General features: G+C 71.9%; 49 protein-coding genes and 3 pseudogenes (1 of these 52 running past the window's edge). 29 read left to right on the forward strand and 23 right to left on the reverse strand.

Annotation, left to right across the window (positions count from 1 at the left end):
• From DN051_RS07815 to DN051_RS47775, 3 genes and pseudogenes are all read right to left on the reverse strand, one after another.
• Positions 1–901, reverse strand: partial view of a tyrosine-type recombinase/integrase gene (locus tag DN051_RS07815; protein ID WP_112438369.1) — the 5' portion only. It extends 212 nt beyond the left edge of the window; 901 of the gene's 1113 nt are visible here — the first part of the coding sequence; the start codon lies at positions 899–901; the stop codon falls past the left edge of the window.
• 302 nt (positions 902–1203) lie between these two features.
• Complete coding sequence (locus DN051_RS45745) at positions 1204–1512, reverse strand: hypothetical protein (RefSeq protein ID WP_199314903.1); 309 nt, start codon at positions 1510–1512, stop codon at positions 1204–1206.
• A gap of 78 nt (positions 1513–1590) precedes the next feature.
• Positions 1591–2329, reverse strand: a pseudogene (locus DN051_RS47775) (GNAT family N-acetyltransferase).
• Between the two features lie 269 nt (positions 2330–2598).
• On the opposite strand from DN051_RS47775, the gene DN051_RS07830 reads away from it, so the two are divergent.
• A complete protein-coding gene (locus tag DN051_RS07830; protein WP_053762552.1) occupies positions 2599–3780 on the forward strand; it encodes a PP2C family protein-serine/threonine phosphatase in 1182 nt (393 codons plus the stop codon).
• Between the two features lie 111 nt (positions 3781–3891).
• On the opposite strand, the gene DN051_RS07835 is transcribed toward DN051_RS07830, so the two are convergent.
• From DN051_RS07835 to DN051_RS07845, 3 genes are read right to left on the reverse strand one after another with little or no spacing between them, the layout of a single operon-like run.
• A complete protein-coding gene (locus DN051_RS07835; RefSeq protein WP_053762551.1) occupies positions 3892–6123 on the reverse strand; it encodes a xanthine dehydrogenase family protein molybdopterin-binding subunit in 2232 nt (743 codons plus the stop codon).
• A complete protein-coding gene (locus DN051_RS07840) occupies positions 6120–7121 on the reverse strand; it encodes an FAD binding domain-containing protein (RefSeq protein WP_053762550.1) in 1002 nt (333 codons plus the stop codon). The genes DN051_RS07835 and DN051_RS07840 overlap by 4 nt, the downstream gene beginning before the upstream one ends.
• Positions 7122–7132: 11 nt before the next feature.
• Positions 7133–7657, reverse strand: coding sequence for a (2Fe-2S)-binding protein (locus DN051_RS07845; RefSeq protein ID WP_053762549.1), 525 nt, complete (start codon positions 7655–7657; stop codon positions 7133–7135).
• A gap of 71 nt (positions 7658–7728) precedes the next feature.
• Between DN051_RS07845 and DN051_RS07850 the strand changes: the two genes are divergently transcribed.
• Complete coding sequence (locus tag DN051_RS07850) at positions 7729–8352, forward strand: antibiotic biosynthesis monooxygenase (protein ID WP_063797389.1); 624 nt, start codon at positions 7729–7731, stop codon at positions 8350–8352.
• Positions 8353–8416: 64 nt separating this feature from the next.
• Here DN051_RS07850 and DN051_RS07855 read toward each other — a convergent pair whose 3' ends face one another.
• Entirely contained in the window at positions 8417–8953 is a 537-nt protein-coding gene (locus tag DN051_RS07855) for an Lrp/AsnC family transcriptional regulator (RefSeq protein ID WP_112438370.1), read from the reverse strand.
• 128 nt (positions 8954–9081) lie between these two features.
• A complete protein-coding gene (locus DN051_RS07860) occupies positions 9082–10281 on the reverse strand; it encodes a CaiB/BaiF CoA transferase family protein (protein ID WP_053762548.1) in 1200 nt (399 codons plus the stop codon).
• Between the two features lie 197 nt (positions 10282–10478).
• Here DN051_RS07860 and DN051_RS07865 point away from each other — a divergent pair, with 197 nt between their 5' ends.
• Positions 10479–10961, forward strand: a complete 483-nt coding sequence (locus tag DN051_RS07865; protein ID WP_053762547.1) for a MarR family winged helix-turn-helix transcriptional regulator — start codon at positions 10479–10481, stop codon at positions 10959–10961.
• 275 nt (positions 10962–11236) lie between these two features.
• Here the strand turns inward: DN051_RS07865 and DN051_RS07870 are convergent, their stop codons facing one another.
• Positions 11237–11902 (reverse strand): nitroreductase, encoded by a 666-nt coding sequence (locus DN051_RS07870; protein ID WP_053762546.1) that lies wholly within the window; start codon positions 11900–11902, stop codon positions 11237–11239.
• 151 nt (positions 11903–12053) lie between these two features.
• Here DN051_RS07870 and DN051_RS07875 point away from each other — a divergent pair, with 151 nt between their 5' ends.
• Positions 12054–12704: an FMN-dependent NADH-azoreductase gene (locus tag DN051_RS07875; protein ID WP_053762545.1), complete on the forward strand. Its 651-nt coding sequence runs from the start codon at positions 12054–12056 to the stop codon at positions 12702–12704.
• Between the two features lie 155 nt (positions 12705–12859).
• Here the strand turns inward: DN051_RS07875 and DN051_RS07880 are convergent, their stop codons facing one another.
• Both DN051_RS07880 and DN051_RS07885 read right to left on the reverse strand, forming a co-directional pair.
• Positions 12860–13345, reverse strand: coding sequence for a MarR family winged helix-turn-helix transcriptional regulator (locus DN051_RS07880; RefSeq protein WP_112438371.1), 486 nt, complete (start codon positions 13343–13345; stop codon positions 12860–12862).
• A 233-nt stretch (positions 13346–13578) separates the two neighbouring features.
• Positions 13579–14784 (reverse strand): NAD(P)/FAD-dependent oxidoreductase, encoded by a 1206-nt coding sequence (locus tag DN051_RS07885; protein WP_079001691.1) that lies wholly within the window; start codon positions 14782–14784, stop codon positions 13579–13581.
• Positions 14785–14977: 193 nt separating this feature from the next.
• Here DN051_RS07885 and DN051_RS07890 point away from each other — a divergent pair, with 193 nt between their 5' ends.
• The 12 genes from DN051_RS07890 (at position 14978) to DN051_RS07945 (ending at position 27685) form a co-directional block, all read left to right on the forward strand.
• On the forward strand, positions 14978–15439 hold the full coding sequence (locus DN051_RS07890; protein ID WP_053762543.1) for an RrF2 family transcriptional regulator: 462 nt from the start codon (positions 14978–14980) through the stop codon (positions 15437–15439).
• A 183-nt stretch (positions 15440–15622) separates the two neighbouring features.
• Positions 15623–16192: an SsgA family sporulation/cell division regulator gene (locus tag DN051_RS07895; protein ID WP_112438372.1), complete on the forward strand. Its 570-nt coding sequence runs from the start codon at positions 15623–15625 to the stop codon at positions 16190–16192.
• Between the two features lie 186 nt (positions 16193–16378).
• Positions 16379–16861, forward strand: coding sequence for a cupin domain-containing protein (locus DN051_RS07900; protein ID WP_053762541.1), 483 nt, complete (start codon positions 16379–16381; stop codon positions 16859–16861).
• 177 nt (positions 16862–17038) lie between these two features.
• Positions 17039–17953: a patatin-like phospholipase family protein gene (locus DN051_RS07905; protein WP_234389033.1), complete on the forward strand. Its 915-nt coding sequence runs from the start codon at positions 17039–17041 to the stop codon at positions 17951–17953.
• Positions 17950–19173 (forward strand): macrolide family glycosyltransferase, encoded by a 1224-nt coding sequence (locus tag DN051_RS07910; RefSeq protein WP_053762539.1) that lies wholly within the window; start codon positions 17950–17952, stop codon positions 19171–19173. The genes DN051_RS07905 and DN051_RS07910 overlap by 4 nt, the downstream gene beginning before the upstream one ends.
• A gap of 2 nt (positions 19174–19175) precedes the next feature.
• Positions 19176–19664, forward strand: a complete 489-nt coding sequence (locus tag DN051_RS07915) for a hypothetical protein (protein WP_053762538.1) — start codon at positions 19176–19178, stop codon at positions 19662–19664.
• Positions 19661–20599, forward strand: a complete 939-nt coding sequence (locus DN051_RS07920) for a hypothetical protein (RefSeq protein ID WP_053762537.1) — start codon at positions 19661–19663, stop codon at positions 20597–20599. Before DN051_RS07915 ends, DN051_RS07920 begins: the two co-directional genes overlap by 4 nt.
• 430 nt (positions 20600–21029) lie before the next feature.
• Positions 21030–21770: an SDR family oxidoreductase gene (locus DN051_RS07925; RefSeq protein WP_053762536.1), complete on the forward strand. Its 741-nt coding sequence runs from the start codon at positions 21030–21032 to the stop codon at positions 21768–21770.
• Positions 21771–21888: 118 nt separating this feature from the next.
• Positions 21889–24576 (forward strand): pyruvate dehydrogenase (acetyl-transferring), homodimeric type, encoded by a 2688-nt coding sequence (gene aceE / locus DN051_RS07930; protein ID WP_112438373.1) that lies wholly within the window; start codon positions 21889–21891, stop codon positions 24574–24576.
• 109 nt (positions 24577–24685) lie between these two features.
• Entirely contained in the window at positions 24686–25966 is a 1281-nt protein-coding gene (locus DN051_RS07935; RefSeq protein ID WP_112438374.1) for a 2-oxo acid dehydrogenase subunit E2, read from the forward strand.
• Positions 25967–26130: 164 nt separating this feature from the next.
• Positions 26131–27027 carry an RNA polymerase sigma-70 factor gene (locus DN051_RS07940; protein ID WP_112438375.1) on the forward strand — a complete coding sequence of 299 codons (897 nt, stop codon included), beginning with the start codon at positions 26131–26133 and terminating at the stop codon, positions 27025–27027.
• 160 nt (positions 27028–27187) lie between these two features.
• Positions 27188–27685 carry an Ohr family peroxiredoxin gene (locus tag DN051_RS07945; RefSeq protein WP_053762532.1) on the forward strand — a complete coding sequence of 166 codons (498 nt, stop codon included), beginning with the start codon at positions 27188–27190 and terminating at the stop codon, positions 27683–27685.
• Between the two features lie 106 nt (positions 27686–27791).
• Here the strand turns inward: DN051_RS07945 and fdxA are convergent.
• Positions 27792–28100: pseudogene (fdxA, locus tag DN051_RS07950) on the reverse strand (ferredoxin); the annotation flags it as partial.
• A 335-nt stretch (positions 28101–28435) separates the two neighbouring features.
• Here fdxA and DN051_RS07955 point away from each other — a divergent pair.
• Positions 28436–30136 (forward strand): L-aspartate oxidase, encoded by a 1701-nt coding sequence (locus tag DN051_RS07955; RefSeq protein ID WP_053762531.1) that lies wholly within the window; start codon positions 28436–28438, stop codon positions 30134–30136.
• Positions 30137–30239: 103 nt separating this feature from the next.
• Positions 30240–30410, forward strand: a complete 171-nt coding sequence (locus DN051_RS44975; protein WP_159054233.1) for a hypothetical protein — start codon at positions 30240–30242, stop codon at positions 30408–30410.
• 128 nt (positions 30411–30538) lie between these two features.
• On the opposite strand, the gene DN051_RS07960 is transcribed toward DN051_RS44975, so the two are convergent.
• The 3 genes from DN051_RS07960 to qcrB form a co-directional block, all read right to left on the reverse strand.
• Positions 30539–31252 carry an alpha/beta fold hydrolase gene (locus DN051_RS07960; RefSeq protein ID WP_053762530.1) on the reverse strand — a complete coding sequence of 238 codons (714 nt, stop codon included), beginning with the start codon at positions 31250–31252 and terminating at the stop codon, positions 30539–30541.
• A 97-nt stretch (positions 31253–31349) separates the two neighbouring features.
• Entirely contained in the window at positions 31350–32300 is a 951-nt protein-coding gene (locus DN051_RS07965; protein WP_112438377.1) for an alpha/beta hydrolase, read from the reverse strand.
• A gap of 182 nt (positions 32301–32482) precedes the next feature.
• Positions 32483–34111 (reverse strand): cytochrome bc1 complex cytochrome b subunit, encoded by a 1629-nt coding sequence (gene qcrB / locus DN051_RS07970; RefSeq protein ID WP_112438378.1) that lies wholly within the window; start codon positions 34109–34111, stop codon positions 32483–32485.
• Between the two features lie 393 nt (positions 34112–34504).
• On the opposite strand from qcrB, the gene DN051_RS07975 reads away from it, so the two are divergent.
• Positions 34505–35410, forward strand: a complete 906-nt coding sequence (locus DN051_RS07975; RefSeq protein ID WP_112438379.1) for a sigma factor-like helix-turn-helix DNA-binding protein — start codon at positions 34505–34507, stop codon at positions 35408–35410.
• Between the two features lie 229 nt (positions 35411–35639).
• On the opposite strand, the gene DN051_RS07980 is transcribed toward DN051_RS07975, so the two are convergent.
• Positions 35640–36575, reverse strand: coding sequence for an RNA polymerase sigma-70 factor (locus DN051_RS07980; protein WP_053762526.1), 936 nt, complete (start codon positions 36573–36575; stop codon positions 35640–35642).
• Positions 36576–37135: 560 nt separating this feature from the next.
• Positions 37136–37987: a sigma-70 family RNA polymerase sigma factor family protein gene (locus DN051_RS07985; RefSeq protein ID WP_199314904.1), complete on the reverse strand. Its 852-nt coding sequence runs from the start codon at positions 37985–37987 to the stop codon at positions 37136–37138.
• Positions 37988–38361: 374 nt separating this feature from the next.
• Between DN051_RS07985 and DN051_RS07990 the strand changes: the two genes are divergently transcribed.
• On the forward strand, positions 38362–38649 hold the full coding sequence (locus DN051_RS07990) for a hypothetical protein (protein ID WP_053762525.1): 288 nt from the start codon (positions 38362–38364) through the stop codon (positions 38647–38649).
• A 323-nt stretch (positions 38650–38972) separates the two neighbouring features.
• Positions 38973–39551, forward strand: a complete 579-nt coding sequence (locus DN051_RS07995) for a hypothetical protein (protein WP_053762524.1) — start codon at positions 38973–38975, stop codon at positions 39549–39551.
• A 301-nt stretch (positions 39552–39852) separates the two neighbouring features.
• Here the strand turns inward: DN051_RS07995 and DN051_RS08000 are convergent, their stop codons facing one another.
• Entirely contained in the window at positions 39853–40194 is a 342-nt protein-coding gene (locus DN051_RS08000; protein ID WP_053762523.1) for a hypothetical protein, read from the reverse strand.
• A 143-nt stretch (positions 40195–40337) separates the two neighbouring features.
• Entirely contained in the window at positions 40338–42221 is a 1884-nt protein-coding gene (locus DN051_RS08005) for an ABC transporter ATP-binding protein (RefSeq protein WP_162624892.1), read from the reverse strand.
• Between the two features lie 133 nt (positions 42222–42354).
• Here DN051_RS08005 and DN051_RS08010 point away from each other — a divergent pair, with 133 nt between their 5' ends.
• The 6 genes and pseudogenes from DN051_RS08010 (at position 42355) to DN051_RS08035 (ending at position 49254) form a co-directional block, all read left to right on the forward strand.
• Positions 42355–43320 (forward strand): lysylphosphatidylglycerol synthase domain-containing protein, encoded by a 966-nt coding sequence (locus tag DN051_RS08010; protein WP_112438381.1) that lies wholly within the window; start codon positions 42355–42357, stop codon positions 43318–43320.
• Positions 43321–43476: 156 nt separating this feature from the next.
• Entirely contained in the window at positions 43477–44241 is a 765-nt protein-coding gene (locus DN051_RS08015; protein WP_053762521.1) for a crotonase/enoyl-CoA hydratase family protein, read from the forward strand.
• Positions 44242–44253: 12 nt separating this feature from the next.
• Positions 44254–44499, forward strand: a pseudogene (locus tag DN051_RS08020) (amino acid permease); the annotation flags it as partial.
• Positions 44500–44701: 202 nt separating this feature from the next.
• Positions 44702–45796 (forward strand): mechanosensitive ion channel family protein, encoded by a 1095-nt coding sequence (locus tag DN051_RS08025; protein WP_112438382.1) that lies wholly within the window; start codon positions 44702–44704, stop codon positions 45794–45796.
• Between the two features lie 233 nt (positions 45797–46029).
• Positions 46030–48249 carry an NADP-dependent isocitrate dehydrogenase gene (locus DN051_RS08030; RefSeq protein ID WP_053762518.1) on the forward strand — a complete coding sequence of 740 codons (2220 nt, stop codon included), beginning with the start codon at positions 46030–46032 and terminating at the stop codon, positions 48247–48249.
• A gap of 204 nt (positions 48250–48453) precedes the next feature.
• Positions 48454–49254, forward strand: a complete 801-nt coding sequence (locus DN051_RS08035) for an N-formylglutamate amidohydrolase (protein WP_053762607.1) — start codon at positions 48454–48456, stop codon at positions 49252–49254.
• Positions 49255–49278: 24 nt separating this feature from the next.
• On the opposite strand, the gene DN051_RS08040 is transcribed toward DN051_RS08035, so the two are convergent.
• Genes DN051_RS08040 through DN051_RS08050 form a run of 3 tightly spaced genes read right to left on the reverse strand, consistent with a single transcriptional unit; the run spans position 49279 to position 51844 of the window.
• On the reverse strand, positions 49279–49773 hold the full coding sequence (locus DN051_RS08040) for a hypothetical protein (protein WP_053762517.1): 495 nt from the start codon (positions 49771–49773) through the stop codon (positions 49279–49281).
• Complete coding sequence (locus DN051_RS08045; RefSeq protein ID WP_053762516.1) at positions 49770–50345, reverse strand: RNA polymerase sigma factor; 576 nt, start codon at positions 50343–50345, stop codon at positions 49770–49772. The genes DN051_RS08040 and DN051_RS08045 overlap by 4 nt, the downstream gene beginning before the upstream one ends.
• Positions 50346–50404: 59 nt before the next feature.
• Positions 50405–51844, reverse strand: coding sequence for a S8/S53 family peptidase (locus tag DN051_RS08050; protein ID WP_112438383.1), 1440 nt, complete (start codon positions 51842–51844; stop codon positions 50405–50407).
• A 109-nt stretch (positions 51845–51953) separates the two neighbouring features.
• On the opposite strand from DN051_RS08050, the gene DN051_RS08055 reads away from it, so the two are divergent.
• Positions 51954–54557, forward strand: a complete 2604-nt coding sequence (locus DN051_RS08055) for a CHAT domain-containing protein (protein ID WP_079001682.1) — start codon at positions 51954–51956, stop codon at positions 54555–54557.
• Between the two features lie 7 nt (positions 54558–54564).
• On the opposite strand, the gene DN051_RS08060 is transcribed toward DN051_RS08055, so the two are convergent.
• Complete coding sequence (locus DN051_RS08060; RefSeq protein ID WP_112438384.1) at positions 54565–56379, reverse strand: LuxR family transcriptional regulator AbsR2; 1815 nt, start codon at positions 56377–56379, stop codon at positions 54565–54567.
• 97 nt (positions 56380–56476) lie between these two features.
• On the opposite strand from DN051_RS08060, the gene absR1 reads away from it, so the two are divergent.
• Complete coding sequence (gene absR1, locus DN051_RS08065) at positions 56477–57562, forward strand: beta-glucuronidase AbsR1 (protein WP_053762512.1); 1086 nt, start codon at positions 56477–56479, stop codon at positions 57560–57562.
• Positions 57563–57671: the final 109 nt, after the last annotated feature.

The following is a 57671-nucleotide window of genomic DNA, read 5'->3' on the forward strand; positions in this document are numbered from 1 at the left end:
TCCTGAAGAGCTTCTGCACACGGCGGCGTTCCATCGGTTCCGTGTAGTAGCCGCTTGGGCCGCGCAGGAGATACCCATCCTGCGTGGTGCCGTGCTTCTCCTCGTACCGCTCGATAGCTTCCCGCACCGAGCGCGGCAGAGGGACCTCCCGGAACTCCCCCGCCTTGCGGTGCTTCAGCTTCGCCGGCCTATGCGTGTTGGAGTGGATCTGCTCATGCACTCGGTAGACGTCATCCGCCACAACGTTGTTGACGTTCACCGCCCGGGCTTCCCCGTTTCGCAAACCGCAGCCCACCATCATGACGATCTCAAGCGCGAGATACTCGTCAGCGGCAGTCAGCGCCTTCTTCACATAGTCGAGGGGCGGGATGACCACCTTCTGGCGGACGTACTCCGGCTCCTGGACCCCCTTCACAGGATCGTCCGCCATAGCCCCCTTGCCATAGGCGTCCCGCAATATCGCCTTCAGAGTGCGGAAGATGTTCACCTGGTTCCCGCGGCCCACTCCATCGGCCTCCAACTCGTCCAGGAAACGCTCGACCACGATCGGCGTGACAGAGTTCAGCTTCCTTGATCCGAGACGAGGGATGATGTGCACGTTGATGGAGCTGTCGACGTGCCAGCCCGTGGAGTACTCCGTCATCCTCCGCTGCCGCGGCCGCCACTGCTTCGCGTATTCCTCGACCGTCTGCTGACCGAGTTCCCGGCGGGCCTCGGCAACGGACGGCGCCGTCTTCTTTTTCTCCGCATAGATCTGCGTAAGGCGCTCGATCGCGTCATCCTGCGTGCCGAAACCAGCCTCTTCACGCTGCTTGCCGAGAGCATCCCGAAACCGAATCGTGTACGGGTGCGGGCAGCGGGTCGGCCTGGAACAACCGCACTCCTTGAAGAACGACCCCATCCCACGAGCGAGCTGTCGAGCCACGTATCAAGCCTTCCGAGCAGGGCGCCGGGCGGCACAGCAGGCCCCTGCCACGGGTGCAGGTCAGCAAGCCGGACACCGTCCGGCCCGATGCTGACCTTTTGCTGACCCGGAGGCGGCAATCAGGGCTCTGAACTGCGGAAACACCCAAACGCTAGATCTTGGATTTGAACATGGTGCGCAGCATGAGGCACTCCTGTGATGAGGCTCCCTGCCTGCGTTCTTGCAGGTCAAGGGCGGTTCCTTACCATACAGGGAGTCGTGCGCCCGGGCGATGTTCCTCAGCTTTTCCCGGCCAGGATCGCCAGCGGGTCGGTGCGGCCGGGCGTCCATCCCAGATCGGTCCGGGCACGGGCCGGGGTGAACCGACGGCCAAGGAGGTGGCGCTGGCCGTCAGCCGGGCGGCCGGTCTCGACGGCAAGACGGAGTCGATCTCCCTGGAGCGGGCGCGCGAGCGGATGGGTCCCATCGCGGACGCCTTCGCTCTCGACCAGCCAGGGGACGGCGCCCGCCTGCCTGCCGGGTGCGGTGAAGTACATGTCGATCAGGCGGTTCTCTCTGCCGTAGAGCAGCCCGGGCCGGATGATCACGGGCCGGCCGCCCGTCTCGGCCCGCCGGCGGACGGCCTCCTCGAGGGGATTCAGGAGCGGCCTCGGCGTGTCGATCCGTCAGTGGCGGCCGTCGGCTCCGGCGTCCGGTCCCCGGAGCACCGTGACCACGAGACCGCGCCGGACCGTGAACCCCAGGTGCTCGTACAGCTGCGCGGCCCGGGTGTTGGCGCTCGTCACGTGGAGAAAGGCCCGGTCACCGCGAGCGGCGATCCGCGCCACCATCGTCTTCACCAGGGCGGCTCCCAGGCCCTTGCCCCGGTGTTCGGGTGCCGTGCAGACGCCGCTGATCTCCACCCACCCCTCCGTGCACATCCGCTCGCCGGCCATGGCGACCAGGGCGCCGTCGTGGCGCACACCTACGTAGGTACCCATCTCGACGGTCCGGGGGGGGAAACGGGCCGGGAGCGGTACGCCGGGTCAGGTCCAGCATCTCCGGCACGTCGTCCGTGGTGAGGCGCACGGCCCGGTCGTCGTCGACGCCTTCGAGTGCCGGGGATGCGGTCATCTGCAGGATGTCGAACCGGTCGATGACGCTCCACGCGGACGGGACGGACACGGAGTCACGGACCAGCGCGGCGGTTCCGGTGCCGAGCAACCGGGCGGCGTCCGCCCAGTCCCCCGCCGTCGGGTCGTCGGGCAACCCCATGAACGGAGACACGTCCTCCAGATACCGGACGGCGCGCCCGCACCCACGCGCCAGGTGGGCGTGCCGCGGGCCGGAGAGGGACGCCAGGACGGGGTTGTCCAGTATGTGAACGGATTCCGCTCTCTTCGGCTCCGGACCGGTCCGGATCATCGCGGACCTCCTTGTGGGTCGTGCGGCTGGGACGGGCACCCGCGCAGTGACGGGTGGGTTCGGAAATCAAACCAGGGCGTCGCCGTGCCGGGTCTCACGAGGGGTCGCGTTCGCGGTGGGCTTCGCGTGCCGGCCCGAGAGGAACGCCCGGCGAACACTTGTCCGACCGATGAACAGTGCGACCGCGCGTTATCGTCGAAACATATAAAGACTCACCGGTCGGCACCACGCCACGCACCACCGCACAGGACCCCCACCGGAGCACCGAAGTGAGCACTGCCACCACCGCGATCTCTCCAGCCGGGTTCGTACGCGCCTTCCGGCGGGTGCCGCCGTCCGTCGCGTGGCTGGCCGGTCCCCTGCTGCTGATCGTGGCCGTACCGGTGGCCGACGCGTTTCTGCCGCCGGACATCCACCTGGCCCATCTGCTGACCGTCGCCACCGCGGTCGCTGCCTTCGGTTCCGGACCGCGTGCCACGACGCTCGTGGGTTCCGCGGCACTGCTCTCGCTGACCGTGGCCGGCCTGGAGCGGCACACCCTGACGACCGAGAGCGTGCTGGTCGAGTGGTGCTCGCTGGCCGCGGTCTCCGTCCTGCTGATCCTGTTCACACATCTGCGGGACCGGCACGAGCGGGCGCTGCTGCGAGCACTCTCGGTCTCCGACACGGCACAGCGCGTCGTGCTGCGGCCGCTGCCGGAGCGGGCCGGACCGGTGCGGCTCGCCTCCGAGTACCGCAGCGCCGACGCCGACGCCCATGTCGGCGGCGACCTGTACGCCTCGGCGCGCACCACCGGCTCCACCCGGCTGATCATCGGCGACGTCCGCGGCAAGGGCCTTGCCTCGATCAGTGACACGGCGATCGTGCTGGGCGCCTTCCGCGCCGCCGCCCACCGTGAGATCCCGCTGCCGGAACTGGTCTCCTACGTGGAGGACGCGGTCCGCTGGGGACTGGCCGAGTTCTCCAAGTCCGAGGCGGACCTCCACGAGCGGTTCGTGACGGCCGTGATCGTGGACATCCCCGACGACGAACCGGTGGTGCACCTGGTCAGCTGCGGACACCCGCCGCCCCTGCTGGTGCGCCGGTCGACCGGCACCGTGACGACGCTCCAGGTGGCGGAGCCCGCGCCGCCGCTCGGCCTGGCCGTCGGCGAGAGCTCGGCGGGCATGTACGTACCGGCGACCTTCCCCTTCCGCGACGGCGACCGCCTGATCCTCTACACCGACGGCGTCACCGAGGCCCGCGACCCGGCCGGCCGCTTCTATCCGCTCGCCGAACGCGTCGCCGTGCGGGCCGGCCATGAGCCCGGCCCGCTGGTCGAGGCCATCACCGCCGACCTGCGCGACCATGCCGGGGGCCGGCTGCGGGACGACATGGCCGTCGTCGTGGCCCAGCGTGATCCGGGACCCGTGGTCGTGGCCCAGCGGGATCCGGGACCGGTGGGCGGCTGACCGCAGTCCGCCCACGGATACCCGGCCCGGCACATCTCGCCCGGCGCCCATCCCTGCGCCCGTCCGGATGCCCGTCCGGATGCCTGTCACCTGCGCCCGTCCGGCTGCCCGTCAGAGCATGTCCTCGATGGTGATCGGCAGCTTCCGGATGCGCCGCCCCGTCGCGTGGTGCACGGCGTTCGCGATGGCGGCCGCCGCTCCGACCTGCCCGATCTCGCCCACGCCCTTGACGCCCAGCGGGTTGACGACGTCGTCCTCGACCTCGACCAGTTCGATCTCGACGTCGGGGGCGTCCGCGTTGACCGCGACCAGGTACTCCCCGAGGCTCGTGTTGGCCCAGCGGCCGGTGCGCGGGTCCATGTGGTTGGCCTCCAGCAGCGCCTGGCCCAGGCCCCAGAGCATGCCGCCCATCAGCTGGCTGCGGGCCAGCTTGGTGTTCAGCACCCGGCCGGGGGCGAAGGCGCCGGTCATGCGCCGCACCCGCACCAGGCCGAGCTCGGCGTCGACGGCCACCTCGGCGAACTGGGCGCCGAAGGTCATCATCCCGTACTCCGGCTCCCCGTGCGGCGGGCTCCAGGCACCGGAGGCCTCGGCGTCCGGCTGGAAGTTGCGCTGCAGCAGCTCGGCGTAGCCGTCGGTGGCCGTTCCCGCCGTCATCACGCCGTCCCGCACCACCACGTCGATCGGGTTCGCCCCGTGCAGGGCGGACCGCGGGTCCCCGACGGCGCGCGCGATGAGCTGGTTGCGCAGGGCGGTCGCGGCGCTGTGCACGGCGGCACTGATCATGCCCGCGCCGGCGGAGCCCACCGCGGCGGCGATGTTGGGCAGGTCGGTGTCGCCGTTCTCGAACCGGCACCGTTCCACGGGCAGGCCGAGCGCGTCGGCGGCGACCTGGGTCATGACCGTGGCGACACCGGTGCCGAACTCGGGGGTGGCGGCCTGGACGACGGCGGTGCCGTCGGCGTACAGGCGGGCGCGGGCGCGTTGCGGATTGGCGGGCGGCGCCACCGGGTAGCCGGCGGCGGCCATGCCCGTGCCGATCAGCCAGTTGCCCTCGCGGCGCGTACCCGGCCGTGGGTCGCGGCCCTGCCAGCCGAAGCGGGCGGCACCGCGCTCGTAGCACTCCCGCAGTCCGCTGCTGGACCACGGCAGACCGGAGGCGGGGCTCACCTCGGAGTAGTTGCGCAGCCGCAACTCGAGCGGGTCCAGGCCGAGTTCATCGGCGAGCTCGTCCATCGCCACTTCCAGCGCGAACATGCCGCTCGACTCGCCGGGCGCCCGCATGAACGTCGGGGTCATGGTGTTGGCGCGGAAGACCCGGTACTCGCCGTCGAAGTTCGGGCACGCGTAGAGCTCCGACGACACTCCGATCGAGGGTTCGGCCCAGTCGTCGAAGTGCGAGGTGGGGGACAGCTTGTGGTGCCGGATCCCGGTGAGCCGGCCCTCGTGGGTCGCACCGAGGACGATGTGCTGCTCCTGCTCCTCGCGGTGCCCGACCGAGGTGAACATCTGCTCGCGGGTGAGCACCAGCTTCAGCGGCCGGCCGACGTACCGGGCCGCCATCGCGGCCAGTGCCGGGTGATTGTGGATCATCGCCTTGGAGCCGAAACCGCCGCCGACGAAGTGTCCGACCACTCTGATCTTCGACAGGGGGATGCCGAGCAGCCGGGCGACGGTGATCTGGGTGGCGTTGACGCCCTGGGTGGCGTCGTGCAGGACCAGCTCGTCGCCGTCCCACTGGGCGGTGGTGCCCGACGGCTCGATCGGGTTGTGGTTGTTCGCCGCGTAGGTGAACGTGGCGTCCACCGTGACGTCCGCCTCCGCGAGAGCAGCCTCGGTGTCCCCGCGCTCGACGCTGCCCGGCAGAAAGCCGCCGAAGATGTGGTCGGGTACGTAGGCCTGGTCGCGGCCCTGCTCCAGGGTGACGACCGGGGGTGTCTCCGCGTAGGTCACGCGCAGCAGGCTCGCCGCGTGCTGGGCGCGCTCCCAGGTGTCGGCGACGACGATCGCGATGTGCTGCCCCGCGTAGTGGACGACGTCGTCCTGCATCGGGAAGAAGGTCTGTCCGGGGGCGGCGCTCCCCGCCAGGGACGGGAGCAGCGGGGGCTGCTCGGCGATGCGCGGCAGATTGCGGTGCGTCAGGACGGCGAGCACGCCCTCCTCCGCCTCGGCGGCGGCGGTGTCGATGTCGGTGACGCGTCCGGAGGCGATACGGGAGCCGACCACGCAGGCGTACGTCATGCCGGGGATCGGGATCTCGGCGGAGTAGCGGGCGCTGCCGGTGACCTTGGGGCGGCCGTCGACGCGGTCGAGGGGCTGTCCTATTGCCGGTGCGGTCGTCATGCCGGGCTCCCGCTTCGGTCGGCGGTGAGGGTTTCGAGGGCGCGGACGATCGCGCGTCGGGCCAGTTCGGCCTTGAAGCCGTTCATGGCCGTCGGCCGGGCCTCGATCAGTTCGACCCGGGCCGCCTGGGCGAAGTTCTCCCGTGTCACGCCTGCCCCGATCAGGAAGTCCTCGACCCGGCGGGCCCGCCACGGCTTGGTGGCCACGCCGCCGAGGGCCACGCGTACGTCCGCGATGGTGCCGTCCACGACGGACACCGCGGCGGCCACCGAGACGAGCGCGAACTCGTAGCTCTCCCGGTCGCGCACCTTCAGGTAGAGCGAGTGGCGTGCCACGGGTGCCGGGGGCACCTCGATCGCGGTGATCAGCTCGCCGTGCTCCATCGGGTGCTCGCGGTGCGGGGAGTCGCCGGGCAGGAGGAAGAAGTCGTCGAACTCGTAGCCGCGTTCACCGCTCGGGCCCTGGGTGAGCACCCGGGCGTCGAGCGCCATCAGGGCGACGGCGACGTCCGAGGGGTGGGTGGCGATGCAGTGCTCGCTGGTACCGAGGATCGCGTGGCCCCGGTTGAACCCCTCGATGGCCGAGCAGCCGCTGCCTGGCTCGCGCTTGTTGCAGGCTGACTCCGCGTCCCGGTAGTAGGAGCACCGCACCCGTTGCAGCAGGTTCCCGCCCATGGACGCCATGTGGCGCAGTTGCGCCGAGGCACCGAGTTCGAGGGCCTGGGCGATCACGGGGTAGCGCTCGCGCACCGTGGGCGCCGCAGCGACCTGGCTCATCCGGGCCAGAGAGCCGATGCGCAGGCCCCCTTCGGGGGTGACCTCGATGCCGGTCAGCGGAAGGCCGTTGATGTCGACGAGCCGTCGCGGGTGGAGGACGTTCTGCCGGAGCAGATCGATCTCGGTGGTGCCGCCCGCCAGGAAGTCGCTGGTGGGGTCGGCGGTGACGGCGGCGATCGCCGTCGCGGTGTCGGTGGCTCGCGAGTAGCTGATCGGCCGCACGGCAGGACTCCCTAGGCTCCGTCGCGGACAGCGCGGATCGCGGCCCGGATGTGGGGGTAGGCGGCGCAGCGGCAGATGTTGCCGCTCATCCACTCCTTGATCTCGGCGTCGTCGCCCGCGTGGCCCTCCTTGAGCAGACCCACGGCCGACATGATCTGGCCGGGTGTGCAGTAGCCGCACTGGAAGGCGTCCTCGGCGATGAACGCCTGCTGCATGGCGTGCAGTTCGTCGCCCTCGGCCAGTCCCTCGACCGTGGTCACCTCGCGTCCCTCGCAGGTCATCGCGAGCGTGAGACAGGACAGCACGCGGCTGCCGTCCACCCACACCGTGCAGGCACCGCAGGTGCCCTGGTCGCAGCCCTTCTTGGCGCCGGTCAGCTGCAGCCGTTCGCGCAGCGCGTCGAGCAGACTGACACGTGGCTCGATCTCCACGGAGTGCTGGACTCCGTTGACCGACAATCTGACCTGGACCGGGCCGGGTCCTCGCTCTTCGAGGGTCTGCCCGTGCCGGGTGACGGCCGGACCGTGTACAGACATGGGCCACCTCCAACAAGCGACCCTCTCATCCTGATACGGGCAGATATGTGCTGCAACCGTAGGATTTCGATATGACCGACAGTGCGCTGGAATCCCGTGAAGCGGTGACCGTGGTCTTCACCTGGGAGGTGACACCCGGCAAGGAAGCCGAGTTCGAGCAGTGGGCGCACGGGATCGAGAGGGAGGCGGCCGCCTTCACCGGCCACAAGGGAGTGACCTGGCTGCGGCCGGAGGGCGAGACCCGGCACTACTACGCGATCGTCCGGTTCACGGACACCTCGGCCCTGGACCGCTGGATGGCCTCACCCCAGCGAGCCGCCTGGCAGGAGCGGGTCAAGCCGTACGGCCGGTCGGCGCCGCCGAAACTGACCACCACCGGCCTGGAGACCTGGTTCAACGTCCCCGGCGCCCCCGCCAGGCCGCCCGCCCGCTGGAAGATGTCGCTGATGACGATCCTCGCGGTCTACCCGTTCGCCCTGCTGTACGACGGGCTGGTCGCCGAGCACTTCCACAGCTGGCCGCTGCCCTGGCGCACGCTGATCTTCCCGATCTTCCTCGCGCCGCTCCTGACCTACGCGGTGATGCCCTGGCTCAGCAGGGCGCTGCGCGGCTGGCTCTATCCGGAGCAGCCCTCCCCCACCACGGTGTCCGTACCGGCCGGCACACGCCCGGGGCGGCCCGGCGGTACGGCCTGAAATCGTCGGCGGCGCCGGCACGACGTACCCGCGGACATCCGACGATCGCGGTCGTTCGACCCGCTCAGGTCCAGTCGTCCTCGCGCGGACCGGCCGCTCGGCCGTCGCCGCCCGGTTGCCGTTCACGGTCCGTGTTCCGGGGGGCCAGGGGCAGCAGGATCCGGGATTCCAGGCGCTCGTAGACGATGGAGGTGCGGACGTCGGCGACCTCCCGGCGCTCCGTCAGTTCGTCGATGACGAAGTCGTACAGATAGTCGGTGTCCGGCACGGCCATGTGGATCAGGAAGTCGTCGCTGCCGGTGGTCACGAAGATGCCCACCACCTCGGGGCGGGTCCGCACCCAGGCGCGGAACCCCTCCAGGACCTTGCGGGACGGTGGCCGGATCCGTACCGAGATCAGCGCCTGGACCGGACGGCCGAGCGCTTCCAGGTCCACTTCGGCGGTGAAGCCCTTGAGGATTCCGCGGCGTTGCAGGGACCGCAGTCGTTCCAGTGAGGTGGAGGGGGCGACGCCGGCGGTGGCGGCCAGCTCCCGGTTGGTCTGGCGGCCGTCCCGCTGGATCTCGCGCAGCAGCAGACAGTCCAGTTCATCCAGTTCCACCCGTTCCCCCCGGAGCTCTGCGCGGCACGGTGTCTGTGGGCAGGATGCCCCGGGCCGGGCCGGAATCACATGCGTGGGCCGACGCTGACCGGATCACGGCCCCGGCCGTGAGCGCGGCGGGCGGGGGTTCAGACGACGCGGTCGGCTCGCAGTGCCTCGATGTCGGCGGTGCCGTAGCCCAGTTCGGCCAGGATCCGGTCGGTGTGCTCGCCCACGGCCGGTACGGCGTCCATGCGCGGCTCGGTCCCGGCGAGATCGACCGGCGGCAGCAGGGCCGGCACCCGGACCCCGCCCGGCAGGGGGACGTCGCGCCAGCGGTCGCGGGCGCCGAGCACGGGATGCGCCAGGAAGTCCTGGACGTCGTTGACCCCCGCGTTGGCGATGCCCGCCTCGTCCAGGATCTTGGTCACTTCGCCGGCGGCGGACCGTGCGAAGCGCTCGGCGACGATCGCGTTCAGCTCGTCGCGACGGGCCACGCGGTCGGAACCGGTGGCGAAGCGGGGGTCGTCGACCAGGTCCGGCCGCTCCAGGAACCGCTCGCACAGGGCGGCCCACTCGCGTTCGTTCTGGATGGAGAACAGCACCTCCTTCCCGTCGGCGGCGGTGTAGGTGCCGTACGGGGCGATGGTGGCGTGCTGCGTGCCCAGACGCGGCGGCTGGGTGCCGCCGTGGCGGGTGTAGTAGGCGGGCTGCCCCATCCACTCGGCCAGCGCTTCGAACAGGGAGACCTCCACGGCCCGTGCCACACCCGTCGTCGCGCGGGTGAACAGGGCGGTGAGGATGCCCGAGTAGGCGTACATCCCGCCGGCGATGTCGGCGACGGAGACACCCGCGCGGGCCGGACCGTGCTCGTTCCCGGTCAGCGACACCAGCCCGGTCTGGCACTGCACCAGCAGGTCGTACGCCTTGCGGTCGGCCCACGGGCCGCTCGACCCGTAACCGGTCACCGCGCAGGGGATCAAGGACGGGAACCGCTCGCCGAGGGCCTGTGCACCGAGGCCCAGCCGCACGGCCGCGCCCGGTGCCAGGTTCTGCACGAACACGTCCGCCCCGCCCAGCAGCCGCTCGAGGACGGCGCGGCCCCGGTCCGACTTCAGATCGAGCGTGAGGGATTCCTTGGAGCGGTTGAGCCACACGAAGTAGCTGGACTCGCCGTGCACCGTGGTGTCGTAGCGGCGGGCGAAGTCCCCGTCCCCGGGGCGCTCCACCTTGACGACCCGGGCTCCGAGGTCGGCGAGCTGGCGGGTCGCGAAGGGGGCGGCGACCGCTTGCTCGACGCTGACGACGGTGATGCCGGACAGGGGCAGATCCGCGGTGTGCTCGGGCATGCGGCGACCTCCAGCGGGGCGGGCGTCCGGGACGGGACGGCCGCGTCGGACGACTCGTGGCAACGCGTCGTGCTTTGTAGCACGCCTCGGCGGTGCGGTGAGCGGCCGTCAGGTCGCCGGAAACCCTCACGGGCGCAACCCGATTCCGTTTCATTCGAAATCGTATCGAATGAAAGAATGGCTGATAAGGTTCGCTCATGACCGCCGACCCGCAGAGCAGGATCCCGTCGCGCGCGTCCGGCACCCTCGACGACACCTCGCCCTTCACTCTCGGCCTGTTGCTGCGCCGGGCGCACTGGCGGGCGAACGCGGCGCTGGCCGAGGCGCTGCGACCCCTCGGCATCGAACTGCGGCACTACGCCGTGCTGATGGAGATCGCCGACCGCGGCCCGACGGTGCAGCGGGATCTGGCCGGCGCGACGGGGTCGGACAAGGCGGGGATCATGCGGGTCGTGGACGATCTGGAGCGCCGCGGGCTGGCCGTGCGCAAGTGCGTTCCGGGCGATCGGCGGGTGCGTGCCGTGGAGATAACGCCCGAGGGGGTGCGGGTCTTCGAGGCCGCTCATGCGGTGGCACTGCCGGCGGCCGAGCGCCTGGCCGCCGGGCTGGAGCCCGGCGAACTGGGGCAGTTGACCGAACTGCTGACCAGACTGTCGCGCCCCGCCGCCCGTGAGGCGTGAGCGGTCCGGCACGACGGGCGTGTGACTGCTGCGGGACCTGACCGCCGGGTGACCTGACTGCCGGGGGACCCGATCGTCGGGTCGCCGGACCGCCGGACGGCCTGACGGCTGGGCCACCTGACGGCTCGGCCATCTGGCCACCCCGCCATCCGACCATTACCGGGCCACCCGGCCACCCGGCCGAGCCCCTCCGGTCGAGCCCCTCCGATCGACCGTCCGCACCGTCACGGACTCGGCCGATCGAAGGCCCTCCGGATCAGGCCCCGCGCCGGCGGTCATCCCCCGACGAACGTCACCGTCTCCTTGAGCGGCGCGCGGCCGACACGCGCGGCGCAGGTGGCGTCGTCCTCGTATCCGATCGACATGCCGCAGAAGAGGAGGAGTTCGTCCGGCGGCGCCAGAACCTCCGCGACGCTCCTGCGGTACTTCGCCCAGGCCATCTGCGCGCAGCTGTGCAGCCCTTCGGCGCGGAGCAGCAGCATGACGGTCTGGAGGTACATGCCCACGTCGGACCATTGGGCCGGACCGAGGTCGCGGTCGATGTAGCAGAACAGGGCGGCGGGCGCGCCGAAGCAGTCCCAGTTCCCGGCGGCGGCCCGCTGGCGCGCCTCCACGTCCTCACGCGGAATGCCGAGCGCGCCGTAGCGCTGCTCACCGAAGGCGGACCGGCGTTCGCGGTACGGGGACTTCAGCGCGGGCGGGTACTGCTCGTACTCCGGTTCGTCCCACGCGTCGCCCGAGGCCACACGCCGGCAGGCGAGGCGCTTGAGCCGGGCCAGCGGGGCGCCGGTCACCACATAGGCACGCCACGGCTGGATGTTCGACGCGGAGGGCGTCCAGGCCGCGGCGGACAGCACGCGCTCCAGCACCTCTCTCGGGACCGGCCGGTCTCTGAATTCGCGCACTGCCCGTCGGCTGGTCACCGCTTCATACACGTCCATGATCGCCTGCCTCCCAACGGATCTCCGCGACCGAGTTGGTCATATTCACGATAGTAGCATTCGATACCATCTTGTGTTTGACTATCTCGGGTCAAACAATTTTCGTCCTTCGGCCTCCGGGCCCCGGGCATCGCTTGTTGGGAGAAAGTCCATGGTCACGCTGCTGCACATCGACTCGTCCGTGTTTCCGGGCGAGGCGTCCGCGTCCCGTACGGTGACGAACGCCTTCCGCCGGGCCTGGGAGGAGCAGCACCCGGAGGGCACGGTGATCTACCGCGACCTCGCCGCCGACCCCGTGCCGCACATCACGGCCGCCGGCCACACGGCCGGTTCCACCCCCGCGTCCGAGCGCACCCCGGAGCAGTCCGCCGCGCTCGCCGCGCGCCTGGAGCTCATCACGGAGCTCGAACGGGCGGACGCCGTCCTGATCGGCGCCCCCATGTACAACTTCTCGATCCCGTCGACGCTCAAGGCATGGCTCGACAATGTGATCATGACCGGCCGCACCTCGGGCGAGCGCCCGTCCGCGCAGGGCACTCCCGTCACCGTCGTCGCCAGTCGCGGCGGCTCGTACGCCCCGGGCACACCGCGCGAGGGCTCCGACTTCGTGCAGAACTATCTGTCGAGCGTCCTTCGGGGCAGCCTGGGCCTGGACGTCGACTTCATCGTCCCGGAACTCACGATGGCGCCCCGCGTCCCGGCCATGGCGGAACTGATCCCCCTCTACGAGGTCTCGCGCAACCGCGCGATGCAGGACGCGATCACCAAGGCGAAGGCCCTCGCGGAACGCCTCGCCCCGTGACCGGCCACGTCACGGCCGGCGTGTGACGTCACGCTCGTGGTGACGTCACATTCGCGGCCGCACGCGGTTCCACCGCGCGGAACACCACGCGACGCGCCCACCGTCCACGCGGCCCGCGCCGTCACGCCGGGCGAGCCCCGTCGCGCGGAAGGCGCTCAGCCGTCCACGCCGTTCGGCTCGGCGAGCCTGTTCAGCAGGTCCATCAGCTGCTCCGACTCCCCCGGACCGAGTCCGGTGACCAGCCGCGCGGCCAGCGGCTCCGCCGCCACATGGGCCGCGCCGAACAGTTCCAGGCCCTCGGGCGTGATCTCCACCGCGCGCGCCCTCCGGTCCCCCGGCACGGCCCTGCGCACAGCCAGCCCCTTGCGCTCCAGGTCGTCCACGACCCGCATGATCCCGGCCTTGTCCGACCCGGTCGCGTTCGCCAGGTCCCGCTGCACCGTGGGCCCCCTGTCGACGAGTTCCATCATCACCGCGAAGTGCCGCAGCTCGATGCCGAGCGGGCGAAGCGCCTCCGTCATCACGGAGGCGGCGTGCGCGTGCGCGCGGCGCAGCAGCAGACCGAGCGCGAAGGGCGAACAGTCGCCGGGGCGGCCGGTCGCGCGCGGTACGGCGCTCGCGGGGGGAACGTCGGCTGTCATGGGGCCAGGCTACCCACGGCCCATTCATTCGATACGGTTTCGAACGAAATCAAAGGCGAGGCGTCACCGGACGTCCCGCACCCGTCGCGGTCCACGCCGGCGCCGCACGGCCCGGCGGCACCCGGCCGCACCCGGGCCGCACCCGGCGGATTCGCGGCCGTGGACGCGGCCGGCCGTGCCGACGTGCTGCCACGTCGGCACGGCGGTCACTTCTCGCGGACCGAGACCGGCCGTCAGCCGTTGGAGAAGCGGCCCGCCTGGGCGAGCAGCTGCTCCGCGTCGTCGGTGGGCGGGTAGATCCAGAGGCTGTTGATGTTCTGCTTGAGGGTCTTGGCCTCCTGCCCGGTCAGCGCCACCTCGCGATCCCAGCCCTGGGTGTACACGGCACCGGCGGGACCGAGGTCGAGGCAGGTGACGTAGGGGTCGGGGGTGAAGGGCAGCGGGTCGCCGCCCAGGAGGTCGGCGGCGACGTTGTGCCCGGCGAACTTGCCCATCGGCAGGGCGTGCTGGCAGGACTGCGTCGACGTACGCCCGTCCTCCACCGGGACGAGAGCGGTGTCGCCGGCCGCATACACGTCGGGAACACCGATGACGCGCAGGTGGGGGTCGACGCCGAGCCGGCCCAGCCGGTCCCGCTCACCGGGGATCTGCGCGGTCAGGGGGCTCGCGGCCATGCCGGCCGTCCAGACCACGGTGGCCGCCGGAATCACCTCGCCGTCCGAGAGGGTGACGTCCCGGCCGGTCGCCGAGGCCACGGTGCGCCCGAGCCGTCGCTCGATCTTCAGCTCGTCGATCGCGCCGTCGATGTTCGGGCGCGGGCCGGGGCCGAGTTCAGGGCCCACGACGTCGGCGCGGTCGACGAGCACCACCCGCACGTCCTCGGCCGCGTCCTGCCCGGCGGCGATCGAGGAGAGCCGTTCACCGAGCGCGGTGGCGACCTCCACGCCGGTGAAGCCGGCGCCGACCACGACAGCGGTGTAGCGGCCCGGGGACGACGCCTGCTCGGGCAGCCGTCGGAGGTGGTTGTCGAGCGCGGCCGCCGCGGGCAGGGTGTCGACGTCGAAGACGTGCTGCGCGCCGGGGAAGCCGGGGCGAACCAGCCGGCTGCCCGTGGCCAGCACCAGCTTGTCGTAGGTCAGGTCGAGTTCCTCGCCGTCGCGTCCGACGGCCCGCACGGTGCGCGCCTCGGTGTCGATCCCCGTGACGGTCGCCGTGACGCGGCGTACGCCGATCGGGCCGAGGACACGATCGAGGGCGACCCGCATGCCGTCCGGCGCGTCCTCGTACAGCCGGGGGCGGATGACGAGGTCGTCGCCCCCGCTGACCAGCGTCACGCGCAGTTCCTCACCAGGGCCGCCCGCCTCGCGAGCGGCGCGTACGGCTCCCGCCGCGCTCCACACGCCCGCGAAACCGCCGCCGATGATCAGGACATCCTTCATGGACTTCTCCGCCTCCGAAGCAGAAGTGACAAGCCGGTGACTCCTCGAGCCCGGCAATCCTGGACACTACAAGTCCTGGATAGTAGATGTCCAGAATGCTCTTCCCCGCCCTCCCTCGCGACCGCCCCGGGAGATCCGGTCGGCGACGGCTGTCCCCCCGGGATCCTGGACATGTAATGTCCGTAATATGCGAATGTCCAAGGGAGTCGAGTGGGCTCTGCACACGCTGCTGAATCTGGACGTGGTCGGCGGCGGCCCGGTGGGCAGCGCCCAGCTCGCCGAGGCCCACGGACTGTCGCCGTCCTATCTGAACAAGCAGCTGCAGCTGCTCGCCCGGGCGGAGCTCGTGGTGTCCGTGCCCGGACCCCGCGGCGGATTCAGGCTGGCCAAGCCACTCGAAGCCATCACGCTTCTCGATGTGGTGGAGGCCATCGAGGGGGGCACCGAGCTCTTCCACTGCACCGAGATCCGCTGCGGCGGCAAGATCGGTGAACTGTCACCGCCGCCCACCGGCCGCTGCGCCGTCAACGCCGCCATGCGCCGGGCCGAGGAGGCCTGGCACCAGGCGCTGGCCGCCCAGAGCCTGGCCGACATCAGGACCGAGCTGACCGCCTCCCCGCTGGTGCGACAAGTGGTGCGCTCCGCGCTGAACTGACGCTGTGCGCGCAGCTCGGGCGGACACCCTGCCCGCCCTCCCGCACACCTGCGCCACCGCGCTCGTCGGGGTGCCTCGACGGCGCCCTCCCACGACCTCGGGAGCGCTTCGCAGTCATTTGACCGATGCTTCGGGACCCACCCCCGTCCGAGACTCTTGTCGGCTCGGTGATTCCGGGCACGCGTGCAGACCAGTGAGTACCTGATGGACCTGTCGGGGCGGGGAGAGCGGAGCGGTGAACTGATGGGCAGGGAGCCCTTCGACATTGACGGCGAGCGCGGGGCCGATCGCACGGACGGCGGCAGCGCCAAGGCCGTCGACACCCGCCCGCCGACCGTCCGGCGCGGGGCGGTACGGTGCCGGACGCTCGTCCGCCTGGTCAACGCGGGCGAGTACCTGCGCGTCGTGACGCAGCTCCGGTACGACAGCTTCAACCCGTACTCGGTGTCCATGGTGTTCAACCTGGACACCGACGAACCCGTGGAGTGGGAGTTCGGACGCGACCTGTTGTCGGAGGGCCGGCAGCAGGTCACCGGCATGGGCGACGTCCGGATCTGGCCTTCCGACATCCGCGGTCACAACGTGGTGTTCATCTCCCTGCGCTCGGGGGCGGACATGGAGGTCGTGGCGGTTTCCGCGACCCTGATCGACGCCTTCCTCGAACGCACCCACCAGATCGTGCCGGCGGGCCAGGAGCAACAGCTGCTGGACGTCGACGGCGTCGTCGACCGCATGCTGGACGGGCCGTCATGACCTCCGTGCCGCGGTCAGCCCACGGTGTCACACCCTCGGGGGCAGCCCGGTCTCTCTGTATGAGGGGGAGGCCGCGGACCATCGGCGCACCGGGGACGACGCCGGTGGCCCGCGGCCTCGGCACCGGTCCGCATCCGCCCCTTCAGCGCGTCGGTGCGCTGCCAACCTCGGGAAGGGACGGTTCGCATGTCATACCCGCCGCAGGTGTACACGGGCGACGGCGGCGAGATCAGCGCGAGATTCCGGCCGGTGGACACCCCGCCCGGCGTCGGTACGGCAGGCGGGGACGCCGTTCACTATCTGGCGACCACGACCACCACGCGCGGCGAGTTCGGTCTCTACCGGGTCGAGATGAGCGCGCGGGCGGGCGGCCCCAGGACACACTTCCACAAGACCGTCTCGGAGTCGTTCTTCATCCTCGACGGCACCGTGCGCCTCTACGACGGCGCGCAGTGGGTCGACGCGCGGCAGGGCGACTTCCTGCACGTCCCGCAGGGCGGGCTGCACGCCTTCCGCAACGACTCCGACGCCCCGGCCCAGATGCTGCTCCTCTTCACGCCCGGGGCACCGCGTGAGGCGTACTTCGAAGGGCTGTCGCACCTGGCCGACGCCACCGACGAGGAGCGCGCCGCGTTCTTCGACGAACACGACTCGTACTTCGTCGAGTAGGTCCGGGCGGACCCCGCCCGGGGACTCGTCGCGGGGCACGCGGAGACACCCGTACGTCGCGTCACGGCCGCTTCCCTGTAACCCACCTCACACGACAACCGCGATTTCGGTGTCACAGATCGAATCGGAGCCCGGTCTATTTGGCGACCGTCCCGATTCGTGATGGGAGGTGCCCCGATGAAGGCGGCGGATTTGCGCGCACTGCCCCGGCCTGTTGCCGCGGTCGTGGGCGGCGGAGGTGTGCTCGGAGCGACCCATGTCGGCGTCGGGTACGCCCTGGAGCGGCACGGATTTGTCCCGGACATGATCATCGGTACGTCCGTCGGCGCCCTCACCGGGGCGATCGCGGCCGCGCACCCCGACCGGGCCGCCGCTTGGCTGGACGAGGTGTGGAGCCGGCTGAGCCGCCGGAAGGTGTTTCCGCTCGGCCTGCCGTCCGCGCGGGCCGGCCTCTTCACGGACCGGGGCCTGCGCAGGCTGATCGCCGGAGCCGAACTTCCCTCACGCATCGAGGAGCTGCCGGTCCCCTTCACCGCGGTCGCCATGGACCTCGACACCGGCGCCCAGGCGCTGCTCGACCACGGGGATCTCGAGTCGGCGCTGCTGGCCAGCTCCGCGATCCCCGGGGTCCTGCCCCCGGTGCCGCGCGACGGCCGGACGCTGATCGACGGCGGGGTGGTCGCCTATGTTCCGGTGCGTGCGGCCTGGGAGGCGGGGGCGGCCAGTGTGGTCGTGCTGTCGACCGGGCGGGAGAGCGGGGCGGTACGTCCCATGATCCCGCGGCGCGGGGCGGGTGCGATCGCCGCCCGGGCCGGACTCCTGCTGTTGCACCATCAGATCGAGCGCGACCTGCACGACGTGTCCCGGCACATCCCGACCGTCGTGCTCCCGACAGGTGTCGCGGAGTGGCCCGCCCCATGGGACTTCGGCCAGTCGCAACGGCTGATCAGCACCGCGTCCCGGACGGCGGGGCGCTTCCTAGACGGGCTGCGGGTAAGCGGCCCCGGCCTCTACCGGGCCGACGATCCCGCGAACACCCCGGCCGGTCCGGGCGGGACGGCACATTCTCTCGTATCGGGAGCTGTTCAGTGAGCACCATTGCGTTCATCAACGTCGGCATGCACGGGCGTGTGAACCCGACGCTGCCCGTCGTGGCCGAGCTGGTACGGCGCGGACACCGCGTCACGTACCACACCTCGCCCGCGTTCCGGGCGGGAGTCGAGGCCGCCGGCGCGAGCGTGCGTCTGTATCCCGGGGGCGATTTCGCGCTCCCCGATCCGCCGACACCGCTCACCCTGCTGGCGGGGCTCGCGCGGGCCACCGCCGGACTGCTGCCCGCCGTGCTCGACGAACTGCGCGGCATCCGGCCCGACCTGATCGTCCATGACTCGGCGTGTCCGTGGGGTGCGGTCGCCGCGCGCGAACTGAAGGTGCCGGCGGCGTCGTCGTTCACCACCTTCGCGTTCAACCGGCACGTGCACAGTCCCACCCGCGGATCGGGGGGTCTGCTGGCCGCTGCGGCGTCCCGGCCCTGCGCGCTCCAGCGCTATCTGCGGTCGCGCACCGGGCTGCGCCGCCACTTCGACACACGCGGACTGCCGCTGATCGATCTGGGCAACATCCGCCAGCCGCTCAATCTGGTGTACACGTCGCCGGCGTTCCAGCCCTCCGTGGACGACTTCGACCGGTCCTACCGGTTCGTCGGGCCGAGCATCGGGTCCCGCCCGGTCGACACGTCGTTCCCGACGGACCGGCTGCGCGACCCGGTGCTGTACGCCTCGCTGGGCACGGTGTTCAACGCGTCACCGCGGCTGCTGCGCGGCTTCGCCACGGCGCTCGCCCCGCTGGGCGGCACAGTGGTCCTCTCCACCGGGCAGACCGATCCCGACGCGCTGGGCCCGCTGCCGGCCAACGTGCTCGCCCGCCGCTTCGTACCGCAGCCGGAGGTGCTCGCCCGTGCGGCGATGTTCGTCACCCACGGTGGCATGAACAGTGTCAACGAAGCCCTGTACGCGGGGGTCCCGGTACTGGTGATCCCGCAGGGCGCCGACCAGCCGGCGGTGGCGCGCCGGGTCGTCGAACTGGGGGCCGGTCTGTCGCTGCGCACCGAGGAGGCCGACGTGGCATCCGTGCGCGCGCTCGCCCGGCGCCTGCTGCACGAGCCCCGGTTCCGGGCGGCCGCGACCGCCCTGCGTGACTCCCAGCGCGAGGCGGGCGGCTTCCTGCGCGCGGCCGACGAGCTGGAGTCCTATCTGGAAGCGGCCGGTACGGCCGGTCCGGCGTCCCCCGGCTCTTCGTCGAAGCGGGGCTGACCGTGTCACCAGTACTTCCCCTGCTGTTCCTGGCCGGGCTCTCGGAGGCCGCCGGGCGCGTCCTGCCCCTGGTCGCGCACCGGCCCGGTGTGTCGCGCAAGTTCGTGATCGGCCTGCTGCTCGCCGGTGCCCTCGTCGAGGGCGCGGTGTTCGCGCTGTGGCCGCTGACCACGCTGACCCTGGCCGAGCTGGTCCAGGGAGCCCCGGCCGCGGCCCCCACCGAGTTCGTGTGGACACCTGAGCTGATCGCCCCCCTGATGCTCGCCGCCGTGCTCGCCTTCCCCCTGCTCGGGCCACTGCTGCACCTGCTGCTGTTCATCGGGGTCGGAGCCGGTCTGTCCGACTCGCTCGCCTCGGCCACCGGGCTGGGCTGGTGGACCGCCGTCGGCTGCGTCACCGTCGCGGGCGTCGGGCTCGGTGTCACCTCCGAGGGCGTGCGGCGTCTGGTGGCGCGCATCAGCACGACCGGCCGCCGGGAGGCGATGGCATGAACCACTTCCTGCTCTGGGCCGCCCTGCTCGGGCCGGTCCTGCTCGCCGAAGCCCTGCTGGCCCGCCACGAGGTGCTGGCCTACGGCGTCGGGTGGCGGGCCCCCACGTCCGTCCTGCCGAAGGGCGTGCCCTACGCGCGCGGTGCGGCCCCGGACAGCCCGCCGAACGCGTACCTGGTCTACCTGGACGGCATCGGCAAACGCCGCTTCCGTGACAGCCGGGACGGGGGCCTGCTGGTCAAGGCCCTGATCAAGGGTGCGCCGGAGCTGCGCGTGCTGGGCCAGGTGCTGCCCTACTCACCGCTCGCCGACCCCATCGCCGACCGGCCGGTGTGGGCGTGGCTGCGCCGCCGCGTCGGACTGCTGCTGTTCCTGCACAACGTCATGCAGATCTTCGTCGCCGCCGACCACCGGTACCGGCCGCTGTACAACCGGGCCGTCGGCGGTCAGATCGCCACCCAGCTGCGGCTCGCCGGGTACGAGCCCGACAGCGGCGTACCGGTCGTGCTGCTCAGCTACAGCGGAGGCGCCCAGGTCGCCACCGGCGCGGTCGAGGAACTGCACGGCCAGCTGGGCGCGCCGCTGCTGATGATCACCCTCGGCGGGTTCCACAACGGCGCCAACGACCTGCGCGGCGTCCAGCACCTGCACCGGCTCACCAGCGCCAGCGACCCGATCGAGCGGCTCGGCACCTGGATCTTCCCGCAGCGCTGGCCGCTGTTCCGCGGGAGCGGATGGAACCGGGCGGACCGCGCGGGGAAGATCACCGTGCACCGGCTCGACCCGGCCACCCACGTCGGACCGCGCAGCTACATCAGCCGGTCGGCACAGCTCCCCGACGGCCGCAGCCACCTGGCCCGCACCGCCGACACGGTCATCGAGCTCATCCGCGCCCACCACGGCGCGCCGCCGGCCGCCGACGACCCGAAGGCCTGAGCCACCCGCCGACCAAATCCTGGTTCCGGCCGGGGCGCGGTCCCGGCCCGGGCGCGGTCCCGGCCGAGCGCGGTCCCGGCCGAGCGCGGTCCCGGCCGAGCGCGGTCCCGGCCGAGCGCGGTCCCGGCCGAGCGCGGTCCCGGCCTCGTCGCAGTCCCGGCCCGGGCCGCCCGGTCGGGCTCCCGCGTCCGGCCCGGGTCGAGTGGTCGGGCTCCCGCGTCCGGCCCGGGTCGAGTGGTCGGATCGCGCCCCCGGCGGGTGGTCCTCGCACGACCCCGGCGGCCCAGGGCGACGGCCGTCCCCCGATCACGACGGCCCGCTCGGTGTCACAACATCGGTGCGCACCCTGTCATACGTGGTGAATGCGGCTGACCTCGCCCGTCAGCCGGACGTGGACGGGGTCCCCGACCCCTGACGGGAAGGGACCCGGATGAGAGTCGTCGTCGCAGGGGCCACAGGGCTGATCGGCTCCAGGACCGTCGCCCGGCTGCGTGACCACGGGGTGCAGGCCGTACCCGTCTCCCGCCGCCACGGCGTCGACGTCATCTCGGGGGAAGGCCTCCACAAGGCCCTGCGGGCCGCCGAGGTGGTGGTGGACGTCACCAACGCCCCGACCCGCACCGACGAGGCGGCACTCCAGTTCTTCCGCACCGCGACCACCAACCTCCTGGCCGCCGCGGACCTGGCCGGAGTCGAGCATCACGTGATCCTCTCGGTCGTCGGGGCCGACCGGCTGACCTCGCCCTACCTGCGCGCGAAGGCGGAGCAGGAGGACCAGGTCCGGCGGTCCCCGATACCGCACTCGATCGTGCGTGCCGCGCCGTCCTTCGAGTTCCTGGAGGCCGTCACCGTCGCCGACACACGCCGCGACGCCGTCCACGTGGTCCCCGCGCCCGTGCGTCCCGTGGCGACGGACGACGTCGCCGCCGCACTCGCGCGGGTGGCCGTGGGACTGCCGCTGTTCGGCACGCTGGAGGTGGCCGGCCCCGAGGAGCACCGCCTCGACGACCTCGCCGCCAAGCTGCTCGCCGCCCGAGGCGACGCCAGGTGCGTCATCGCGGACGGTCGGGCCGGACTCCTCGCCGCCGAGGCGGCGGAACACGGTCTTCTGCCGCAGCCGGGTGCCCACTTCGGCCGCACGACGTTCGGCACCTGGCTCACGCAGCGCTGAAGCACCGGCGCGCCGGCGGCCTCCCCCCGCGCTTCCCGACCGGACGGCCACCGACGCGCGCCCGCCGCCGCGACCGCCGTCCGACCTCACCTCCGCACGCCTCGACAGGAAAGCTGCCATGAGTGATCCGATCCTGCCCGCCGCCGCCTCCGCGACGAGTCAGCTCGACCAGATACCCGACCGTGACGCCGAGGAGACGAGCGAGTGGCAGGCATCGCTCGACGCCGTCATCCGGCACGCCGGCCCCGACCGCGCCGTGTACCTGATGCGGCGCGTGCACGAGCACGCCGTCCGGTCCGGGGCGGCCCTGCCGGGGCTGCTGTCGTCGGACTACATCAACACGATTCCCGCGTCGGCCGAGCCGGACTTCCCCGGCGACCTCGCCATGGAGACCCGCATCACCGCGCTGAACCGCTGGAACGCGGCGGCGATGGTCTCCCGCGGTTCCCGCCTGGGCCTCGGCGGCCACATCGCGACCTACGCGTCCGCGGCCTGGCTCTACGAGGTCGGGTTCAACCACTACTTCCGAGGCAAGGACGCGGACGGTTCCGGGGACCAGCTGTTCTTCCAAGGGCACGCCTCGCCGGGCATCTACGCGCGGGCGTTCCTGGAGGGCCGGCTGCGCGAGGAGCAGCTCGACGGTTTCCGCCGTGAGGTCGACGGCCACGGGCTGCCCTCCTACCCGCACCCCCGGCGCCTGCCGTGGCTGTGGGAGTTCCCGACGGTCTCCATGGGGCTCGGCCCCCTCGCCGCCGTCTACCAGGCCCGGTTCAACCGCTACCTGCTCAACAGGGGCATCAAGGACACCTCCGGGTCGCATGTCTGGGCCTTCCTCGGAGACGGCGAGGTCGACGAGCCCGAGTCGACGGCGGCGCTCGAACTCGCCGCGCGGGACGGACTCGACAACCTCACCTTCGTCATCAACTGCAACCTGCAGCGGCTGGACGGTCCGGTTCGGTCCAACTCCAAGATCGTGCAGGGGCTGGAGGCCCGGTTCCGCGGGGCCGGCTGGCACGTGATCAAGACCCTGTGGGGCGAGGCCTGGGATCCGCTGCTGCAGCGGGACGCCGACGGCTCGCTGGTGCGCCGTCTGGGCGAGATACCCGACGCCCAGTTCCAGACGTACGCCGCGCGGGACGCCGCCTACATCCGCCGGCACTTCTTCACCGGGGACGCCCTGTCCCGCGTCGCCGCGAGCCTGAGCGACGCGCAGATCACCGACCTGTTCGAGAACTCCCGGGGCGGCCACGAACCGCTCAAGGTGCACGCGGCGTACCAGGCCGCGACGGAGCACCGCGGCGGGCCCACCGTCGTCCTCGCCCAGACGGTCAAGGGGCACACGCTGGGTGCGGACTTCGAGGCCCGCAACGCCAACCACCAGATGAAGAAGCTGAGCACGGACCAGTTCCGCCGGCTGCGCGACACGCTCGAACTGCCTATTCCGGACAGTGCGTTGAGCGGCGACGTGGTGCCCTTCTGGCACCCCGGCGAGAAGTCGGAGGAGGTGCAGTACCTGCACGAGCGGCGTGCCGCGCTGGGCGGTCCCGTGCCGGTGCGCCGGGTGGTGGCCAAGCCGCTGAAGCAGCCGGCGGCCCGTCCCTTCGATGCCCTCCGCAAGGGCTTCGGCAAGCAGGAGGTGGCCACCACCACGGCTCTCGTGCGGCTGGTCAAGGACCTGATGCGCGAGGAGGACACCGGGCGGCGCTGGGTGCCCATCGTCCCCGACGAGGCCCGGACGTTCGGCATGGAGGCCCTGTTCCCGACCGCCGGGATCTACTCGGCGCAGGGGCAGACCTACGAGCCGGTCGACGCCGACCAACTCCTGCACTACAAGGAGGCCAAGGACGGCCAGCTCATCGACGAGGGCATCACGGAAGCCGGGTCGCTGGCCGAGTTCACCGCCGCGGCTACGGCGTACGCCACGCACGGCGAACCCATGATCCCGTTCTACATCTTCTACGCCATGTTCGGGTTCCAGCGCACCGGCGACCAGTTCTGGGCCCTCGCCGACCAGCTGGGCCGCGGCTTCGTGGTGGGCGCGACGGCCGGCCGTACGACGATGACGGGCGAGGGGCTCCAGCACGCCGACGGGCATTCCCATCTGCTGGCGTCCACGAATCCGGCCGCGGTGAGCTACGACCCGGCGTTCGCGTACGAGATCGCGGTGATCGTCCGGGAGGGCCTGCGCCGGATGTACGGCGAGCGGCCCGAGGACGTCTTCTACTACCTGACGGTCTACAACGAGCCCAAGCAGCAGCCGCCCATGCCCGAAGGGCCCTCGGTCGAGGAGGGCATCCTGCGGGGCATGTACCGGTTCCGGCAGGCGGAGTCCCAGGACGCGGGGCCGCGGATCCAGCTGCTGGCCTCCGGTACGGCGATCCACTGGGCGCTGGAGGCGCAGGAACTGCTGCTGTCCCAGTGGGGCGTGCACGCCGACGTCTGGTCGGTGACGTCCTGGACCGAGCTGCGCCGCGACGCGCTCGACGCCGACCGGGCGCGGCTGCGGGGCACGGAGCGCGTCCCGTACGTGACGCAGGCGCTGTCGGGTGTCGGCGGACCCGTGCTCGCGGTCAGCGACTGGATGCGCCAGGTGCCCGATCAGATCAGCCAGTGGGTCGAACAGGACTACTCGTCGCTGGGCACGGACGGCTTCGGCCTGTCGGACACCCGCGACGCCGTGCGCCGCTACTTCGGGGTCGACGCCGAGTCGATCGTCGTGGCCGCCCTGGACCGGCTGGCGCGGACCGGCGCCGTCGACCCGGACACCGTCGTCCGGGCACGGGAGCGCTACGGCCGGCAGGGATGAGCGTCCCGCCGCGGGCCCGGCGCGCCGTGAGGACCGCCGCGCACCGCGGTGGGTGCGCAGACCAGGGGTGCCCCGTCGCCCCGACCATTCGTGAGGAGCAACCGACGTCATGACCATTTCCGTAACCCTGCCGGCCCTGGGCGAGAGCGTCACCGAGGGAACCGTCACCCGCTGGCTGAAACAGGTCGGCGAGACCGTCGAGGCCGATGAGCCCCTGCTGGAGGTGTCCACCGACAAGGTCGACACCGAGATCCCCTCCCCGGCCTCCGGCGTGCTGCTGAAGATCGTCGTACCGGAGGACGAGAACGCCGAGGTCGGCGCCGAGCTGGCCGTCATCGGCAGCCCCGCCGACGCGGAGCCCGCGCCGGCGGCACCCGCCGCACCCGCCCCCGTGGCGGAGGCTCCCGCCGCGAGCGCGGTCGCGGAGCCGCGGAGCGCTTCTCCTGCCCCGCCCACCCCGCCGGCGGCCCCTGCCGCACCCGCGCCCGCCGTCCCCGTGGCCCCTGCCGCACCCGCGCCCGCCGTCCCCGCGGCCCCTGCCGCACCCGCGCCCGCGCCCGCCCCGCCCGCCCAGCCCGCCGTACCTGTCGCCCCCGCCGCCCCCGCCGCGCCGGTGGCCGCGCCCGCGGTGACCAGCCCGGAGGCGGCTGCTCTGCGTGGCCGTACCGTGCCGATGAGCCGCATCCGCAAGGTGATCGGCGAGAACCTGAAGAAGGCCCTGCACGAGCAGGCTCAGCTGACCTCCGTCGTGGAGGCCGACGTCACCGCGCTGATGCGGCTGCGCGCCCGGTCCAAGGACGCCTTCGCCGCCCGTGAGGGCATCAGCCTGTCTCCGCTGCCGTTCTTCATCAGCGCCGCGGTGCAGGCACTGAAGGCGCACCCCGCCGTCAACGCCCGGATCAACGACGCCGAGGGCACCATCACCTATTTCGACACCGAGAACATCGGCATCGCGGTCGACACCGAGAAGGGACTGATGACGCCGGTCATCAAGGCAGCCGGAGACCTGAGCGTCCCCGGTGTCGCGCGGGCCGTGGTCGAGCTGGCCCGCAAGGCCCGCGGCGGCGGACTGACCCCGGACGACGTCACGGGAGCCACCTTCAGCATCTCCAACACCGGGTCGCGCGGCGCCCTGTTCGACACGGTCGTCGTACCGCCGGGCCACGCGGCCATCCTGGGCGTCGGCGCCGTGGTCACCCGCCCCGCGGTGGTCGACACCCCGGACGGTCCGGTGATCGGCGTCCGCGACCTGGTGCACCTGTCGCTGTCGTACGACCACCGGCTCGTCGACGGCGCGGACGCCGCGCGCTACCTGACGGCGGTGAAGGCGATCCTGGAGGCCGCCGCGTTCGCCGGTGACCTGTTCCAGGAGAACCCGGCACAGGCCTGACGACCCCGGTGAGGCACCGCCCCGCGCCGTTCCGGCCGTCGGTCACCGGCCGTGCGCCGGGCGGCGCGGGCCCGGTGCCTCACCGCTCCGCGGGCCGCCCGGGGTGCGGCGCGCGGCGCGCGATCCCGGCTTGTAGCATGGTCATCAAGGACTGGAGGATCTCTATGCGCGCCGGGGATGACGCAGACTCCCTAGACCAGGCGACCCAGCAGTTCATGGCAGCGCGCCCCCAGATCTTCGGTATCGCGTACCGCATCCTCGGCAGCGCCGCGGAAGCCGAGGACATCGTCCAGGAAGCGTGGATGCGGTGGCAGAACACCGACCGCACCGACATCCACGAGCCGACGGCGTTCCTGACCACCATCACCACCCGTCTGGCGATCAACTTCGCCCAGTCCGCCCGGGTGCGCCGTGAGTCCTACGTCGGGCCCTGGCTTCCGGAGCCGGTCGACACCCGGGCGGATCCACAGCTGGGCGCGGAGCGGGCGGAGGCCCTGGAACTGGGCATTCTGCTGCTCCTGGAGAAACTCAACCCGGTGGAGCGGGCCGCCTACATCCTGCGGGAAGCCTTCGACTACCCGTACAAGCAGATCGCGGACATGCTGGAGACGAGCGAGGCCAACACGCGCCAGCTGGTGAGCCGGGCCCGCAAGCACCTGTCGGCGGAACGCAAGGGGACGGTCAGCTCCGAGACGCACCGGCGGCTGCTGGAGGCGTTCGTCGCCGCGGCGCAGACCGGCAGCCTCTCGGAACTGGAGCACATCCTGACGGAGGACGTCGTCAGCTATGCCGACGGCGGCGGCATGCGGGGCGCGTCCAAGATCCCGGTGGTCGGGCGCACCCACGTCTCCAAGTACCTCGCCGCCTTCGCGCCGCGCTTCTGGCCCCGGGCGGAGATCCGCTGGGTGGAGGCCAACGGCATGCCGGCCGTCCTGGTCTCGGCCGAGGGGCACCCCGTGGCCCTGCTGTCCGTGGACGTGTCGGAACGCGGCGTGGAACGCATCATGTGGGTGATGAACCCTGCCAAGCTGGAACCGTACGTGGCCTCCCTGGACCGCTGAAGCGGGCCGCGGCGCGCCGGGCGCCCGAGCCCGCGGTGGTGCCGCGGCACCTTTTTTCACCTTCGTGCGGCAGCCGTGTCACACGGGGGACGCCTTCTCGGTCAAGTAGCTAACCAGGACCGGGGACACCCCCATGACGCGACTGTGACGGAGGCACGCAGTGAGCGAGCAGATCCGCCTGCCCAATCTCTCCACCGACAAGGATTTCGACGGGGAGTACTTCGCACCCATCTACACCACGACCGTGACGGTGACCGGCGGGCAGGTCAGTCACGGCCGCGCCTCGGGGCAGGCCCGCTCGAACGACGGAGTCCTCGACATCAACCTGCGCATGCCGTCCGAGCTGGGAGGAGACGGCAGCGGGACCAATCCCGAGCAGTTGTTCGGCGCCGGCTTCGCCGCCTGCTTCCACGGGGCGCTGAGCCTGGTGGCACGGCAGGCCGCGCTCGACCCCTCGGTGATCTCGGTGGACGCGACCGTCGCGTTCGGGCGGGACCCCGAGGACGGCGGATACCTGCTGCGGGTCGACCTCGAGGTCAAGTGGCCGGACGTCGATCCCGAGGTGGCGGCCCTGCTCCTGGACAAGGCCGATTCGCTGTGCCCCTACGCCAGGATGGCCTGGCAGGGCACCCCGACGACCATCACGCTCGTCTCGTAGGGCGGCGGCCGCTCGCGGCCGCCGGTCAGAAGAAGGGGAACCACAGGTCGGCGTCCGCGGCCTCCTCCTTGCGGATGCCGAACCGGGCGATGTCCTTCTTGCCGGAACTCTGAGGCGGCAGCCCGGCGACCAGCCGGTGATCGCCGTCGCGGAGGACCGGCTGTCCGTCCTGCCCCGGCGAGGTCCGGAAGTACTCCGCGTTGACGGCCGCGTAGCCGGCCCACCGCTCCGGCACGTCGTCCTCGTGGAAGATCGCCTCGACCGGGCAGACGGGCTCGCACGCCCGGCAGTCCACGCACTCGTCCGGGTTGATGTAGAGCGTCCGGTTGCCCTCGTAGATGCAGTCCACGGGGCATTCGATGAGGCAGGCCCGGTCCTTGACGTCGACGCAGGACGCCGCGATGACGTACGTCATCCTCTCCTCCTCCGGTCGCGGACGGTGGTCCGGCTGGAGGGTTGACCGGGGAGCCCCCGATGTTGTGACGGACGCCGCCCGGCCTCCCCCGACGAGTACGGTGGTGGCGGAGGACGGGCGTCGGGTTCCGTCCCCGGAGCCGCCTCCGGCCACGGATCCGTCCTCGCGGCGTCCTCGCGTTCGCAGTCCCTCACACAGCGACGGACAGGCCTCGCCGGCACGGACCCGAACGGCACCGAAGGCTGTCACAGATGCCGAGCGGATCCGGTCGTAGTGGGTGACACCATCGGCGATCGGAGTAGACCGTGGCTATCAGTGAACGACGTATATCCACCATGGTGCTGGTCATCGGCACCGGTGGAGCCGGGCTGCGCGCGGCGATCGAACTGGCCGAGGCCGGCGTCGACGTCCTCGCGGTCGGCAAGCGTCCGAAGGAGGACGCCCACACGGCACTCGCGGCCGGCGGGATCAACGCCGCGCTGGCGACGATGGACCCCGAGGACAGCTGGCAGCAGCACGCGGCCGACACGCTGAAGGAGAGCTACCTCCTCGCCGACCCGCGCACCGCGCAGATCGTCACCGAGGGCGCCGCCCGCGGTATCGACGACCTGGAGCGGTACGGCATGGCGTTCGCCCGGGAGAACGACGGCCGGATCTCCCAGCGCTTCTTCGGCGCGCACAAGTTCCGGCGCACGGCCTTCGCCGGGGACTACACCGGTCTGGAGATCCAGCGCACCCTCATCCGGCGCGCGGACCAGCTCGACATCCCCGTGCTGGACGGTGTGTACATCACCCGGCTCCTGGTGCACGACGGCGCCGTCTTCGGTGCCTACGGCTTCGACCTCACCGACGGAACGCGGTACCTGATCCACGCCGACTCGGTGATCCTCGCCGCGGGCGGCCACACCCGTATCTGGCGGCGCACCTCCTCGCGGCGCGACGAGAACACGGGCGACTCGTTCCGTCTGGCCGTGGAGGCCGGAGCACGGCTGCGCGACCCCGAACTGGTCCAGTTCCACCCGTCCGGGATCATCGAGCCGGAGAACGCGGCCGGCACCCTGGTCAGCGAGGCCGCGCGCGGTGAGGGCGGCATCCTGCGCAACGCGCTCGGCGAGCGCTTCATGTCCCGTTACGACCCCGAGCGCATGGAGCTCTCCACCCGCGACCGGGTCGCCCTGGCCTCCTACACGGAGATCAAGGAAGGGCGGGGCACGGCCAACGGCGGCGTGTGGCTCGACGTGTCCCACATCCCGCGGCAGACGATCATGACGCGGCTCCCCCGCGTCTACCAGACGCTGCTGGACCTGCAGATGCTGGACATCACCCGCGATCCGATCGAGATCGCGCCGACCGCGCACTACTCGATGGGCGGCGTGTGGGTGAGCCCCGAGGACCACAGCACCGACGTGCGCGGTCTGTACGCCATCGGTGAGGCGTCCAGCGGTCTGCACGGCGCCAACCGCCTCGGCGGGAACAGCCTCATCGAGTTGCTGGTCTTCGGCCGGATCACGGGCCAGGCGGCGGCCGCGTACTCGGAGTCGCTGACGGCGCAGCCGCGCTCGGCATCCGCCATCGCCGAGGCCCGCGCGGAGATCGACGACCTCCTCGCCGCCGACGGTCCGGAGAACGTCCGCGCCCTGCAGCGCGCCATCCGCAACACCATGACCGAGCACGCGGGCGTGGTCCGCGACGAGGCGGGTCTGCTCGCCGGACTCGCGGAGCTCTCGGCGATCGAGAAGCGGATGGAGGACGTCGGTGTCCACCCGGACATCGCCGGTTTCCAGGACCTCGCGCACGCCTTCGACCTCAAGTCCGCCGCCCTGGCGGCCCGAGCCACGCTGGAGGCGGCGCTGGAGCGGCGCGAGACCCGCGGCTGCCACAACCGCAGCGACTTCCCCGACATGGATCCCGCACTCCAGGTCAACCTGGTGTGGTCGCCGACGACGGGTGTCACCCACGAGAGCATTCCGCCGATCCCCGACGAGATCGCCGCTCTGATGGAGGACGTGTCGACCGAAGGCAAGCTCGTCGAATAGCCACCGCCCAGCACAGGAGCGGTGAGTCCGGCTCCGGGGCCCCTGCCGACGGCAGGGGCCCGCTGTGCTCCCGGCGCACCTCCAGCACTCGAAGGAACACAGGATGACCAGAGCAACCGAGAACCGGATCGATGTCGCGGCCACCGTCGTGTCGCTGGCCGCGGAGGCGACCGAGCTCGAGTCCCACGTCGCGAGGCTGCGCGCGGCACTCGTCGACCTCGACGAGCGGATGACCGCCGTCCACGAGGCCCTGCGCCGTATCTCGTCCGCTTGAACGGCCACCGGTGACCGGCAGCGGCCGGACGTCCCTCCGGCTCCACCGGTCGTCGGCGCACACCACAGCGCACACCACAGGGCGGGGCGGCTTCGTTGCCGCCCCGCCCTGTGCTGTGCGCCCGGTCGTCACACGGACTGCGCCGCCTTGTCGATGATGTCGGCGACGTCCTCGGGGCGGGACACGCTCACCGCGTGCGAGGCCCGGACCTCGACCGTGTACGCCCTCGCCCGCTCGGCCATGAAGTGCTGCGTCTCGGCCGGGATGTTGAGGTCGTCGGCGGCCACCAGGGCCCAGGACGGAACGGTCTGCCAGGCCGGCTCGTCGGAGGGCTCCTCCAGGGCCACGTTGGTCACCGGGCGCTGGGACACCGCCATCAGGGCGGCGACGTCCTCGGAGACGTCCGCGGCGAACTGGTGGGGGAACTTGTCCCGCTCGATGTAGAGGTCCACCGCCTGGGAACCGTCCGCCAGGGTCACCGGAACGGGACGCAGGACCTCGCCCAGCGAGCTGCCCGGGAACTTGCCCGCGAGCTCCAGCGCGCTCTCGCCGTTCGCCGGGACGAACGCCGCGACGTACACGAGCGCCTTGACGTTGTCGGCGCCCCGGGCGGCGTTGGTGATCACCGCTCCGCCGTAGGAGTGCCCGGCGAGGACGACCGGGCCCTCGATGCCGGCGAGGAGCTCCCGGACGTAGGCGGCGTCGTGGCTCAGGCCGCGCAGCGGGTTGGCCGCCGCCACCACCGGATAGCCCTCCTGTTCCAGCTTCTTGACGACGCCGTTCCAGCTGGTGGAGTCGGCGAAAGCGCCATGGACCAGTACGACGGTCGGCTTGTTCTGCATGAGTGGTTCCTTTCGAGGCAAGGGTTCTCGGATGAGCCCGGGTCGGGTCTCAGCGCGTCCGGAGAACGGGTCTCCGGGAGTCGGGGGAGAGCAGGTCTCAGTTCTTGTGGAGCGCGGTGCGCAGGGTGCGCACGGCCAGCTCGATCGCGAACGTCGCTGCCTGCGTCGGCCGCAGGGGGTTGAGCATCATGAAGTCGTGCAGCATGCCGTTGACCCGGACGCTGGTGGTGGGGACGCCGGCCTCGGTGAGCCTGCGGGCGTACGCCTCGCCCTCGTCCCGCAGCACGTCGCTCTCGTCGACGACGACGAGCGCGGGCGGCAGGTCCCGCAGGTCGTCCAGGCTCGCCCGCAGGGGCGAGGCGGTGATCTGCGCGCGCTCGGCCGGGTCGGTGGTGTAGCAGTCCCAGAACCAGGCCATCCCCGCAGCCGTGAGGAACGGGCCGTCCGCGAACTCCCGGTAGCTGCCGGTGTCCTGGCCCGCGTCGGTGACGGGGTAGTAGAGCGACTGGTGCACGAAGGTCACGTCGCCGCGCTGCTTGGCCATGAGGGTCAGCGCCGCGGTCATGTTGCCGCCGACGGAGTCGCCGGCCACGGCTAGGCGCGCGGCGTCCAGACCCTCCTCGGCACCGTTCTCGGTGATCCACCGGGCGGTCGCGTAGGCCTGCTCGATGGCGACCGGGTACCGGGCCTCGGGCGAACGGTCGTACTCCACGAACACGACCGCGGCGTTGGCCCCGGTGGCCAGTTCGCGCACCAGACGGTCGTGGGTCCCGGCGTTGCCGAGGACCCAGCCGCCGCCGTGCATGTAGAGGACGACCGGCAGCGATTTCCCGCCGCCGACGGGCTTGACGATGCGGACCCGCACATCGCCGGCCTCGGCCGGCACCGTGATCCACTTGTCCTGCACGTCCGGCTTCTCGACCGGCGCCGCCTGAAGGTCGTCGAGGACCTTCCGGGCCTTTTCCGGGCCGAGTTCGTACAGGAACGGCGGATTCGCCGTCGCGTCCGCGAGTTCCTGTGCCGCCGGCTCAAGAACGGGCTTTTCCATTCCACACTCCTCGGGTCGGCAGGTATTTTCGCCTGCTCCACTCCCTATGACCGGCGACCCGTGGAATGTGTGACGCGACGCGGAATCACCTGAATCGCAGTTCGTCGAAGAGCATGGAAAAAGAATTCCGGGGGCGGTGAATATGTTTCGGCACGGGCACCCGTCGGGTGCCCGTGCCGAATTCAGTCCCGGTGTCCGCCGGCGATCTCCTGGTACTCCTTGGGGGTCGGCTTGGCGACCTGGCTGCCTTCCCCGTAGAACCACCGGCTCAGCCGGTGGCGCAGCCGCCCGGCAAGGCGTGCTCCGGGATCCGGTGCGGCGGCGGCGCCCGCGGGATCGTCCGGGATCGGCTGGTACTGCTCGTGCTGGGTGAGCACATAGAGCTTCTCGGGAGGCAGCGGTTCGTGCACCTCGACGAACTCACCGTGCGGCAGACGCTTGATGAGGCCGGTCTCGCGACCGTGCAGCACCTCGTCGCGGTCCTTGCGCTGGAGGGCGAGCGCCCAGCGGTACGCCACGGAGTAGGCCAGGACGGGTACGACGAAGATCCCGATGCGCACCGCCCAGGTCACCGACTCCACGGCGAGACCGAGGCGGATGGCGATGATGTCGTTCGCTCCGGCTATCAGCGCCACCAGATAGCAGCTGATCCACGCGACGCCCAGCCCCGTGCGCACCGGGCGGTTGCGCGGCCGGTCGAGTACGTGGTGGTCGCGGTCGTCGCCGGTCACCCAGGCCTCGACGAACGGGTAGACGCCCAGGGACAGGAAGAGGCCGGCGGCGGCCAGCAGCGGGATGAAGTTGTCCAGGGCCAGGGTGTGGCCCCAGAAGGCGATCTCCCAGCCGGGCATGATGCGGATCAGTCCGTCCAGCACGCCCATGTACCAGTCGGGCTGGGAGCCGGCGGAGACCTGGTCGGCGCGGTAGGGGCCGTACAGCCAGACCGGGTTGATCTGGGCGGTCGCGGCGATGGCGAGGATGATGCCGGCCACCAGGAGGAAGAGTCCGCCGGACTTCACGGCGCGCACCTTGAAGGGGATCCCCACGACGTTGCGCTCGGTGCGTCCGGGGCCCGGGTACTGCGTGTGCCGGTGGCGCAGGGCCACGATCAGGTGGGCGGCGAGCAGTCCCACCATCAGGGCCGGGATGATCAGGACGTGCAGCGTGTTGAAGCGCGCGATCAGATCGTCGCCCGGGAACTGTCCTCCGAACAGGAACATCGACAGATACGTGCCGACGACCGGGACGGACAGGATCGTGCCGTTCACGACCATGAGTCCGGTCCCGGAGAGAAGGTCGTCCGGGAGGTCGTATCCGGTCAGGCCGCCGAACATGGCCAGCACCAGCAGCAGGAATCCGAACACCCAGTTGAGTTCGCGGGGCTTGCGGAAGGCACCCGTGAAGAACACCCGCATCATGTGGACGAGCAGGGAGGCGACGAAGATCAGTGCCGCCCAGTGGTGGGCCTGCCGGATCAGCAGGCCGCCGCGGACGTCGAACGAGATGTTCATGGTCGAGTTGAACGCCTCGGACACCAGCTGGCCCTGCAGCGGGGCGTAGCTGCCCTCGTACACCACCTGGTTCATCGACGGATGGAAGAAGAACGACAGATAAACACCCGTGACGACGATGACCACGAAGCTGTAGAGGGAGATCTCGCCCAGCATGAACGACCAATGGTCCGGGAATGCTTTGCGTGCTTTTCCTCTGAGCAGGCTGGGGGCGGTGCCCAATCGGCCGGAGACCCAGGCGGAAACCCTTTCCCCTTTTTCCCCTTGCCGCACTTCGCTTTCCCGACTCCGGTCTCCCATACCCCTACCACCATTCATGAGCGTGCGTGCCGCGACGGAAAGGTCGACGTGTGCGTCACCACCGCGACCGGCTCGGTGGGCCGTGATCCCGGTGGGAGCCCACCCGGAGGGACCGGCCGCGCGACGCGCACGGCTTCGTCGCCGCCGCGCGCCGCCGAGCCGTGGGCACGGGAACGGGCTCGGTCATCGCTGCACTGCAAGAGTCAGCAGCCTTCTGGACTGCCTCCACTCGAATGACCGGGCGTGCGGCGAGAATGTGACAGCGGGGCTCTTGCTCGGCGCGCACGATGTCACAAGATCTGTGCGTACCCGGTCTACCTGATTGAGCCGTAGTGAAAAAGGTGCGTCGAGGGCCCGCATTGTGTGGCGCCGCGGGAGAGGGGAGGATGCGGTATGGACCACGCCGAATCTGTGTCGATCGCGGAGTTGCTCGACGAACGGCGGTATCTGCTCGATGTCGCGTACTGGATGCTGGGCAGCACCGATGAGGCGGAGTGGGTGGTCGGGGAGACCTACCGCCGCTGGTACGCCCTGTCGGACGCGAAGCGCCACGAGATCCCGGCACCCCGCGCGTGGCTGGCGAAGATCGCGGGCGGGATCTGCCTGAACCGGCTCGCCCTGCCCGACCGCGACGTGACCGGCGCGGACGAGGAGCACCTGACCCGGGCCGGGGCCGCCGCGAAGGCGCAGGCCGGGCTGGAGAACGAGGTCAGCCGGGTGCTGCTGGACGCGCTGGACACCCTGTCCCCCGCCGAGCGGGCCGCCTTCGTCCTCAACGATGTGTTCGGGATGACGCTGGACGCGGTCGCCGACATCGTGGGACGCACCGAACCCGAGACCACCGATCTCGCCGACCGGGCCCGCGAGCAACTGCGGGGGCGGCGCTCACGTCCCGTCTCGTCACAGCGCAACGACACCGTCGCCCGTGCCCTGCGCCACGCGTGCGTGACACAGGACGCGGTACTGCTCGCCTCGCTGCTCTGCACCCAGGTCACGGCGTTCTTCGACGGCGGAGGAAAGGTCAGGGCCCTGACCCGGCCGGTGCACGGCCGCGAGCAGGTCGCCCACAGCCTGCTCACCTTCCTGGCCTGCCGCCCGCGCACCGACCTGGCCGTCCAGTCGGTCAACGGCCGCACCGGGCTCGTCGTCCGCTACCACGACCAGGTCGCCGCCGTGATCAGCCTGGACATCGACGACCAGCGGATCACTCAGGTGTGGGTCGTGCTCAACCCGGACAAACTGCGTTCCTGGAACCAGCCGGCGAACCCCGCTCCGGGGGCCCGGCGCAGCCTTTCCTAGCGCGGACGGACAGCCTGCCCCCGGTCCTCCGGTCCTCCCGTCCTCCGGTCCATCGGAAGAAGTTCCGTCGGGGCAGGCGCACCGCATGGGGACCGGCCGAGGCACCGCATGGGGACCGGCCGAGCAGGGCCCGGACGAAGACGGCCCGGACGGACACGGCCTCGACAACGACAAGCGGCACCGGCTTTCCTCCACGTCCCGAAGACGGGGAGGAAAGCCGGTGCCGCAGTCACACACCCTCCGCCGCGACGACAGACGTCACGGTGAAGCGGGAACGCGACGTCAGATACGCCGCTATCTTGCTCGGGTTGAACACCCACATCACCCGGTAGATGCCCTCCCTGGTGGCGGCGATCGTCAGCAGGGTGGTGGGCACGCCGTCCCGGTGGAGCATCACGCCCGTACGGCCGTTGGCCTCCACGAGCTGAAGCTCCACGGTTCGCCAGAACTGCCGGGTGGCTGTCGCCAGGTTGGCGACGCGCGCACTGCCCAGTACCGGTAAGCGCGCGGCGCCGCGCATGCCGTTGCCGTCGGACAGGCTGACGGCGTCGGGGGTGAGCAGCGCCTCCAGTTTCGCCACGTCGCCGGTCCGGGCCGCCGCCACGAAGGCGGTGAGCAGACGCCGGTGTTCCGCCGAGTCCACGGTCCCCCGCTGTTCGTCCGACAGGTGCTTGCGGGCGCGGCTCACTATCTTGCGCACGTTGACGAGGCTGAGCTGGAGGATCTCAGCGATCTCGGGATAGCCGTAGTCGAACGCCTCACGCAGGACGTAGGCGGCACGCTCGGTGGGGTTCAGCTTCTCCAGCAACAGCAGCAGGGCCATCTCCACGGCCTCCGCGCGCTGGGCACCCACCTCGGGATCGGAACTCGTGTCGACCGGTTCGGGCAACCAGGGTCCGATGTAGGTCTCGCGGCGCACACGCGCCGACTGCGCCACGTTGATGGCCAGACGCGTCGTCGTGCTCGAGAGGAAGGCGACCGGGCTGACCACCACGGAGCGGTCCGTCTTCTGCCAGCGCAGCCACACTTCCTGGACGACGTCCTCCGCCTCGACGGCGCTGCCGAGCACACGGTAGGCGATGCCGAAGAGACGTGAGCGGTGCTGCACGAAAACAGAGACTGCCTCATCAAGGTCAGCTGTCGTGGGGGACGGTTCGAGATCCATGATTCTGCGGTCTCCGTTACCTCCGGTTGCAGTTGTCTAGAAGCGGGACCACGCGGCCAGGGCCTGGTGGCGTCCGGCATCGGCGTACGGCGCCGGGACACCCCCGCCGTGGTGCTTCGGACGGTGCGGTGTCGCACAGTCGGTACCGGTGCCGCGGGAACTGTGATCACTGAAAGTCACGGCTGCTCCAATCGCATCTGCTCCATAGACCGGGATCACCCCGTTCTCGTGACACCTTCGAGGTAAAAAGGTGCAGCCGGACGGTGGCAGTGATCCGCCGACACCCCGGAAGACCGTGTTTCCTTGGCCGCACGGCCTGACAACTTGTGCTCCTGCCGCCCCCGACCAAAGGCGCACGGGGTAACGAATCACCCGTGAAGGTCGACCGGCAGTGCGTGATTGTTATCAACAGGTGCCATTGAAGCGTTGACATGTTGTTGAAATCGATGAATGCGCCATACGGCGTGCGGACACGGTGTGATCCCCCTCTCATCGGGTCGCCAACGGCGCCGAGAGGGGGTGTCACAGCCCGCGGAGGTACCGCGCCGTCACGATGCGTGTCAGGGGGCCCGCTCGTCCCCGGCCGGCCGGGCCGCACCGTCGCCGGTGGCACCCGTGGGCGAGGGCGTCGCCGGACCGGGGCCTGCGACGGGCCGGGCCCGCCGGTTCCAGGTGCGCAGCTTGTCGGGGTTGAGGACCGCCCACACCTGGCTGATCTCACGATCGGAGACGTCGATGCTGATCACGGTGACGACCTGGCCGTCGTAGCGCACGACCAGACCGGTGCGGCCGTTGACGAGCTGATTGGTCAGCGCGGTGCGCGTGCGCCCGGCCAGGAACGTGAGCAGGCTGTGGGCGACCTCGGGCCGGCCGTGCACGGGCCTGATCAGGGCCCTGAGCTTCCCCCCGCCGTCGAAGAACGCCGTGACGTTCGGGCACAGCAGCGACGCGAGCAGCACCCCGTCCTGCGTCAGACAGGCCTGGCGCAGGGCACGGGCGACGGTGTCGTGCCGCTGTGCCGAGGCGGAGTGATCACCCTGTCCCCGCAGCCGCTCGTGGACGAGATCGGCGAACACCGGGCGCCCGGCTCCCACCCGTCCGGCGACGGCGGCGATCGTTCCCGTCGTCGTCCCGAGCACGTGGTCGGTCCCGGCCGCCCGGGTGCCGCCTTCGAGGCGGTCGGGCCGGACGAGAAGCTCCAGACAGATCGCGCCCGCGGTCCGTTCGAGCCAGGCCCGGGGCGCCGCGATCCGGTCGCGCACCGCGTCCGGCAGCGCGTACCACCGGCGGTAGGTCTCGTCGACCGCCCACTCCGCCTCACCGCCGCCGCCCAGCAGCCGGCGGGCGACGTCCAGCAGATACCGCCGTTCGTCCACCAACTCCGTGATCGAAACGGCTTCAGCGTGGTCCATTCGGCCACCTCCCCTCTCCCGCGGCACGGCCGCCGCGGGACTCGTCCGGTGACGGGGTCCGGCCCGGTGCGACACCGGTTCTCCCCTGCCGGTGCCGCTCTCCCCTGCCGGTCCCGCTCAGGTCCTCGGCGGACCCGCTCAGTACGAAGGGAGTCGTCGGCATTGGACGAACTGGCGCACGGCTCCCTCCTTTTCTGTCGGCTTGTCAGCTAGACCGGCGACCGGTGGAAGGTGTGACACCGATCGCCGACCGACCGCCGTCACAGCTTCAACGGCTGTTCGGTCAGTGCGGGTGAGGCGCGTCCGGTCCTCACTGCCCGTGCGCGCCCGCCCCGGTTGTACGACGACAGACCTGAGCCGCAGAGAGACACCTCATGCCTTCAGAGCACGACGAACACCCCGACCCCGCCGCCGAGAGCGTGTCCCTGGCGGCCGAGGCCGCCGTGCTGGAGGCCCACCTCCGCATGCTTCAGGAGGCGCTGGAAACGGTCGACGCGCGCATCAAGGCGGTCTCCGACACCCTGCGCGTGCTGCGCCACGCGTCCGCCGCCTCCGCCCACGCCGCGGACGATCCCGATCGGCGCGCGCGGTCCGACCGCGACGACGTCGGCGGCCCCGGCGGCCCCGGCAGCCCCGGCGTCCACGGCGGACAGTGGCAATAGACGGTGTGACCGGCCGGCTGGACGCCTGCCGGGCGCCGGCCCGGCGTGCTCGGTGCGTCTCCGGCCGCCCGGTGTCCGGCGGCCGGAGCGGCACCCTCCGACAGGAGCGACTCTCCCTACCTGTCCCTGCCTCTCCCCCGCCTCTCTCACACCCTCTCCCCCACCGGTCCCACCGGCTCCGCACAGCCCGCCGGCATCGCGGTGACCTGCTCCGAAGCGTCACTGCATATGATGTCGGTGGGGGAACGCGTTCCCACGTTCAGGCCGAGTGGCGCCGTACATGAGCCGGGCGCGGCACAAGGGGTTGAGGATGAGAGGAACACATGGTCTCTGGAACCCAGACAGCGCGTAGCATCGAGATCACCGCCGAGAGTCTTCAAGAGGACCTGGCCCGCCTCCAGCTCCAGAAGCAGGCGCTGGAAAGGGAACTGGCCGCGGTCGTGGCGCATCTCGGCTCCGTGCAGCGGGCCCTCAGCGCTCTCGAGACCCTGATGCTGAAGCAGGACGCGGCCGCCCCGAAGGGTACGGCCGGGACCGGTGAGCGGGACCGGGCCGCGGCGTCCACCGACGAACCGTCCGGCAGTGACATCCCGGAAGCCTCCGATCTCACGGCGAACACGGCACCGCGGCCCCGGAAGCCGCAGAGCGGCGAGGACGGCGAACCCGCGGCCGACACCGACGCGGCCGGGCAGAAGACGTACGGCAGGCTCACCGAGCAGATCATGGAGTACTTCGACGGTGTCGGCGACGTCGACGTACGGGCCCGCGACGTCGCGGCGGCCCTCGGACGTGACACGGACAGTGGCAGCATCAACGGTGTCCGCAGCACCCTCGACCGCCTGGTCGGCAGCTCGCGCATCCGGCGGACCGGCCGGGGCCTGTACCGCGCCAAGCGTTCCTAGCGCCTGCGTCACGACCGGGGCCAGGACCAGGGCCCGTGCCCGCGTCACGACGACGTTCCGGCAGGTCGCGGCGGGTCGACAGGCCCGAGGCCTGTGGTTCCCGGACGCCGCTCAACGGGGGATCAGACGGCGTCCGGGAAACCGCACCTGCGGGCTCTAGTCGCAGGCATGGTGTTCCGGACACCCTTCACGGGGTTGTTGCTCAGTGCCCGAAACACTGTGTTCACAGTATCAAACGTCCTACTGCCCCGTCGGGCCTGTCCGTCCCGGCCGCCTCGCCCCACAACAGTGTTACGTTGGCCTAAACAACGTTCGCGATGAGCACGACGCACAGCCCGAGCATCATCGTGGTGATCAGTGCCATCGACAGCATGGTCCCCCGCAGCCACCGCCCGAAGCGGACATGGTGCTGCTCCTCCACGACGCTGATGCTGTCGGCGATGTGGTCGGTCACCATGCGGGCCACATGCCGCTGCTCGTCGAGATACCACCGTTCGATGTCGTTCTTCTGTTCCGGGTTCAGACCCCGCACCCCCGCGACGAACTCGGACACCCGTCTGTGCGCTGCCTTCAGATGCGCTTCCCGGTACAGGAAGTTCTCGATGTCGGTCAGGCCGCGTGCGGCCTCCTGACGCGCGTCCATGTGTACTCCGAGAGAGGAACGAGAACGGGGACGGGGAGCCCGGTCGCCGCGTTGCGGAATCCCCTTTGACACCAGATCGACCGGATACGACGACCGCGTGTGACACCCCCGCCCCCGGGTCCGCCCCGGTGTTCCCACCGCCGCTACGCCGCGACGACGTCCGCCGCGGGCTCCTCGAACTGCGTGCGGTACAGCTCCGCGTAGCGTCCGCCGGCCGCCAACAGCACCTCGTGCGTCCCCCGTTCCACGATGCGTCCCTCTTCGAGGACCAGGATCAGGTCGGCGGCGCGCACGGTGGACAGCCGGTGGGCGATGACGACGGCGGTACGCCCCTGAAGGGCCTCGGCGAGGGCTTCCTGGAGGGCCGCCTCCGACGTGTTGTCCAGATGGGCGGTGGCCTCGTCGAGGATGACGACGCGCTGGCGGGCCAGCAGGAGCCGGGCGACGGTCATGCGCTGTCGTTCCCCGCCCGACAGGCGGTAGCCGCGCTCGCCGACCACCGTGTCGAGGCCGTCGGGCAGGGCGCGTACGAGGTCGTCGAGGCGGGCCCGGCGCAGGGCGTCCCACAGCTCGTCGTCGGTCGCGCCGGGGCGGGCGTGCCGCAGGTTGGCGCCGACCGTGTCGTGGAACAGGTGTCCGTCCTGGGTGACCATGCCGAGGGTGGCGCGCAGCGAGTCGGCGGTCAGGTCGCGTACGTCGACGCCGCCGACGCGCACGGCGCCCTCGTCGACGTCGTACAGGCGCGGCAGCAGCTGGGCGACGGTGGACTTGCCCGCGCCGGAGGAGCCGACGAGGGCGACGGTCTGCCCGGCCTCGGCGCGGAAGGAGATGCCATGCAGGACCTCGGTGCCGCCCCGGGTGTCGAGGGACGCCACCTCCTCCAGTGAGGCGAGGGAGACCTTGTCGGCGGCGGGGTAGCCGAAGCGCACGTCGTGGAACTCCACCGGCACCGGGCCCTCGGGCACCTCTACGGCGTCCGGTTTCTGGGAGATGAGCGGCTTCAGGTCGAGCACCTCGAAGACGCGCTCGAAGCTGACCAGGGCGCTCATCACCTCCACACGCGCTCCGGCGAGCGCGGTGAGCGGCGCGTACAGCCGGGTCAGCAGCAGGGCGAGGGCGACGACCGCGCCGGGGTCCAGGGCGCCGCGCAGGGCGAGCCGCCCGCCGATGCCGTAGACCAGGGCCAGCGCGAGGGCCGACACGAGGGTGAGCGCGGTGATGAACGCCGACTGGGCGGTCGCCGTGCGGATGCCGATGTCGGCGACGCGGCGGGCGCGGGCGGCGAACTCCGCCGACTCGTCCTCGGGCCGGCCGAAGAGTTTCACGAGGGTGGCGCCCGGGGCGGAGAAGCGCTCCGTCATACGGGTGCCCATGGCGGCGTTCAGTGTCGCCGCCTCCCGCTGCATCCGGGCCATCCGGCGGCCCATCCGCCGGGCGGGCACCACGAACACCGGCAGCAGCACCAGCGCGAGGAGGGTGACCTGCCAGGACAGGGTGAGCATCACGGCCAGCGTGAGCACCAGCGTGACGAGGTTGCTGACCACACCGGACAGGGTGTTGCTGAAGGCCCGCTGCGCGCCGATGACGTCGTTGTTGAGCCGGCTGACGAGCGCCCCCGTCCGGGTGCGGGTGAAGAACGCGACCGGCATGCGCTGCACATGGTCGAACACGGCCGTGCGCAGATCGAGGATGAGTCCCTCGCCCAGGGTCGCCGAGAGCCGCCTGCCGAGGATGCCGAGCGCCGCCTCCACGACCGCGATCAGCGCGATCAGCAGGGCGAGCCGCACGACGGTCCCCTCGTCGCCGCCGGACACGATCGCGTCCACGACACGGCCGGCCAGCACGGGGGTCGCGACGGCGAGCAGCGCGGTGGCCACGCCCAGCAGGACGAACAGGGCGATGCGGCGGCGGTGCGGGCGGGCGAACGTGCCGATGCGGCGCAGTGTGGCGCGGGCGAAGGGGCGGCGTTCCTGCTCGGCGTTCATGACGCTGTGCAGCTGCGTCCAGGCCGTGGTCTCCATACTCATACAGGCGAACATAGGACCTCAACCTTTCTTTAGGTCAACGGGAGGGCGCGAAGCCCGCCCGCTTCCCGTACGTAAGCCGCCGTCCCCGCTGCCGCAACCCGCAGTTGAGACGGCACGGAGAGCCTCTTCGAATGTGACAGCGGTACGACTTCCCCAGGCGCGGTCCACCGGGCGCCTCCCTCTGCGGGCGATCCTCGGCCTGCTCCCGCTCGCCGTGGTGGCCTTTCTCGCGGTGCGGCACCGTGACGTGCTCACCCAGGGCTTCCACCATCTGACGACCGCCCGGTGGCCCTGGCTGCTGGCCGCGGGCGCCGCCACCTGCATGACCTGGGTGGCAGCGGCGGTCACCCGGCAGGGCGCGGTCGTCGAGCGGCTGCCGGGCTTCCGCCTGCTGGTCACGCAGGTCGCCGCGATGGCGGCCAACCACATCCTGCCCACCGGCGTGGGGGCGTCGGCGGTCAATCTCCGCTTCATGACCGTGTGCGGGCTGCCGCTGGCCCGCTCCTCGGCCGCCCTGGCGCTCTATCTGCTCGCGGAGAGCGTCGCCCGGGTCGGCCTGCTGGTCACGCTGCTGGTGGTCTTCCCCGGCGCGCTGCGCCCCGGCACGCTGCTGCCGGACGGTGCGGCCGGTCCGCTGCTGCTCGGGCTCGGCGTGGTGGTGCTGGTCGCCGCGGCGGTGCTGCTGCTGGTCCGGCGGCTGCGCCGGGCCCTCGGGTCCTTCCTGCGCACGGCGCTGGGCGAGGCCCGCTCGGTGCACACGCGTCCCGCCCGGGCGCTGGCGCTGTGGGGCGGTTCGCTGGCGTTCCCCGCGTTGCAGGCGACCGGGCTGGTCGCGGTGGGGCGGGCGCTGGGCCTGGACATCCCGCTGTGGCACATGGCGGTCGCGTATCTGGCCGCGACCGTCGCCGTGGCGGTGGTGCCCACCCCGGGCGGGCTCGGCTCGGTGGAGGCGGCGCTGATCGTGGCGCTGGTCGCGGCGGGCGGTCCGGTGGCGGTGGCGACGGCGGTGGTGCTGGCGTACCGGATCATCACGGTGTGGCTGCCGCTGCTGCCGGGGGCGCTGACGCTGGGTGCGCTGGTGCGGCTGAAGGTGATCTGAGGGGCCCGCGCTTCGACGGTCCTCGCGCCGGCCGTGACGGGCGGCACCTCCGCGGGACCGGACCGCCGGGCCCGCCCTCTTGATCGAACGTGCCGGGTCCACGGTGCGCGCCGCGCGGGTAACGTGCTGCGTCCGACGTACGGAAGGGATGCCAGCATGCCGGTCCGCATCGAGCGGCGGGGGCCCGTCACCACCGTCGTTCTGTCCCGTCCCGAGGTCCGCAACGCCGTGGACGGCCCGACGGCGGCCGAACTCGCCGCCGCCTTCCGCGCCTTCGATTCGGACGACGACGCCCGGGTGGCGGTCCTGTGGGGTGAGGGCGGCACGTTCTGCGCGGGCGCCGACCTGAAGGCGCTCGGCACGGAGCGGGGCAACGCCGTCACACCGGACGGCGACGGTCCGATGGGGCCGACGCGGATGCGGCTGTCGAAGCCGGTGATCGCCGCGGTGGCCGGACATGCCGTCGCCGGAGGGCTGGAGTTGGCCCTGTGGTGCGATCTGCGGGTCGTGGAGGAGGACGCCGTCCTCGGGGTGTTCTGCCGCCGCTGGGGCGTCCCGCTGATCGACGGCGGTACGGTGCGGCTGCCCCGGCTGATCGGTACGAGCCGCGCCCTGGACATGATCCTCACGGGCCGGCCGGTGCTCGCCGGCGAGGCCCTGGAGACGGGCCTCGCCAACCGTGTGGTGCCCACCGGCACCGCCCGCGCCGCGGCCGAGGAACTGGCCGCGGAGATCGCCCGCTTCCCGCAGGACTGCCTGCGCTCCGACCGTGCCTCCGTGCTGGACCAGGAGGGGCTGGACGAGGCGGCGGCCATGCGCGGCGAACTCCGGTACGGCACAGGGGTGCTGGCGCAGAGCATCGAGGGCGCGGCCCGGTTCGTCTCGGGTGCCGGGCGGCACGGCACGTTCTCCGAGGGCTGAGTCGGGCACCCGGGGCGGTGGAGCGGGCCGATCGGCTGGATCGCGGTGGGCCGGGTGGCCCGTGTGACGGTGCTGTTCTGCCTGCCGCGGTCGTCGCCGGTGACCCTCGACACGATGAACTACACCTCGGTCGCCCTGCTCGTCGTACTCGTCCTCGCCACCGCGTGGTGGTTCGTGGCCCGCCGTTCGTACGGAACGCCCACGACCGCCGCGTACGGAACCGAGCGCGAACAGGCTGAACCGGCCGAGGAGATCGTCCGACCGGCTGCGCCCCGCCGCCGGTCCCGGTACGAACTGACGTGCCGGATACGGCAGGATGAGCGCTCGCGCCGGGTCACGACGCCCGTGACGGCCGGCGCGACCGCACACCCCGGAAACGAGCAGGTGACCACGTGACGAGACTTCAGATCCGGCCTCCGGCGGCCACGCACGCCGACGACCGTCTTCGCGGGGGTGACCGGTGACCCGTACGCCGACCCTGGACGACTTCGTCATCGCCGGAATCGCCCTGGCCGCGGGACTGCTGGCGGCGTTCCTGCTGCGCATGCTGATGCGCTGGCTGGGCAAGCACGCCGACCGCACCCGCTGGAGCGGCGACGACGTCCTCGTGGACGCGCTGCGGATCGTGGTGCCGTGGGCCGCGATCGTGGGCGGCGCGGCGTCCGCCGGGGCCGCGCTGCCGCTGACCAGAACGGTCCAGCACCACGTCAACCAGTCCCTGACGGTGCTGTTCATCCTGGTGGTGACGGTGGCCGCGGCGCGGGTCGTCGCCGGTCTGGTGCGGTCGGTGACCCAGTCCCGCTCGGGTGTCGCCGCCTCGGCGTCGATCTTCGTCAACATCACCCGGGTCGTGGTCCTCGCGATCGGCTTCCTGGTGATGCTCCAGACACTGGGCATCTCCATAGCCCCGCTGCTCACCGCGCTCGGTGTCGGCGGTCTGGCCGTCGCGCTCGCGCTTCAGGACACCCTCGCCAACCTCTTCGCGGGCATCCACATCCTCGCGTCGAAGACCGTGCAGCCCGGCGACTACATCCGGCTGAGCAGCGGCGAGGAGGGCTACGTCACGGACATCAACTGGCGGCAGACCACCATCCGCAACCTCTCCAACAACCTGGTCATCATCCCCAACGGGCAGCTCGCGGGGACCAACATGACCAACTTCAACCGTCCCGAGCAGCAGTTGACGATCCTGGTCCAGGCGGGCGTCGCCTACGACAGCGACCTCGACCACGTCGAGCGGGTGACCACGGAGGTCATCACCGAGGTGATGACGGAGATCACCGGGGCGGTCCCGGACCACGAGCCCGCGGTCCGCTTCCACACCTTCGGCGACTCCCGGATCGGCTTCACGATCATCCTGGGCGTCGGCGAGTTCAGCGACCAGTACCGGATCAAGCACGAGTTCATCAAGCGCCTGCACCGGCGCTACCGCGCCGAGGGCATCCGCATCCCGGCGCCGACCCGGACGGTCGCGCTCCAGCAGGGCGTCGTGGCGATCCCGCAGCAGCGGGGCGCCGAGGAGGCGAACGCGGTGCCCGCCATCCACCTGGACTGACACCCCGGAACCGCCGCACCCGGATGACGGAGGGCACCCGGTCCGTCACCCCGGGTGCGGCGCCGGCCGGGGCCGTCCCCGCGGCGCCGTCCCGCGCGCCGGGCCTCTCACCGCGCGGGACGGCGGGAGCCGGGCGCCGCGGGCCCGGATCCGTGAGGACCCCTGTCGAGACCGCCCCGCTCACGAGATATCTTGATGTCGAGCAATGTTGCAGACGTGGAGCGGAGCACCCGGTGACTGACTCGACCATCATCTATACGCACACTGACGAGGCCCCGGCCCTGGCGACGTATTCCTTCCTGCCGGTGGTCCGGGCGTACGCGTCGCAGGCGGGTGTCGACGTGGAGACGCGCGACATCTCGCTGGCGGGCCGCATCATCGCGGTGTTCCCGGAGTACCTGGAGGAGGGGCAGCGCATCCCGGACGCCCTGGCCGAGCTCGGCGAGCTGGCCAAGACGCCCGAGGCCAACATCATCAAGCTGCCGAACATCTCGGCCTCCATCCCGCAGCTGAAGGCCGCGGTCGCCGAGCTCCAGGGCCAGGGCTACGCGCTGCCCGCCTACCCGGACGACCCGAAGACCGACGAGGAGCGCGACATCCGCGCCCGCTACGACAAGGTCAAGGGTTCCGCCGTGAACCCGGTCCTGCGCGAGGGCAACTCCGACCGCCGTGCCCCGGCGTCGGTCAAGAACTACGCCAAGACCCACCCGCACCGCATGGGCGCCTGGAGCCCGGAGTCGAAGACGAACGTCGCGACCATGGGTGTCGACGACTTCCGCTCCACCGAGAAGTCCGCGGTGATCTCCGAGGCCGGCTCGCTCCGAATCGAGCTCAAGGGCGACGACGGCTCCACCACGGTGCTGCGCGAGTCCGTGCCCGTCCTGGCGGGCGAGGTCGTCGACGCCTCCGTGATGCGCGTGGGCGCGCTGCGCGAGTTCCTCACCGCGCAGGTCGCCAGGGCCAAGGCCGAGGGTGTGCTGTTCTCCGTGCACCTGAAGGCCACGATGATGAAGGTCTCCGACCCGATCGTCTTCGGCCATGTCGTCCGCGCCTTCTTCCCGAAGACCTTCGCGCAGTACGGCGACAAGCTCGCCGCGGCCGGCCTGACCCCGAACGACGGTCTGGGCGGCATCTACAAGGGCCTGGAGGCCCTGCCCGAGGGCGCCGAGATCAAGGCCTCCTTCGACGCCGAGCTCGCCGAGGGTCCCGCCCTGGCGATGGTCGACTCGGACAAGGGCATCACCAACCTGCACGTCCCCTCCGACGTCATCGTCGACGCCTCCATGCCGGCCATGATCCGCACCTCCGGTCACATGTGGGGCCCGGACGGCCAGGAGGCCGACACCCTCGCGGTGCTGCCGGACAGCAGCTACGCGGGCGTCTACCAGGCCGTGCTCGACGACTGCCGCGCCAACGGCGCCTACGACCCGTCCACCATGGGCTCGGTCCCGAACGTCGGTCTGATGGCGCAGAAGGCCGAGGAGTACGGCAGCCACGACAAGACCTTCGAGATCCCGGTCACGGGCACCGTCCGCATCGTGGACGAGGCCGGCGACGCCGTGATCGAGCAGACCGTCTCCGCCGGTGACATCTTCCGCGCCTGCCAGACCAAGGACGCCCCGATCAAGGACTGGGTGAAGCTGGCCGTCACCCGCGCCCGCGCCACCGGCGACCCGGCGGTGTTCTGGCTGGACGCCACCCGCGCCCACGACGCCAACCTGATCGAGAAGGTCAACCAGTACCTCCCGGAGCACGACACCGAGGGCCTGGACATCCGGATCCTCGCCCCCGTCGAGGCCACCAAGCTGTCGGTGGAGCGCATCCGGCGCGGCGAGAACACCATCTCCGTCACCGGCAACGTGCTGCGCGACTACCTGACCGACCTGTTCCCGATCCTGGAGCTGGGCACCAGCGCCAAGATGCTGTCGGTCGTCCCGCTGATGGCGGGCGGCGGCCTGTTCGAGACGGGCGCCGGCGGCAGCGCGCCCAAGCACGTCCAGCAGCTGGTCAAGGAGGACTACCTGCGCTGGGACTCCCTCGGTGAGTTCTTCGCCCTGGTGCCGTCCTTCGAGCAGTACGCCGAGACCACCGGCAACACGCGCGCCCAGGTCCTCGCCGACACCCTCGACCGCGCCACGGCGACCTTCCTCGACGAGGACAAGTCCCCGACCCGTCGTGTCGGCGGCATCGACAACCGCGGCAGCCACTTCTTCCTGTCCCTGTACTGGGCGCAGGAGCTGGCCCGTCAGACCGACGACGCCGAGCTGGCCAAGGCCTTCGCGCCGCTCGCCGAGACGCTCACCGCCAACGAGCAGAAGATCGTCGACGAGCTGATCGCCGCCCAGGGCAAGCCGGCCGACATCGGCGGCTACTACCAGCCCGACCCGGCCAAGGCCGCCGCCGTGATGCGTCCCTCGGCCACCTGGAACGAGACGCTCGCCTCCCTGAGCTGACGCCTCGGCCCCAGGGCCCGCTCCCCGTCTCCGCCCCGACCGGCACACCGCCCGGCCGGGGCGGAGCCGTGTGCGGGCGTTCGGCTTCCTTCCGGGCGGTCGGAAGTCCCCGTGCGTTCCGGCCCGCGTACGGCGCGGGCCCGCGGCCGATGTGGCACCGTGATCGTGCCGTACGCCACCGACCGCGCCCTCCGGAGCCGCCCGATGTCCCCCGCCGCACCGTCCTCCTTCGAGCTGCTGCCCGGCGCCGACTCCTCCCCCGTGCTCCTCCATGTGCCGCACTCCGCCCGGGACATACCGGCGGACGTGCGCGCGGGCATCGTGCTGGACGACGAGGCGCTGGAGCGCGAACTGGACCACATCACGGACGCGCACACGCGGCGGATCGCCGCCGAGGCGGCCGCGTTGTCGGCCGTCACGCCCTGGCGGTTCGTCAACCGGCTCTCCCGGCTGGTCGTCGATCCCGAGCGGTTCCCGGACGAGCGGGAGGAGATGCTCGCCGTGGGCATGGGGGCCGTGTACGAGCGGACCACGCACGGGGCGGTGCTGCGGCCCGCGGGCAGCGATCCGCAGCCGCTGCTGGAACGCTGGTTCCGCCCGTACGCCCGCGCCATGACCGAGGCGGTGGCCGGCCGGCTCGCCGCCACCGGCCGGGCCGTGATCATCGACGTCCACTCCTACCCCACCGCCCGGCTGCCGTACGAGCTGCACGGCGGCGGTCCGCGCCCGCCGGTGTGCCTGGGGACCGATCCCCGGCACACGCCGCCCGGGCTGCTCGCTGCGGCCCGGGAGGCCTTCGCACCGCTCGGGGCGACCGGGCTCGACAGCCCCTTCGCCGGGACCTACGTGCCGCTGGAGTTCCACGGCACGGAGCCCCGGGTCAGCGCCCTGATGGTGGAGATCCGCCGGGACACGTACATGTCCGAGCCCGGCGGACCCGCCGGACCCGGACTGCACCGGCTCGCCACGGCGCTGGCGGACCTGGTCGACGCGGTACCCCGCTGACCTCCGCCCGGCGGCCTGTCGCGGTCAGGCCCGCAGCCACTCCGTGACGACCACCTCGCCGCCGGCGCGCAGCCGCAGCGCGAAGGGACCCGCGGTCGGCACGTCGCCGGCGAAACGGCCCATGGCGTCGGCCGTGAGCGTGGCGGGCACCGCCGGCTGCGGGCCGCCGAGCACCTCGATGCGGGCCGGCTGGGGCGGCAGCACCTGCCCCATCAGCCCGCGCGCGGTCACCTCGACGTCCACGCTCAGCTCACCGGTGCGGAACGTCAGCATCCGCGGCGCGTCCGTCACGCCCCTGACCGGAATGGCGTCGACCAGCGAGTCGAAGGTCAGCTCGGCGATCCGGGCGTCCAGGTCGTGCAGCGCGTAGGCCTCGACGGCCAGGCGCCGCAGCTCGGCCGGTACCGGATCCAGGACGGCGGCGGCCCCGCGCAGCTCCTCCTCCAGCCGGCCGGCGTCGAACTCCTCGTCGTCGAGGACGGTCTCGTCGTCGAATCCGTCGTCGTTGATGGCGTTCACAGTGCTCCCCGTGCGTCGAGTCGGGCCCGCAGGCGCCGCAGACAGCGCTGGCGCAGCGGCCCGATGCTGCCGACGGCGATGCCCAGAGCGGCGGACACCTCCTGGTAGCTCGGCGGCGGCGAGGCCATCAGCACCCGGAGCAACTGCCTGCACCGATCGCCGAGTTCCTCGAACTCCTGCCAGAGCCGCCGCATGCGCTCGCTCTGCGCCGCCGCCTCCTCCGAGTCGAGCACCGCCTGCTCCGGCGTGCGGTCCTCGCTGACCCGGTCCAGCAGTTGCGGATCGTCGGTCGGCGTCAGCCGCCGCGAACTCCTGAGGACCTTCAGGCACTCGTTGCGCGCGGTGCTCGCCAGCCAGCCGCCCGCCTTGTCCGGCTCCCGGATCCGCCCGAGGTTCTGGGCGAACCGGAACCAGGCGGTCTGGTAGACCTCGTGCGCGTCGGCGTCGCTGAGCCGGTGAGCGCGCACCACGGACCACACCAGCGGGCTCAGCCCTTCCACCAGCGCCTTCCAGGCCGCCGCGTCGCCGTCGACGGCGGACTGGACGAGCGCGCCGACATCTGCACGATCCACGGCCCCACCCCTCGTGTACGGCCAGTCATCGTACGCCGTGACGGGGGCCGCCAGAGCCCTCACGTCCCGGTGGCGAGGGCCACGACCGGCACCGGGCGCCAGGTCGGCGGACGGAGGGCCGGCACATGGGCGCCGCGCACCTCGGCGAACTCGGCGTGCGCCGTGAGCAGTTGCCGTGCGGCGGCCCGCGGGTCGGTCTCCTTGTGGGCGACCATGTGGGAGGCGATCATCCCGGCGACCACGGGGGTGGCGAACGAGGTGCCGCTCCAGTGCGCGAAGCCCTCGAACATCACCTGGTCCGGCTTGCCCCCGCCGGCCTGCTGCTCCTCGCTCAGCTGTCCGGCGTGCCGGGGGTACTGGCAGGTGCAGGCGTAGGTGAAGCCGTACCGGCAGGAGTCGTAGGTCGAGTGCCGGTATACGTACGGCACCGGGGTGGCGAAGCCGGTGAGGGAGCTGGTGAGGCGCTCGCCGGGGGCGTAGACCTTCACCCAGCCGCCGTGGTTGCTGAAGCAGGCGCCGAACTCACCGTCGCTGCGCAGCGCCCCGACCGAGACGACGCTGTCCTCCCAGGCGGGCAGGGTGGCGTGGGCGGCGGGCCAGAAGGGCGTGGCGCTGCCGTTGTTGCCGGCCGCGGCGACCAGGAGCGTGCGCTGGGTGCGCAGTTCCTCCATGAAGGCCTGCAGGCCCAGCAGACCGTCGGGGCGGCCGTTGGGCGTGCCGGCGGACAGGCTGATGATGTCGGGCCAGCCGTCGCGGTCGACGGCCTCGAACAGCTTGTCGCCGAACTCCGACTCCAGGATGGCGCCGGCGTCGTTGAGGGTGTTGCGGACGGTGAGGTCGGTGTTCGGCGCGACGGCGGCGAGGAGGCCGGCGATGAACGTGCCGTGCCCGACGTACTGCTCGAGGGCGCCGTCGTCGCCGGTCTCCTTGATCTGGAGGTCGCCCCGGGTGTGGGCCAGCAGCGGGTAGGAACCGTGGTCCTTCATCAGGCCCGTGTCGATCACCAGGACACCGACCGCCGTGTCGGGGTCGTACGCCGCCTCCGCCGCCGCGGGGTTGGGCGGCTGGTCCAGCGGGGCGGGCACGGGTTCGTCGCCGGGGCAGGCGTTGACCGGCGCGATGTGCACCACGTGGTTGCGGCTGACCAGCCGGTGTCCCGCGCGTCCCTCCACCGCCCGCAGCGCCCGCAGCGCGCCCGCCACGGCACGGTCGCCGCGCTGGTCCCCCTCGCCCGGGTCACCGACCTCGATCCGGGTGATCCCGGAACGGTTGGTCTCGGCACCGCCGCGGCGCACGCTGTCGGCGACCAGTCCCGTGGTCTCGGCGAAGTGGGTCCGCACCGTGTCCTCGACGATGCGGGCCTCCTCGCCGTCGCGGGCCAGGACGACGCCCTTCTCGTAGATGAAGTCGGCGGAGTCGTCCGGCCCCATCGCCAGGGGTACGTCGGGCATCGAGCGCTGGATCTGGTCGAACTGCTCGCGGAATCGCTGTGGTGCCATGGCGTGTCCTCCCGGTGGGACTTCGGTCGACAACAAGAGCCGCGATGCGACTGCTTGATACACAGACAAACACGTGTGGCACGGTTCCCCGGCCACTACCATCCGAGGGGTGACAGCGGGAAGCGACTCGGTTCTCGAACTCCTGCCGATGGTGTTCGCCGCTCCCAACGACGCGCTGGCCGGGGCGGAACGGGTGCTCGGCACCGGTGCGCCGCCGTTGCACGCCTCCGTCGCCCATCAGGTGATCGGGATCTGGCAGCGGGACTTCGGCGATCTGCGGATCGCCCTGCACCATCTGCGGCGCGCCCGTGATCTCGCGGCGCGCGCGGAGTCGGCCGAGCGGGAGGCGGACGTCCTCGGCACGCTCGGCGTGGCCCTGGTCCACGCGGGCCGCACCCGGCAGGGCCTGGCCGCGTTCGAGCGGGGTGTCCTGCGCGGCACGGGCCACACCCGGGCACGCGTGCTGTACCGGCGGGCCTACGTCTGGTGGGTGCTGGGCCACCATCGTGAGGCGTTGGAGGACGTACGCCGGGCGATTCCGGTGCTGCGTCAGGCGGACGACGTGATCTGGACGGCGCGGGCGCTGACGCTGCGGGCCACCGTGCACCTGGCGCTGGGCGCCGTGGAGCGGGCCGACGCCGACTTCACCGCCGCCGAGGCCCTGTGGGACACCACCGGCCAGGAGCACGACAAGGCCGACGCGGTGGAGAGCCGCGGCCTCGCCGCGTTCCGGTCGGGCGACGTACCGGCGGCGCTGCGGCTGCTCGACGAGGCGGCGGAGCGGTACGCCAAGCTCGGCACCCCGTCGTTCATGCTGAACATCCGGCGCTGCGAGGTGCTGATGGCCGCCGGACTAGCGCCCGAGGCGCTGGCGGAGGCGGACGCCGCGATCGCGGTCCTCGACGGTATCGGCGGGCAGTCGACGCGGAAGGCGGAGCTGCTCCTCGCCGCCGCCCGGGCGGCCCGGCTGGCGGGGGACGCGCACACGGCGATCGCCCGGGCGGCGCTGGCGGTGCGGCTGTTCGCCGCGCAGCGGCGGACCTGGTGGGAGACGCACGCCCGGCTGGTGCTGATCGAGGCGCGGATGGCCGCCGGACGCAGTTCGGGCCGGCTGGTCGCGGACGCCGCCGCGGTGGCCGACCGGCTGGCCTCGTTCGGCGCGCCGGCCGCGCCGGAGGCGTCGCTGCTCGCCGGCCGTATCGCGCTGCGCCTGGGCTGGCGGACCGACGCGGAACGGCATCTGGCGGTCGCCGCCCGCAGCCGGCACAGCGGGCCGCCGCTGGCCCGGATGACGGGCTGGGCGGCGCAGGCGCTGCGTGCCCGGGCCGCCGGATCCGGCCGGGGAGTCCTGGAGGCCTGCCGGCGTGGACTGGACGTGCTGGACGACCACCGGATGACGCTCGGCGCGTCGGAGTTGCGGGCCCGCGCCACCGAGCAGGGCGCGGAGCTGGCCGCGCTCGCCCAGCAGGCCAGCCTGTCCGGCGGGGGGCCGCGCCGGCTGCTGATGTGGAGCGAGCGCTGGCGGGCGACGGTGCTGTCCACACCGCCCACCCGCCCGCCGGCCGATCCGGCGCTGCTGAGCTGCCTGACCGCCCACCGGGAGATCGCCGCCCGCGCGGAGGCCGCCCGGATGGAGGGCCGTCCGGTGCCCGCGCTGGAGCGGGAACAGCGCCGTCTGGAACGGGAGATCCGCTCGCGGACCCTGCACATGCGGGGCGACGCGCCCGGCGACGGCCATCAGTTCGACGTCGGGCGGCTGCTGGAGCGGCTCGACGGGACCCAGCTGGTGGAACTCGCGGTGCTGGACGGCCGGGTGCACGTCCTGCTGTGCGGCCGGGGGCGGGTACGGCGGTTCGAGGCGGGGCTGCTGGCCGAGGCGGAGGTGGAGGCCGAGCACGTCCAGGCGGCGTTGCGGCGGCTGGCCCATCCGGGGGCCGAGGGCCGGCTGCCGGTGGTGGAGGCCGCGGGCCGCAGGCTGGAGGAGCTGCTGCTCGGACCGGCCGCGGCGCAGCTCGGACCCGGACCGGTCGTGGTGGTGCCGCCGGGCCGGCTGCACCGGGTGCCGTGGGCGCTGCTGCCGTCCCTGCGCGAGCGGGTCCTCAGTGTGTCGCCGTCCGCGAGCAGTTGGCTGCGGGCCCGGGAGACCGAGCCGCCGCCGGGCGGCCGGCACGTCCTGGTGCGCGGCCCGGGTCTGGCGACCGGCGGTGCGGAGGTGCCCGACGTGGCCGACCGGTACGGCAGGCCGACCGTCCTGGAGCACGACGAGGCACGGGTGCCGCGGGTGCTGGCGGAGCTCGACGGTGCCGCGCTGGCGCACATCGCCGCGCACGGCACCTTCCGCGCGGACAGCCCGCTGTTCTCCTCGCTGCGGATGGCCGACGGCCCGCTCATCGTGCACGACTTCGAACGCCTGGACCGCAGTCCCTACCGGATCATCCTGTCGAGCTGCGACACCGCCCGGCTCGCCTCGGTCGGCGCCGACGAACTGCTCGGGCTGGTCACGGCGTTGCTGCCGCTGGGCACAGCCGGTGTGGTGGCGAGCAGCGCCCCCGTCAACGACGCCGCCGTCGTCCCGCTGATGGGGGCGCTGCACAAGGCACTGAGCGCGGGGGTGTCGCTGGCGGAGGCGCTGCGCGACGCGCGGGCGTCGGTGCCGGGCGACGCGGTGCATCAGGCCACGGGGTGGGCGTTCACGGCCTTCGGCGCGGCCTGAACGCACCTCACGCGGGCTGCGCGTGCGGCGCCTCCACGAGCCACGGCAGGGCCCTTCGGTCGCTGGCGCCGAGACGGGCGTAGGCGCTGTAGAGGTGGTTGCCCACCGTGCGGACGGACAGGGTGAGCTGTTCGGCGATCTGCCGGTTGCTCAGTCCGGTGGCGGCGAGGGCGACGATCTGCCGCTGCCGGACGGTGAGTTCGCCGAGGACGAGGCCGGACAGGGCGGGGGTGCGGGCGCTCTGACAGCGCCGGGCCAGGGCCACGGCGCGGGTGCGTGAGGTCCGGGCGGCGCTCGGGTCGCGATGGGCCCGGACCGCCTGCGCGTGCGCCTCCGCGGCGAACAGCAGGAAGCCGCGTTCCTCCAGTCGTTCGGCGGCCCGGTCCAGGGCGGGGCCGTCGCCGCGGGCGAGGGCGTCGGCGTGCTGGGCGAAGACGCCCGAGAGCCGGCCGGCGGCCGGGGCGGGGTCGCCGAGCCGTACGGCGTCGTAGGCGCTGCCGGCGTCGGCGGGGTCCGGGGCGCGGTCGACGTCGCCGCGCGCGGCCGCCAGCCACATCGTCGCGGCACCGCCCAGAGAGTGCTCGGCGACCAGTGCCCCGGCGGTCGCCACATCGCCGGACTGCGCGGCGGACAGGGCGAGTTCCGACCGGCAGGAGTCGTCGCCGGGCGCGCCGCGCAGTCCCTCGCGGGCCCATGCCGCGGCCTGACGCAGCTCTCCGCGCAACCGCGCGAACCGCGCCCGCACGGCCGCGTACCCCGGGGGCAGCGGCGCGTCCTGCGCCACCAGCCACTCCCCCACCGGCGTGGGCACCGGCCGTACGTCGGCCTGCTCGATGCGCCGCTCCAGCGCCGAGAGTTCGGCGGCGAGGGCGGGACCGCACCGGTCCGGCGCGCCGGTCAGCCGCCGGGCGCGCAGGGTGCCGGCGGTGGCCCGCAGCGCGGGCCCGTACAGCGGGTGGGCGAGGTGCACGGCGGCGTGCTCGTCGAGGTGGATCAGGGCGTCGGCCTCCAGGCGTTCGAGGACGCCGAGATCGAGCTCGTCGAGGTGCAGCGACAGGGGTTCGGCGAAGGCGAGCTTGTCGAGGGTCTCGCCTTCGACCGGGTCGGTGCGGTCCAGGGCCGGGGCGACGCGCTCGCGCACGGCCGCGGTGACCGGCACCGGGCCGCGCCAGGCCCACTCGTCCGAGTCCGGGACCCGGGTGAGCAGGCCGCGCTCGCGCACCGCGCCGAGCAGGTCGCGCAGCAGCCGCAGGTCTCCCCGGCACAGACTGTGCAGGCGGTGCGCCGTCAGCGGCTCCAGGGGGCCGCCCGCGCCCGCGGTCATCAGCTGCGCGGTCTCCGTGGCCGGCAGCGGTTCCAGGGCCAGCCGGGGCAGCAGTTCGCCGGTCCACAGCCGGGCCACGGCGCCGGGCACGCGGGTGCCGTCGGTGGCGACGACCAGCAGCCGGGTGCGTCCCTGCACGGCCAGCTGGTGGACGAGGGCGGCCGAGGCGTCGTCGAGCAGGTGCGCGTCGTCCACGAGCAGCAGCCGTACCCCGGACAGCAGTTGCACCGCCCGGTGCAGCGTGACCTCCTCGGGCAGCAGGTGGGCGAACGCGGCGAAGGGGATCCCCCGGGTCTCGGGCGTGCCGGCCACCTTGGCACAGCCGCTGCCGCGCACCGCCTGCGCGACGAGCCGGGTCTTCCCGCAGCCCGCGGGCCCGGTCACGGCGATGCCGTGCCGGCCGGCGGCCAGCGACCTGCGGACGACTTCGAGTTCGTCCTCCCGCCCGGTGAACGGCCAGGGCAGTTCCAGGGTCTTCGCGTCCTGTTCGTAAGTCATCACGTGAACTAGAGCGGTGTTACTCACCCCTGATACAGGTCGACTTGAGTAGGGGCCGACTCAGGCGCACCGGACGGGCGCAGGGCAGTCTGTGCGCATGGCCGGACGCTACTGCTCCCTCGCGCAGGCGTCGGCTCCGGTGTTCGAGCCGGGGCTGACCGCCGAGCGGCTCGGTGCGCTGCGCGCCGGCCGGCGGATGTGGGTCAACGGCACGGTCCTGCACTACTGCTTCTTCGACGGCGACACCGACGCCTCCGTCATCCCCGTGCCGGGCGGCACGGAGACCCGGCGGGTGTCGTGGGTCGGCGCCGAGGAGCAGCGCGACGTGGTGCGCGACTGCTTCCGCGAGTGGCAGGACCTGGGTGTCGGCGTCACCTTCGCCGAGGTGAAGGACCGTTCGGAGGCGGAGCTGCGCATCGGGTTCCAGCTCGGAGACGGCTCCTGGTCGACCGTGGGCAAGGACGCGCTCCAGGTCGGCCTGGGCGAACGCACGATGAACTTCGGCTGGGACCTGACCGCGCCCGGGGAGCGCGGGACGGCGCTGCACGAGATCGGGCACGCGCTCGGCATGCTGCACGAGCACCAGAGCCCGTTCGCCGGCATCCACTGGGACGACGAGGCCGTCTACGCCGAACTGGCGGGCCCGCCGAACTTCTGGAGCCGGGAACGGACCCACTTCAACATCCTGCGCAAGCTCGACCCCGACGACGTCGACGGCTCGGTCTGGGACCCGCTGTCGATCATGGAGTACCCGTTCCCGTCGGGGCTGATCCTGGAGCCCGAGCAGTACCGCGCGGGTCTGAACCCGCCCGGCACCCTGTCGGCGCTGGACAAGGAGTTCGTCCTTCGCTGGTACCCGCCGACGGGTGCGCGCCGGCCGCCGGCACTGGTGCCGTTCCGTTCGGTGCCGCTCGGTCTGCGGCCGGGTGAGCAGGCCGACTTCACCGTCGAGCCGCCGGAGACCCGCGAGTACACGGTGGGCACCTTCGGCGACAGCGACACCGTCGTCGTGGTCTTCGAGGAGCGGGACGAGGAGCCCCGCTATCTCGCCGGACAGGACGACGGAGGCGTCGGCGGCAACGCCGCCGTCAGGGCCCGGCTCGTCAAGGGCCGCCGCTACTTCGTCCGTGTGCGCCTGTACTCCTCGTGGGGTTCGGGTGAGACGGCGGTCATGTGCTGGTGACAGCACGGACCGCGCACCACGGACACGAAAGACCGCAGTCCGGCACCGGGGGAGCGGTCGGTACGTCACCTTCGGGGGAGGGTGACGTACCGACCACGCCACGTCCGGC

The sequence above is a fragment of the Streptomyces cadmiisoli genome, assembly GCF_003261055.1.
In the GTDB taxonomy this organism is placed as follows: Bacteria; Actinomycetota; Actinomycetes; order Streptomycetales; family Streptomycetaceae; genus Streptomyces; species Streptomyces cadmiisoli.

Bases quoted from the DNA above. Each gene is read 5' to 3' on its own strand.
- DN051_RS07835 (WP_053762551.1), bottom strand. From the start codon at position 6,123: ATGACGACCGCACCGGCAATAGGACAGCCCCTCGACCGCGTCGACGGC.
- DN051_RS07845 (WP_053762549.1), bottom strand. From the start codon at position 7,657: ATGTCTGTACACGGTCCGGCCGTCACCCGGCACGGGCAGACCCTCGAA.
- DN051_RS07850 (WP_063797389.1), top strand. From the start codon at position 7,729: ATGACCGACAGTGCGCTGGAATCCCGTGAAGCGGTGACCGTGGTCTTC.
- DN051_RS07860 (WP_053762548.1), bottom strand. From the start codon at position 10,281: ATGCCCGAGCACACCGCGGATCTGCCCCTGTCCGGCATCACCGTCGTC.
- DN051_RS07865 (WP_053762547.1), top strand. From the start codon at position 10,479: ATGACCGCCGACCCGCAGAGCAGGATCCCGTCGCGCGCGTCCGGCACC.
- DN051_RS07870 (WP_053762546.1), bottom strand. From the start codon at position 11,902: ATGGACGTGTATGAAGCGGTGACCAGCCGACGGGCAGTGCGCGAATTC.
- DN051_RS07875 (WP_053762545.1), top strand. From the start codon at position 12,054: ATGGTCACGCTGCTGCACATCGACTCGTCCGTGTTTCCGGGCGAGGCG.
- DN051_RS07880 (WP_112438371.1), bottom strand. From the start codon at position 13,345: ATGACAGCCGACGTTCCCCCCGCGAGCGCCGTACCGCGCGCGACCGGC.
- DN051_RS07885 (WP_079001691.1), bottom strand. From the start codon at position 14,784: ATGAAGGATGTCCTGATCATCGGCGGCGGTTTCGCGGGCGTGTGGAGC.
- DN051_RS07890 (WP_053762543.1), top strand. From the start codon at position 14,978: ATGTCCAAGGGAGTCGAGTGGGCTCTGCACACGCTGCTGAATCTGGAC.
- DN051_RS07900 (WP_053762541.1), top strand. From the start codon at position 16,379: ATGTCATACCCGCCGCAGGTGTACACGGGCGACGGCGGCGAGATCAGC.
- DN051_RS07905 (WP_234389033.1), top strand. From the start codon at position 17,039: ATGAAGGCGGCGGATTTGCGCGCACTGCCCCGGCCTGTTGCCGCGGTC.
- DN051_RS07920 (WP_053762537.1), top strand. From the start codon at position 19,661: ATGAACCACTTCCTGCTCTGGGCCGCCCTGCTCGGGCCGGTCCTGCTC.
- DN051_RS07925 (WP_053762536.1), top strand. From the start codon at position 21,030: ATGAGAGTCGTCGTCGCAGGGGCCACAGGGCTGATCGGCTCCAGGACC.
- aceE (WP_112438373.1), top strand. From the start codon at position 21,889: ATGAGTGATCCGATCCTGCCCGCCGCCGCCTCCGCGACGAGTCAGCTC.
- DN051_RS07935 (WP_112438374.1), top strand. From the start codon at position 24,686: ATGACCATTTCCGTAACCCTGCCGGCCCTGGGCGAGAGCGTCACCGAG.
- DN051_RS07940 (WP_112438375.1), top strand. From the start codon at position 26,131: ATGCGCGCCGGGGATGACGCAGACTCCCTAGACCAGGCGACCCAGCAG.
- DN051_RS07955 (WP_053762531.1), top strand. From the start codon at position 28,436: ATGGTGCTGGTCATCGGCACCGGTGGAGCCGGGCTGCGCGCGGCGATC.
- DN051_RS44975 (WP_159054233.1), top strand. From the start codon at position 30,240: ATGACCAGAGCAACCGAGAACCGGATCGATGTCGCGGCCACCGTCGTG.
- DN051_RS07960 (WP_053762530.1), bottom strand. From the start codon at position 31,252: ATGCAGAACAAGCCGACCGTCGTACTGGTCCATGGCGCTTTCGCCGAC.
- DN051_RS07965 (WP_112438377.1), bottom strand. From the start codon at position 32,300: ATGGAAAAGCCCGTTCTTGAGCCGGCGGCACAGGAACTCGCGGACGCG.
- qcrB (WP_112438378.1), bottom strand. From the start codon at position 34,111: ATGGGAGACCGGAGTCGGGAAAGCGAAGTGCGGCAAGGGGAAAAAGGG.
- DN051_RS07975 (WP_112438379.1), top strand. From the start codon at position 34,505: ATGGACCACGCCGAATCTGTGTCGATCGCGGAGTTGCTCGACGAACGG.
- DN051_RS07980 (WP_053762526.1), bottom strand. From the start codon at position 36,575: ATGGATCTCGAACCGTCCCCCACGACAGCTGACCTTGATGAGGCAGTC.
- DN051_RS07985 (WP_199314904.1), bottom strand. From the start codon at position 37,987: ATGGACCACGCTGAAGCCGTTTCGATCACGGAGTTGGTGGACGAACGG.
- DN051_RS07990 (WP_053762525.1), top strand. From the start codon at position 38,362: ATGCCTTCAGAGCACGACGAACACCCCGACCCCGCCGCCGAGAGCGTG.
- DN051_RS07995 (WP_053762524.1), top strand. From the start codon at position 38,973: ATGGTCTCTGGAACCCAGACAGCGCGTAGCATCGAGATCACCGCCGAG.
- DN051_RS08000 (WP_053762523.1), bottom strand. From the start codon at position 40,194: ATGGACGCGCGTCAGGAGGCCGCACGCGGCCTGACCGACATCGAGAAC.
- DN051_RS08005 (WP_162624892.1), bottom strand. From the start codon at position 42,221: ATGAGTATGGAGACCACGGCCTGGACGCAGCTGCACAGCGTCATGAAC.
- DN051_RS08015 (WP_053762521.1), top strand. From the start codon at position 43,477: ATGCCGGTCCGCATCGAGCGGCGGGGGCCCGTCACCACCGTCGTTCTG.
- DN051_RS08035 (WP_053762607.1), top strand. From the start codon at position 48,454: ATGTCCCCCGCCGCACCGTCCTCCTTCGAGCTGCTGCCCGGCGCCGAC.
- DN051_RS08050 (WP_112438383.1), bottom strand. From the start codon at position 51,844: ATGGCACCACAGCGATTCCGCGAGCAGTTCGACCAGATCCAGCGCTCG.
- DN051_RS08060 (WP_112438384.1), bottom strand. From the start codon at position 56,379: ATGACTTACGAACAGGACGCGAAGACCCTGGAACTGCCCTGGCCGTTC.
- absR1 (WP_053762512.1), top strand. From the start codon at position 56,477: ATGGCCGGACGCTACTGCTCCCTCGCGCAGGCGTCGGCTCCGGTGTTC.